This window comes from Mycobacterium sp. (genome assembly GCF_008709575.1).
Lineage (GTDB): Bacteria > Actinomycetota > Actinomycetes > Mycobacteriales > Mycobacteriaceae > Mycobacterium.
In genome coordinates this window covers 1-56,973 of sequence record NZ_VYIK01000014.1, presented here as the reverse complement: position 1 = coordinate 56,973, position 56,973 = coordinate 1, and the positions used below count along the sequence as shown (strand labels likewise).

At 67.7% G+C, this 56,973-nt stretch carries 53 protein-coding genes and 1 pseudogene (1 of these 54 only partly in view); 29 read left to right on the top strand and 25 right to left on the bottom strand.

What is annotated here, in order from left to right:
• Window positions 1–2,034, bottom strand: partial view of a DEAD/DEAH box helicase gene (locus F6Q13_RS05050; RefSeq protein WP_293053116.1) — the beginning only. 2,409 nt of this gene lie to the left of the window's left edge; the window shows 2,034 of its 4,443 coding nt (coding positions 1–2,034); the start codon lies at window positions 2,032–2,034; its stop codon lies beyond the left edge, outside the window.
• 95 nt (window positions 2,035–2,129) lie between these two features.
• On the opposite strand from F6Q13_RS05050, the gene F6Q13_RS05045 reads away from it, so the two are divergent.
• Complete coding sequence (locus tag F6Q13_RS05045; protein ID WP_293053113.1) at window positions 2,130–2,516, top strand: hypothetical protein; 387 nt, start codon at window positions 2,130–2,132, stop codon at window positions 2,514–2,516.
• A 12-nt stretch (window positions 2,517–2,528) separates the two neighbouring features.
• Here the strand turns inward: F6Q13_RS05045 and usfY are convergent, their stop codons facing one another.
• Together usfY and F6Q13_RS05035 are read right to left on the bottom strand one after the other, a co-directional pair.
• On the bottom strand, window positions 2,529–2,840 hold the full coding sequence (gene usfY, locus F6Q13_RS05040; RefSeq protein WP_293053111.1) for a protein UsfY: 312 nt from the start codon (window positions 2,838–2,840) through the stop codon (window positions 2,529–2,531).
• A 52-nt stretch (window positions 2,841–2,892) separates the two neighbouring features.
• Window positions 2,893–3,237, bottom strand: a complete 345-nt coding sequence (locus F6Q13_RS05035) for a phage holin family protein (protein ID WP_293053109.1) — start codon at window positions 3,235–3,237, stop codon at window positions 2,893–2,895.
• 493 nt (window positions 3,238–3,730) lie between these two features.
• On the opposite strand from F6Q13_RS05035, the gene F6Q13_RS05030 reads away from it, so the two are divergent.
• Both F6Q13_RS05030 and F6Q13_RS05025 read left to right on the top strand, forming a co-directional pair.
• Window positions 3,731–4,168, top strand: coding sequence for an anti-sigma factor (locus tag F6Q13_RS05030; protein ID WP_293053106.1), 438 nt, complete (start codon window positions 3,731–3,733; stop codon window positions 4,166–4,168).
• Window positions 4,165–4,968, top strand: a complete 804-nt coding sequence (locus tag F6Q13_RS05025; RefSeq protein ID WP_293053102.1) for an RNA polymerase sigma factor SigF — start codon at window positions 4,165–4,167, stop codon at window positions 4,966–4,968. The genes F6Q13_RS05030 and F6Q13_RS05025 overlap by 4 nt, the downstream gene beginning before the upstream one ends.
• 19 nt (window positions 4,969–4,987) lie before the next feature.
• On the opposite strand, the gene F6Q13_RS05020 is transcribed toward F6Q13_RS05025, so the two are convergent.
• From F6Q13_RS05020 to F6Q13_RS04990, 7 genes and pseudogenes are all read right to left on the bottom strand, one after another.
• Window positions 4,988–6,790, bottom strand: coding sequence for an acetyl/propionyl/methylcrotonyl-CoA carboxylase subunit alpha (locus F6Q13_RS05020; protein ID WP_293053099.1), 1,803 nt, complete (start codon window positions 6,788–6,790; stop codon window positions 4,988–4,990).
• A gap of 70 nt (window positions 6,791–6,860) precedes the next feature.
• On the bottom strand, window positions 6,861–7,316 hold the full coding sequence (locus F6Q13_RS05015) for a SufE family protein (RefSeq protein WP_293053096.1): 456 nt from the start codon (window positions 7,314–7,316) through the stop codon (window positions 6,861–6,863).
• Entirely contained in the window at window positions 7,313–8,230 is a 918-nt protein-coding gene (locus F6Q13_RS05010; RefSeq protein WP_293053094.1) for a sulfurtransferase, read from the bottom strand. Before F6Q13_RS05010 ends, F6Q13_RS05015 begins: the two co-directional genes overlap by 4 nt.
• Before the next feature lie 58 nt (window positions 8,231–8,288).
• Complete coding sequence (locus F6Q13_RS05005; protein WP_293053091.1) at window positions 8,289–8,516, bottom strand: hypothetical protein; 228 nt, start codon at window positions 8,514–8,516, stop codon at window positions 8,289–8,291.
• A 96-nt stretch (window positions 8,517–8,612) separates the two neighbouring features.
• Window positions 8,613–9,245, bottom strand: a complete 633-nt coding sequence (locus tag F6Q13_RS05000; protein ID WP_293053088.1) for a Maf family nucleotide pyrophosphatase — start codon at window positions 9,243–9,245, stop codon at window positions 8,613–8,615.
• Window positions 9,242–9,460 (bottom strand): annotated as a pseudogene (locus F6Q13_RS04995) (acyl-CoA carboxylase subunit epsilon); the annotation flags it as partial. The pseudogene F6Q13_RS04995 and the gene F6Q13_RS05000, both read right to left, overlap by 4 nt.
• 32 nt (window positions 9,461–9,492) lie before the next feature.
• Window positions 9,493–11,133 (bottom strand): acyl-CoA carboxylase subunit beta, encoded by a 1,641-nt coding sequence (locus F6Q13_RS04990; RefSeq protein ID WP_293053085.1) that lies wholly within the window; start codon window positions 11,131–11,133, stop codon window positions 9,493–9,495.
• Window positions 11,134–11,287: 154 nt separating this feature from the next.
• On the opposite strand from F6Q13_RS04990, the gene F6Q13_RS04985 reads away from it, so the two are divergent.
• On the top strand, window positions 11,288–12,106 hold the full coding sequence (locus tag F6Q13_RS04985; protein ID WP_293053083.1) for a biotin--[acetyl-CoA-carboxylase] ligase: 819 nt from the start codon (window positions 11,288–11,290) through the stop codon (window positions 12,104–12,106).
• A gap of 28 nt (window positions 12,107–12,134) precedes the next feature.
• Here the strand turns inward: F6Q13_RS04985 and F6Q13_RS04980 are convergent, their stop codons facing one another.
• The gene (locus tag F6Q13_RS04980; RefSeq protein WP_293053081.1) at window positions 12,135–13,553 is read right to left on the bottom strand and encodes a selenium-binding protein SBP56-related protein; all 1,419 of its coding nucleotides are present in this window, start codon (window positions 13,551–13,553) and stop codon (window positions 12,135–12,137) included.
• Window positions 13,554–13,674: 121 nt separating this feature from the next.
• Here F6Q13_RS04980 and F6Q13_RS04975 point away from each other — a divergent pair, with 121 nt between their 5' ends.
• On the top strand, window positions 13,675–14,193 hold the full coding sequence (locus tag F6Q13_RS04975) for a PH domain-containing protein (protein ID WP_293053079.1): 519 nt from the start codon (window positions 13,675–13,677) through the stop codon (window positions 14,191–14,193).
• Here the strand turns inward: F6Q13_RS04975 and F6Q13_RS04970 are convergent.
• Window positions 14,148–14,801, bottom strand: coding sequence for a GtrA family protein (locus F6Q13_RS04970; RefSeq protein WP_293053140.1), 654 nt, complete (start codon window positions 14,799–14,801; stop codon window positions 14,148–14,150). The genes F6Q13_RS04975 and F6Q13_RS04970 overlap by 46 nt on opposite strands.
• Before the next feature lie 186 nt (window positions 14,802–14,987).
• Here F6Q13_RS04970 and F6Q13_RS04965 point away from each other — a divergent pair, with 186 nt between their 5' ends.
• From F6Q13_RS04965 to F6Q13_RS04955, 3 genes are read left to right on the top strand one after another with little or no spacing between them, the layout of a single operon-like run.
• Entirely contained in the window at window positions 14,988–16,154 is a 1,167-nt protein-coding gene (locus tag F6Q13_RS04965) for a 5-(carboxyamino)imidazole ribonucleotide synthase (RefSeq protein ID WP_293053137.1), read from the top strand.
• Window positions 16,147–16,653 carry a 5-(carboxyamino)imidazole ribonucleotide mutase gene (purE, locus tag F6Q13_RS04960; protein WP_293053077.1) on the top strand — a complete coding sequence of 169 codons (507 nt, stop codon included), beginning with the start codon at window positions 16,147–16,149 and terminating at the stop codon, window positions 16,651–16,653. The genes F6Q13_RS04965 and purE overlap by 8 nt, the downstream gene beginning before the upstream one ends.
• Before the next feature lie 21 nt (window positions 16,654–16,674).
• Window positions 16,675–17,844, top strand: a complete 1,170-nt coding sequence (locus tag F6Q13_RS04955; protein ID WP_293053075.1) for an acyl-CoA dehydrogenase — start codon at window positions 16,675–16,677, stop codon at window positions 17,842–17,844.
• Between the two features lie 6 nt (window positions 17,845–17,850).
• On the opposite strand, the gene F6Q13_RS04950 is transcribed toward F6Q13_RS04955, so the two are convergent.
• Window positions 17,851–18,765 (bottom strand): class I SAM-dependent methyltransferase, encoded by a 915-nt coding sequence (locus F6Q13_RS04950; protein WP_293053073.1) that lies wholly within the window; start codon window positions 18,763–18,765, stop codon window positions 17,851–17,853.
• A gap of 178 nt (window positions 18,766–18,943) precedes the next feature.
• Here F6Q13_RS04950 and F6Q13_RS04945 point away from each other — a divergent pair, with 178 nt between their 5' ends.
• The gene (locus F6Q13_RS04945) at window positions 18,944–19,555 is read left to right on the top strand and encodes a cation transporter (RefSeq protein WP_293053134.1); all 612 of its coding nucleotides are present in this window, start codon (window positions 18,944–18,946) and stop codon (window positions 19,553–19,555) included.
• Window positions 19,556–19,578: 23 nt separating this feature from the next.
• On the opposite strand, the gene ctpC is transcribed toward F6Q13_RS04945, so the two are convergent.
• Together ctpC and F6Q13_RS04935 are read right to left on the bottom strand one after the other, a co-directional pair.
• Window positions 19,579–21,729: a manganese-exporting P-type ATPase CtpC gene (gene ctpC, locus F6Q13_RS04940; protein ID WP_293053071.1), complete on the bottom strand. Its 2,151-nt coding sequence runs from the start codon at window positions 21,727–21,729 to the stop codon at window positions 19,579–19,581.
• Between the two features lie 9 nt (window positions 21,730–21,738).
• Window positions 21,739–22,020: a DUF1490 family protein gene (locus tag F6Q13_RS04935; RefSeq protein WP_293053069.1), complete on the bottom strand. Its 282-nt coding sequence runs from the start codon at window positions 22,018–22,020 to the stop codon at window positions 21,739–21,741.
• A 381-nt stretch (window positions 22,021–22,401) separates the two neighbouring features.
• On the opposite strand from F6Q13_RS04935, the gene F6Q13_RS04930 reads away from it, so the two are divergent.
• Together F6Q13_RS04930 and F6Q13_RS04925 are read left to right on the top strand one after the other, a co-directional pair.
• Window positions 22,402–23,034 carry a TetR/AcrR family transcriptional regulator gene (locus F6Q13_RS04930; RefSeq protein ID WP_293053067.1) on the top strand — a complete coding sequence of 211 codons (633 nt, stop codon included), beginning with the start codon at window positions 22,402–22,404 and terminating at the stop codon, window positions 23,032–23,034.
• A gap of 5 nt (window positions 23,035–23,039) precedes the next feature.
• The gene (locus F6Q13_RS04925; RefSeq protein WP_293053065.1) at window positions 23,040–24,518 is read left to right on the top strand and encodes a PE-PPE domain-containing protein; all 1,479 of its coding nucleotides are present in this window, start codon (window positions 23,040–23,042) and stop codon (window positions 24,516–24,518) included.
• A gap of 196 nt (window positions 24,519–24,714) precedes the next feature.
• Here the strand turns inward: F6Q13_RS04925 and F6Q13_RS04920 are convergent, their stop codons facing one another.
• Both F6Q13_RS04920 and F6Q13_RS04915 read right to left on the bottom strand, forming a co-directional pair.
• Window positions 24,715–25,434 carry a TIGR03089 family protein gene (locus F6Q13_RS04920; RefSeq protein WP_293053063.1) on the bottom strand — a complete coding sequence of 240 codons (720 nt, stop codon included), beginning with the start codon at window positions 25,432–25,434 and terminating at the stop codon, window positions 24,715–24,717.
• Window positions 25,424–26,887 (bottom strand): LCP family protein, encoded by a 1,464-nt coding sequence (locus tag F6Q13_RS04915; RefSeq protein WP_293053062.1) that lies wholly within the window; start codon window positions 26,885–26,887, stop codon window positions 25,424–25,426. The genes F6Q13_RS04920 and F6Q13_RS04915 overlap by 11 nt, the downstream gene beginning before the upstream one ends.
• 68 nt (window positions 26,888–26,955) lie before the next feature.
• Here F6Q13_RS04915 and rfbD point away from each other — a divergent pair, with 68 nt between their 5' ends.
• The 3 genes from rfbD to F6Q13_RS04900 are packed head-to-tail and all read left to right on the top strand — an operon-like array spanning window position 26,956 to window position 29,769.
• Window positions 26,956–27,834: a dTDP-4-dehydrorhamnose reductase gene (gene rfbD / locus F6Q13_RS04910; RefSeq protein ID WP_293053061.1), complete on the top strand. Its 879-nt coding sequence runs from the start codon at window positions 26,956–26,958 to the stop codon at window positions 27,832–27,834.
• Window positions 27,827–28,699 carry a glycosyltransferase family 2 protein gene (locus F6Q13_RS04905; RefSeq protein WP_293053060.1) on the top strand — a complete coding sequence of 291 codons (873 nt, stop codon included), beginning with the start codon at window positions 27,827–27,829 and terminating at the stop codon, window positions 28,697–28,699. The genes rfbD and F6Q13_RS04905 overlap by 8 nt, the downstream gene beginning before the upstream one ends.
• Window positions 28,696–29,769: an NDP-sugar synthase gene (locus F6Q13_RS04900; protein ID WP_293053059.1), complete on the top strand. Its 1,074-nt coding sequence runs from the start codon at window positions 28,696–28,698 to the stop codon at window positions 29,767–29,769. The genes F6Q13_RS04905 and F6Q13_RS04900 overlap by 4 nt, the downstream gene beginning before the upstream one ends.
• A 156-nt stretch (window positions 29,770–29,925) precedes the next feature.
• Here F6Q13_RS04900 and F6Q13_RS04895 read toward each other — a convergent pair whose 3' ends face one another.
• The 4 genes from F6Q13_RS04895 to cofD form a co-directional block, all read right to left on the bottom strand.
• Window positions 29,926–32,580 (bottom strand): YncE family protein, encoded by a 2,655-nt coding sequence (locus tag F6Q13_RS04895; protein ID WP_293053058.1) that lies wholly within the window; start codon window positions 32,578–32,580, stop codon window positions 29,926–29,928.
• A 277-nt stretch (window positions 32,581–32,857) separates the two neighbouring features.
• Window positions 32,858–33,397 (bottom strand): NUDIX domain-containing protein, encoded by a 540-nt coding sequence (locus F6Q13_RS04890; protein WP_293053057.1) that lies wholly within the window; start codon window positions 33,395–33,397, stop codon window positions 32,858–32,860.
• Complete coding sequence (locus F6Q13_RS04885; RefSeq protein ID WP_293053056.1) at window positions 33,394–34,737, bottom strand: coenzyme F420-0:L-glutamate ligase; 1,344 nt, start codon at window positions 34,735–34,737, stop codon at window positions 33,394–33,396. The genes F6Q13_RS04890 and F6Q13_RS04885 overlap by 4 nt, the downstream gene beginning before the upstream one ends.
• Entirely contained in the window at window positions 34,734–35,726 is a 993-nt protein-coding gene (gene cofD / locus F6Q13_RS04880; protein WP_293053055.1) for a 2-phospho-L-lactate transferase, read from the bottom strand. The genes F6Q13_RS04885 and cofD overlap by 4 nt, the downstream gene beginning before the upstream one ends.
• 303 nt (window positions 35,727–36,029) lie before the next feature.
• Between cofD and F6Q13_RS04875 the strand changes: the two genes are divergently transcribed.
• Entirely contained in the window at window positions 36,030–36,398 is a 369-nt protein-coding gene (locus F6Q13_RS04875) for a WhiB family transcriptional regulator (RefSeq protein ID WP_367141078.1), read from the top strand.
• A 12-nt stretch (window positions 36,399–36,410) separates the two neighbouring features.
• Here the strand turns inward: F6Q13_RS04875 and F6Q13_RS04870 are convergent, their stop codons facing one another.
• Window positions 36,411–36,833, bottom strand: coding sequence for a metallopeptidase family protein (locus tag F6Q13_RS04870; protein ID WP_293053128.1), 423 nt, complete (start codon window positions 36,831–36,833; stop codon window positions 36,411–36,413).
• A 161-nt stretch (window positions 36,834–36,994) separates the two neighbouring features.
• Here F6Q13_RS04870 and F6Q13_RS04865 point away from each other — a divergent pair, with 161 nt between their 5' ends.
• The 4 genes from F6Q13_RS04865 to manA all read left to right on the top strand — a co-directional run bounded on the left by F6Q13_RS04865 (window position 36,995) and on the right by manA (window position 41,323).
• The gene (locus F6Q13_RS04865; RefSeq protein ID WP_293053054.1) at window positions 36,995–37,420 is read left to right on the top strand and encodes a DUF3499 domain-containing protein; all 426 of its coding nucleotides are present in this window, start codon (window positions 36,995–36,997) and stop codon (window positions 37,418–37,420) included.
• Between the two features lie 137 nt (window positions 37,421–37,557).
• Complete coding sequence (locus tag F6Q13_RS04860) at window positions 37,558–38,991, top strand: phosphomannomutase/phosphoglucomutase (RefSeq protein ID WP_293053053.1); 1,434 nt, start codon at window positions 37,558–37,560, stop codon at window positions 38,989–38,991.
• A complete protein-coding gene (locus F6Q13_RS04855) occupies window positions 38,988–40,076 on the top strand; it encodes a TobH protein (protein WP_293053052.1) in 1,089 nt (362 codons plus the stop codon). Before F6Q13_RS04860 ends, F6Q13_RS04855 begins: the two co-directional genes overlap by 4 nt.
• A 20-nt stretch (window positions 40,077–40,096) precedes the next feature.
• Window positions 40,097–41,323, top strand: coding sequence for a mannose-6-phosphate isomerase, class I (gene manA, locus F6Q13_RS04850; protein ID WP_293053050.1), 1,227 nt, complete (start codon window positions 40,097–40,099; stop codon window positions 41,321–41,323).
• A 72-nt stretch (window positions 41,324–41,395) separates the two neighbouring features.
• On the opposite strand, the gene F6Q13_RS04845 is transcribed toward manA, so the two are convergent.
• Window positions 41,396–42,778 (bottom strand): oxidoreductase, encoded by a 1,383-nt coding sequence (locus F6Q13_RS04845; protein ID WP_293053047.1) that lies wholly within the window; start codon window positions 42,776–42,778, stop codon window positions 41,396–41,398.
• Window positions 42,779–42,902: 124 nt separating this feature from the next.
• On the opposite strand from F6Q13_RS04845, the gene F6Q13_RS04840 reads away from it, so the two are divergent.
• The 5 genes from F6Q13_RS04840 (at window position 42,903) to ahcY (ending at window position 46,687) form a co-directional block, all read left to right on the top strand.
• Window positions 42,903–44,096: an alkane 1-monooxygenase gene (locus tag F6Q13_RS04840; protein WP_293053045.1), complete on the top strand. Its 1,194-nt coding sequence runs from the start codon at window positions 42,903–42,905 to the stop codon at window positions 44,094–44,096.
• Window positions 44,096–44,269, top strand: coding sequence for a rubredoxin (locus tag F6Q13_RS04835; protein ID WP_293053042.1), 174 nt, complete (start codon window positions 44,096–44,098; stop codon window positions 44,267–44,269). Before F6Q13_RS04840 ends, F6Q13_RS04835 begins: the two co-directional genes overlap by 1 nt.
• A 4-nt stretch (window positions 44,270–44,273) precedes the next feature.
• On the top strand, window positions 44,274–44,456 hold the full coding sequence (locus F6Q13_RS04830; RefSeq protein WP_293053039.1) for a rubredoxin: 183 nt from the start codon (window positions 44,274–44,276) through the stop codon (window positions 44,454–44,456).
• Complete coding sequence (locus F6Q13_RS04825; RefSeq protein WP_293053036.1) at window positions 44,453–45,088, top strand: TetR family transcriptional regulator; 636 nt, start codon at window positions 44,453–44,455, stop codon at window positions 45,086–45,088. The genes F6Q13_RS04830 and F6Q13_RS04825 overlap by 4 nt, the downstream gene beginning before the upstream one ends.
• Before the next feature lie 114 nt (window positions 45,089–45,202).
• Window positions 45,203–46,687 carry an adenosylhomocysteinase gene (ahcY, locus tag F6Q13_RS04820; RefSeq protein ID WP_293053033.1) on the top strand — a complete coding sequence of 495 codons (1,485 nt, stop codon included), beginning with the start codon at window positions 45,203–45,205 and terminating at the stop codon, window positions 46,685–46,687.
• 18 nt (window positions 46,688–46,705) lie between these two features.
• Here ahcY and sigC read toward each other — a convergent pair whose 3' ends face one another.
• Complete coding sequence (sigC, locus tag F6Q13_RS04815; RefSeq protein ID WP_293053030.1) at window positions 46,706–47,260, bottom strand: RNA polymerase sigma factor SigC; 555 nt, start codon at window positions 47,258–47,260, stop codon at window positions 46,706–46,708.
• 40 nt (window positions 47,261–47,300) lie between these two features.
• Window positions 47,301–48,038: a DUF2275 domain-containing protein gene (locus F6Q13_RS04810; RefSeq protein WP_293053027.1), complete on the bottom strand. Its 738-nt coding sequence runs from the start codon at window positions 48,036–48,038 to the stop codon at window positions 47,301–47,303.
• A 65-nt stretch (window positions 48,039–48,103) separates the two neighbouring features.
• On the opposite strand from F6Q13_RS04810, the gene F6Q13_RS04805 reads away from it, so the two are divergent.
• The 5 genes from F6Q13_RS04805 to F6Q13_RS04785 form a co-directional block, all read left to right on the top strand.
• A complete protein-coding gene (locus F6Q13_RS04805; protein ID WP_293053024.1) occupies window positions 48,104–48,760 on the top strand; it encodes a dTMP kinase in 657 nt (218 codons plus the stop codon).
• A 52-nt stretch (window positions 48,761–48,812) separates the two neighbouring features.
• A complete protein-coding gene (mtrA, locus tag F6Q13_RS04800) occupies window positions 48,813–49,499 on the top strand; it encodes a two-component system response regulator MtrA (protein WP_293053021.1) in 687 nt (228 codons plus the stop codon).
• A gap of 61 nt (window positions 49,500–49,560) precedes the next feature.
• Complete coding sequence (mtrB, locus tag F6Q13_RS04795) at window positions 49,561–51,231, top strand: MtrAB system histidine kinase MtrB (protein ID WP_293053018.1); 1,671 nt, start codon at window positions 49,561–49,563, stop codon at window positions 51,229–51,231.
• Entirely contained in the window at window positions 51,231–52,991 is a 1,761-nt protein-coding gene (lpqB, locus tag F6Q13_RS04790; RefSeq protein ID WP_293053015.1) for an MtrAB system accessory lipoprotein LpqB, read from the top strand. The genes mtrB and lpqB overlap by 1 nt, the downstream gene beginning before the upstream one ends.
• Window positions 52,992–53,146: 155 nt before the next feature.
• A partial coding sequence (locus F6Q13_RS04785; protein WP_293053012.1) for a hypothetical protein occupies window positions 53,147–56,973 on the top strand: 3,827 nt, incomplete at its 3' end.

Here is a 56,973-nt window from a genome sequence, read left to right as displayed (position 1 = left end):
GCCGTAGCGCTCGGCCAGCCGCCGGCCGACCGCCAGCGCCAGCGGAGCGTTCACGCGCAGGCCGTAGGGCGAATGCAGAATCACCCGCCAGTCGCCGAGCTCGTCGCGGAACCGCTCGACCAGCAAGCTGGTGTCGGTGGGGACGACCGCGGTCGCCGCCCGCTGGTCCTGCAGCAGCCGCCAGAGGTTGTCGGTCGCGTAGTCGTTGAACCCCAGCCCGGCGCAACGCTTGTCGAATGCGGCGCGGTCCAGCCCGGCCAGTTCGCCGGTGAATGCGCCCAGGGCGCGGCCCAGCTCGGCGGGACGCCCGGCGTCGTCTCCGTGCCAGAACGGCAGCCGAGCCGGCTGTCCCGGCGCGGGGATCACCAGCACCCGGTCATGGGTGATCTCGGTGATGCGCCAGCTGGTCGCGCCCAGCGCGATGACATCGCCGGGACGGGATTCGTAGACCATCTCCTCGTCGAGTTCGCCTACCCGGGTAGGCTTTTCGGTGGCCAGCCAGACGGTGAACAGCCCGCGGTCGGGGATCGCGCCGCCGGAGGTGACCGCCAGCCGCTGGGCGCCCGCACGCGCCGTCAGCGTTCCGCTGTCGCGGTCATAGGTCAGGCGCGGCCGCAGTTCGGCGAACTCGGTGGAGGGGTACTTGCCGCTCAACAGATCCAACGTGGCCTCGAAGGCGCTGCGGGGCAGCGTGGTGAACGGCGCGCTGCGCCGCACCGTGTCGAACCACCGGTCGGCGTTCAGCGGCCCGGCCGCGGCCGCCGCGACGGTGTGCTGGGCCAGGATATCCAGCGGGTTGGCGGGCACCCGCATCGTCTCGATCTGCCCGGCGAGCATGCGCTGGACGCTCACCGCACACCCGATCAGATCGGTGCGGTGCTTGGGCAGCAGCACACCCCGCGAGATCTCGCCGACCTGGTGCCCGGCCCGGCCGATGCGCTGCAGACCGCTGGCCACCGACGGCGGGGCCGCCACCTGGATGACCAGGTCGACAGCGCCCATGTCGATGCCCAGCTCCAGGCTCGACGTCGCTACCACCGCCTTGAGCCGTCCGCTCTTCAGGTCGTCTTCGACCGCGGCGCGCTCCTGTTTGCTCACCGAACCGTGGTGGGCGCGCGCCAGCGGCGCGGTGCCGCCGTCCGCCGCCCGATCGGTGTGGATTTCGTTGAGCCGCACAGTCAGTCGTTCGGCCAGTCGCCGCGAGTTGACGAAGACGATCGTCGAATGGTGCACGTCGATCAGCTCGACCAGCCGGGCCTCGACGTCGGGCCAGATGCTGTGGTCGGCCAGGTCAGCCAGGTCGGGAACCGGTACCTGGACGCTGAGCTGGAACGTCTTCGCGGCCGGGGGCGCTACGACCGTCGTCGGGGCGGACCCCGCCACGAACCGCGCGATCTCCTCGGGTGGGCGCACGGTGGCCGACAGCCCGATCCGCTGCGCGGGTCGCGTCAACAGCTCGTCGAGCCGTTCCAGCGACAGCGCCAGGTGGGCACCGCGTTTGGTGCCGGCGAGGGCGTGGACCTCATCGAGGATGACCGTCTGCACACCGGCCAGGCTCTGCCGGGCCGCCGAGGTCAGCATCAGAAACAGCGACTCCGGCGTGGTGATCAGCACCTCCGGTGGTGTGGTGCTGAGCCGACGGCGCTGCCGCGGCGGCGTGTCCCCGGTGCGCACTCCCACGCTGATCTGCGGGGCGGGCAGCCCCCGTTGTTCGGCGACTCGGGCGATGCCGGTCAGCGGGGTGCGCAGGTTGCGCTCGATGTCGACGGCCAGTGCCTTGAGCGGTGAGACGTAGAGCACCCGGGTGCCGCGCGTCCGGTGGGGCAGACCGGCCAGGCTGTCGATGGCCCAGAGAAAAGCCGCCAGCGTCTTGCCGGAGCCGGTCGGCGCGACGACCAGGGTGTGGTCGCCGGCAGCGATGGCCGCCCAGGCTGCGGCCTGCGCGGGGGTCGGCGCGGCGAAGGTCGCGGTGAACCACTCGCGGGTGATCGCGCTGAACCGGGCCAGCGGATCATCGGGCGAATTTGTGTTCACCTGCCCATAGTGCCCCAACCTCGGACGACATCCCCGGGCGTAACGAACCCCGCCGACCGAGCGATAGAGTCATCATCAGCCCTGGGAAAGAAGTCATGGACAAACCACTTCGGCGCTTCGGCGGTGACCATCTGGGGCGAATGGATAGCGACGTGCATTCTGCTATCCGATTTGCCGTGTTGGTTGCCGCGGCCGCCGTGGCGTTCCTTGCCGTGGCAGCGTCGTGGGTCAGCAGCTGCCACGGCCCGATGGCAGTCGACACCGTGGCCTGCGGTGTGGGGGAACGCACCCTGTTGGCGTTCGGCGCCCCGGTGATTCTGTTGGGCGGGGGATGCTGGGCCTTTCTGAAGACGTACCGTGCTTGGCGTGTGCAGGGCAGCTGGTGGGCCTGGCAAGGAGCCGGCTGGTTCCTGTTGACCTTGATGTTGGTGACTTTGACGATGAGCATGCCGCCGATCGCCGGCCCGGTGCTGCCCGGCTGACCGGGCTGCGGTTCAGTGAACGGGACGGCTCTCCAGCGTGTCGGGATGCGTCGCGCGCCACTGGTCATCGATGCGAAGCACGCGGCGGCGCTCGACGACGAGCCACAGTGTTCCGGCGACAGTCCCGAGCACCGCAATGAGCGCCGTCGCGGGGAGCCACTCGTCGTGCTGATAGGCGATCACCGCCGAAGCGCTGATCACACCGAAGAATGCGACGGCCAGCAGAATGAACCCCGGCCAGAAGAGGTTGTCTTTCATCGTGATCCCGGCGTGCGGTTGCGTGGTGCGGAAATGATCGCTCGGATCTTGATGCCTGTCTCCCACAATCACTCCTTCTGGAACACTCGCGGGAACACCGTGCGCAGCTGCGGCTCCGTCACGGCGAGCCGATCGAATCACCGACGAGCATCTCGGGCAACACCGCGCCGATTGTCGTCACGAGCCACACCACGACCGTTGCCGCCACCCAGGACGGCATGCCGCTGATGCGCAACCCGTGAGTTAACGCGCAGGCCAGGCTCAACGCGGCAGCGGTCAGTACCAGGCCGGTGCCGCCGAAGACCAGCGAGGCGTATCCGTGGGGCAACTTCAAGATCGCCACCGACAGCAGTGCCTGCGCGACCGAGAACACCGCGACGGCGACCAGGAAACCCGCCGCGGACATCGACACGCGGGGGACAACCGAAGCCGCCACCAGCAATCCGAGCGCCCACGATCCCATCAGTAGGACAGCTCGCACAAGAACCTGCCTTGCAGCAGTCCTCATGTGGTCAAGCGTAGGCCTTCTGACCACGGTGTGGTACTTGGTCTTCGCGACAGACGGGCCCAGCTGAGCATCGCGGCTACACGCGCTGCCACTGCATCGGCGCGATCGCGGTCGAGCGCCTCGACGTCGCCGACGCGTCGAGCGTCACGCTAGCGTCACGATGGGCGGCGAGCGTCACGCCAGCGTCACGCTCGCCAGTCGAAGTCCGCTCCACGGTGATCGGGCGTCGCAACCAGGGCTATTCGGCCCGGCGTCGGGACGGTGCGACACACACGCGGCCCGAGGATCGCATCGTGAGAGCCTCCCTCAGGCGAGCGGCAACCGCCACCGGCCTGGAACGCGAGCAACCACATCTGGCCCGCCTAACCGGAATGAATACGGTGACCCGGGCGGGCAACCACTCTGACCGGGTCTGGGCGGGAGTAATGTCAGTCTGCCGGGAGGCCTGATGACCGCTACCGAACTGTCGGAAAACACCCCTCGGCGCAGCGCGCGCGCCGTCGAGTTGCGGGTTGCCGCACGCCTGGAGAACCTGGCGATCCTGCGCACTTTGGTCGGCGCGGTCGGCACGTTCGAAGATCTCGATTTCGACGCGGTGGCAGACCTGCGATTGGCGGTCGACGAGGTGTGTACCCGGCTGATCCGCTCGGCCGCCCCCGGCGCGACGCTGGCGGTGGTGGTCGACCCGCGTGAGCGGGAGGTGGTCGTCGAGGCGTCCGCGGTCTGCCACACCACCGATGTCGTCACGCCCGGCAGTTTCAGTTGGCATGTGCTGACCTCGCTGGCCGACGATGTCCAGACCTTCCAGGGCGGTCGCGACCCCGGCACCGACGGCGGGATATTCCGCATTACGTTGACGACGCGACGGCCGGGCGCCCCCAGGTGACCGAGGGAACCGTCGGCGGGTCACCCTCGCGGCCCCCCTCGCAGACCAACGAATACTCCGACGTCCCGGAGATGTTCCGCGAGCTGGCGGGGTTGCCGGCGGACTCGCCGGAATTTCAGCGCCAGCGGGAAAAAATTGTCGAGCGGTGCCTGCCGCTCGCCGATCACATCGCCCGCCGGTTCGAGGGGCGCGGCGAACCCCGCGAGGACCTGGTCCAGGTCGCGCGGGTCGGACTGGTCAACGCGGTCGCCCGGTTCGACGTCGAGGCGGGCTCGGATTTCGTCTCGTTCGCGGTGCCCACCATTATGGGCGAAGTCCGGCGTTATTTCCGCGACAACAGCTGGTCGGTCAAGGTGCCTCGGCGCCTCAAGGAACTGCATCTGCGGCTCGGCGCGGCCACGGCCGAGCTGTCACAGCGGTTGGGTCGGGCGCCGACGGCTTCCGAACTGGCCCGTGAGCTCGATATGGACCGGGCCGAAGTCGTCGAGGGGCTGGTCGCCGGCAGCTCCTACAACACGCTGTCGATTGACAGCCCCGGCGGCAGCGCTGACGACGACGCGCGGGCCATCGCCGACACGCTCGGTGACGTGGATGCCGGCCTGGAGCGGATCGAGAACCGCGAAGCGCTGCGCCCGCTGCTGGACGCACTGCCCGCCCGCGAGCGAACGGTGCTGGTGCTGAGGTTTTTCGAGTCGATGACGCAGACGCAGATCGCCGAGCGGGTCGGGATCTCGCAGATGCACGTGTCGCGTCTGCTCGCCAAATCGCTGACGCGGCTGCGAGATCAGCTCGACTCGTGACCCCGGGGCGCGGAAATCGTTAATTGATCTCGGCGAGGACCGTACCCTGCGTGATCGCCGCACCGGCCTCGACCGCAAGCCTGGTGATGGTGCCGTCCTTGTGCGCGGTGACCGGGTTCTCCATCTTCATCGCCTCCAGGACCACCACCAAATCTCCGGCGGCGACCTCCTGGCCTTCTTCGACGGCGACCTTGACCACGGTTCCCTGCATCGGCGCGGTCACCGCGTCACCCGACGCGGCCACACCGGCGAGCGCACCGCGCTTGCGGGGCTTGGGTTTTCTGCGAATCGCGCCCGCCGGCTCACCGCCGCCGTTGGACAGGGCCAGGTCCGCGGGCAGCGACACCTCGAGGCGGCGGCCACCGACCTCGACGACCACATTCTGCCGCGGCCGGGCCTCGCCCTCGTCGAACGGCGCACCGCCGGTGAACGGCTCTATGGTGTTGTTCCATTCGGTCTCGATCCATCGGGTGTGCACTGCGAAGCCCGAAGAGCCATCGCCATCGCCGATGAACGCCGGGTCGCGCACCACCGCCCGGTGGAAGGGGATGACCGTGGCCAGCCCCTCGACGTGGAACTCGTCGAGCGCACGACGGGCCCGCGCCAGCGCCTCCTGCCGGCTGGCGCCGTACACGATCAGTTTGGCCAGCATCGAGTCGAACTGACCGCCGATCACCGAGCCGGTCTCGACACCGGAATCCAGCCGCACGCCGGGTCCGGCCGGCGGGTCGAATCGGGTGACCGGCCCGGGCGCCGGCAGGAATCCGCGCCCGGCATCTTCGCCATTGATCCGAAACTCGAAGGCATGCCCACGCGGGGTCGGGTCCTCGGTGATGTCCAGCTGCTCGCCGTTGGCGATCTTGAACTGCTGCAACACCAGGTCGATGCCGGCGGTCTCCTCGGTGACCGGGTGCTCGACCTGCAGCCGGGTGTTGACTTCGAGGAACGAGATCAAGCCGTCCTGACCGACCAGGAACTCCACCGTGCCGGCGCCGTAGTAGTGCGCTTCCCGGCAGATGCGCTTGGCCGCCTCGTGGATCTCCCGGCGCTGCGCGTCGGTCAAAAACGGCGCCGGCGCCTCCTCGACCAGCTTTTGGTAGCGGCGCTGCAGCGAGCAGTCCCGGGTACCGGCGACCACGACGTTACCGTGTTGGTCGGCGATCACCTGCGCCTCGACATGGCGGGGCTTGTCCAGGTAGCGCTCGACATAGCACTCGCCCCGGCCGAATGCGGCCGTCGCCTCGCGCACCGCCGATTCGTAGAGCTCGGGGATCTCTTCGACGGTGCGAGCGACCTTCATGCCTTTGCCGCCGCCGCCGAACGCGGCCTTGATCGCGATCGGCACGCCGTACCGGTTGGCAAAGGCCACCACCTCGTCGGCATCCTTCACCGGGTCGGGAGTGCCGGGGACCAGCGGCGCCTGCGCGCGGGCGGCGATATGCCGGGCGGTGACTTTGTCCCCGAGGTCGCGGATGGACTGCGGGCTGGGACCGATCCAGATCAGTCCGGCGTCGATGACCGCCTGCGCGAAGTCGGCGTTCTCGCTCAGAAAACCGTAGCCGGGATGGATCGCGTTGGCGCCGGACTTCCGGGCGGCCTCCAGGATCTTGGAAAAGTCCAGGTAAGACTCGGCCGAGGTTTGACCACCCAGCGCGAAGGCCTCGTCGGCCAGCCGCACGTGCGGCGCGTCGGCGTCGGGCTCGGCGTATACGGCCACACTGGGCAGGCCGGCATCTCTGGCGGCCCGGATGACCCGGACCGCGATCTCACCGCGATTGGCGATGAGGACCTTCGCGATCCTCGCGCTGGCGTGACTGGGCACTGCGCCTCCTGTGGCTCCCGGACGGGTGCGCGTCCATAAGAGATTTTCTTACAAGTTTTCCAGGGGAAGTTTAAGCATCGCGGCGTGGCGCCGGGCCAGCCGGTGCCCCCTTGGATTCGCGCAGCCGCCGCTTGATCCTGGCCAGCATCGCCGACATGCCGCGCAGCCGCAGCGGACTGATCAGCGTCGCCAGACCCAGCTCGGTGTAGAAGTCTTCCGGCACCGCCAGGATGTCGGCGGCGGGCTGTTCGTCGAGCCCGGCGGCCAGGATCGAGGCGAAACCGCGGGTGGTCGGCGCGGTGGGAGGCGCGCTGAAATACAGCCGCACTCGGTCGGGATCGCCGGCGTCCACATGAAGGAACAGCGGGGACTGGCACTCGGGCACCGGCTCCATCGCCGCCTCGGCCAAATCGGCCGGCAGCGGCGGCAATTCCGCGGCGAATTCCAGCAGCAGCCGCAGCTTGTCCTGGCCCGAGACTTCGGCGAAGTCCGACACCACCTCGGCCAGCGGCGCAGGCAGGCTCATCGGGCCGACCCGGCCCCTTGGGCTTGTCCGGGGGCTTGTCCTGGTTCGGAGCCGGCGACGATCGGGACCCGCACGGTGTTGCCCCACTCGGTCCAGGAGCCGTCGTAGTTACGCACACCCGGAATGCCGAGCAGATGGGTCAGCACGAACCAGGTGTGGCTGGACCGCTCGCCGATGCGGCAGTAGACGACGGTTTTGTCATCCGGCTTGAGGAACCCGTAGAGCTGTTCGAGTTCGTCGCGGCTGCGAAACAGCCCTCGTTCGTCGACGGCCTTGCTCCACGGGATCGACACCGCGGTGGGGATGTGGCCGGCACGCAACACGCCCTCCTCCGGATAGTCGGGCATGTGGGTGCGCTTGCCGGTGTACTCGTCGGGCGACCGCACGTCGATCAGTGGCTGCGAGCCCAAAATGGCCAGCACGTCGTCCTTGAACGCGCGGATCGGCTCATCGTTGCGCGGCACCACCGGGTAGCCGGTGGAGGTCTTGGTCGGAACATCGAGGGTGGTCTCGCGGCCCTCGGCGAGCCACAGGTCACGACCGCCGTTGAGCAGCCGGACGTCGGGGTGGCCGAACAGCGTGAACACCCACAGCGCGTAAGCGGCCCACCAGTTGCTCTTGTCGCCGTAAATCACCACCGTGTCGTCGCGCGCGATGCCTTTGCGGTTCATCAGGTCGGCAAACTGCGCGCCGGAAATGTAGTCGCGCACCCGTGGATCGTTGAGGTCGGTATGCCAGTCGATCTTGACCGCGCCGGGGATGTGGCCGACGTCGTAGAGCAGCACGTCCTCATCGGATTCGACAATCGCCAAACCGGGCTTGCCCATGTTCGCGGCCAGCCAGTCGGCGGTGACCAGGCGTTCCGGGTGGGCGTAAGCGCTCAGAGTGGGGCTGGGATCGGGTGGTAGCGGCACACATTCAGCCTACCGTCACGGTGGAAATTGGTGCACCGGTGGTGCGCCGGCTGCAGGATCACACGTTCAGGGCGACCTCGTAGGCGACCGCGAAGCGGCGCGCATGCGGATTCGGCCGGAACAACACGCCGCCTTCCGCGCACCAGTCGACCACCCGCAGCAGACGCTTGTCCGGCGACAGCTGTCTGCGAACGACATCGGCCAGCGCGGCGCGAAGCCGTTCGGTGTCGTAGCGGTCGATGTCGCGTGGCACCCCGACATTCCACATGGTTTCTTCTACCGGCACCGCCCCAGTGTCGCGCCGCGCCGGCCCAAACGGGATCACCGCCCCGGGTGCGCCCTGCGTCAAAACGATTTCGGTTCGATAACGTTGCTGTCGCGATCAGCGGCCGCGCCACAGCGTGCTGATCGACAGTCCCGCGGATTGAAGCAGCCGACGCGTCACCGCCAGGCTGATCCCGATGACGCTCAGCGGATCGCCCTCCACCGCGTCGATGAACCAGCCCCCCAGGCCGTCCAGGGTGAAACCACCCGCGACTGAGAGCGATTCGCCGGTTTGCAGATAGGCGTCGAGGTCGGCCGGTAACGGAGTGCCGAAACGCACCGTGCTGACCGACTGCGCGGTATCGCGGTAGGCGACCTCGTTGCCGCACAGCCGAATAAGACAGTGCCCGGTGAGCAGTTGTGCGGCACGGCCCGCCATCGAAACCCACTGTTGTCGCGCCTCGGCGACGGAGTGCGGTTTGCCGCACAGTCTGTCGTCAAGGAAGAGCATCGAATCACAGCCGATGACCGCGCAATCGGCCGCGATCGCCGGCTCGAGAAGTTCGGCCGCCCGGTGGGCTTTGGCGGCCGCCAACGCGGTCGTCACGTCGGCGGGGTCGGCGCCGTCACCCAACTCCGTGATCACCGCGTCCTCGTCGATACCGGAGACGACGACCAGCGGGTCGACTCCGGCCTGACGCAGCACTTTGAGCCGGCCCGGGGAGCCCGACCCGAGCACCAGGCGGGTCATCGCCGCATGTGTGTCCGCTGCAGCAGTGTGATTTTCTGCCAGCTGAAGACCGGGTAGCGCAGCTTGTCGACCGGCAGCCCCCACCGGCTGCGCTCAGCCGGCCCGGCCTGTCGCGGGCCGCCGCCGAGGCTGCCCAGCACCGCGATCAACGCGGCCAGTTCCTCCTCGCTCGGGTTGCCCTTGACCACCTGGATATGGGGTTCGTGATGCGGGTGCGCCCCGTCGGTGGCAGGGTCCGGCTGCTCCATCACAGCGGAATGTTCCCGTGTTTCTTGGGTGGCATCGGGGCGATCTTGCGTTCCAGCAGCCGCAGCGCGGTCCCGATGTAGCCGCGGGTGTGCGACGGCGGGATGACCGCGTCGACGTAGCCGCGCTCGGCGGCGATGTACGGATTGACCAGCGTGTCCTCGTACTCCTGCTGCAGCTGCAGGCGCAGCGCGTCGACATCCTCACCCCGCTGCGCCGCCTCGGCCAGCTGCTGGCGGTAGACGAACCCGACGGCGCCGGAGGCTCCCATCACCGCGATCTGCGCCGTCGGCCAGGCGACGCAGACGTCGGCGCCCATGTCCTTGGAACCCATCACGCAGTAGGCGCCGCCGTAGGCCTTGCGGGTGATCACGGTGATCTTGGCGACGGTGGCTTCGCCGTAGGCGTAGAGCAGCTTGGCGCCGCGGCGGATGATGCCGTTGTATTCCTGGTCGGTGCCGGGCAGGAAGCCCGGCACGTCGACCAGCATCACGATGGGAATGTTGAAGCAGTCGCAGGTTCGCACGAAGCGGGCCGCCTTCTCCGAGGCGTTGATGTCCAGGCAGCCGGCGAAATGGGTTGGCTGGTTGGCGACGATCCCGACCGGCCGACCCTCGATGCGGCCGAACCCCACCACGATGTTCTGGCCGTAGCCAGCTTGCACCTCGAGAAACTCGTCGTCGTCGAGGATGCGGGTAATCACTTCGTGCATGTCGTAGGGCTGGTTCGGTGAGTCCGGGATCAGCGTGTCCAGCTCGAGGTCCTCGGCCGTCAGGTTGTCTTCGATGGCCCCCTCGGGCACCGGCACGCCGTAGCGCGGCGGGTCGGTGAAGTTGTTGGGCGGCAGGTAGCTCAGCAGCTCGCGCACCCAGTCGAACGCATCCTGCTCCCCGGAGGCCACATAGTGCAGGGTGCCCGAGCGGGCCATGTGGGTGTGGGCGCCGCCCAGTTCCTCCATCGTGACGTCCTCGCCGGTGACCGTCTTGATCACGTCCGGCCCGGTGATGAACATCTGGCTGGTCTGGTCGACCATGATGACGAAGTCGGTCAGTGCGGGGGAGTAGACGTGCCCGCCGGCGGCGGCACCCATGATCAGCGAGATCTGCGGAATGACGCCGGAGGCCAAGATGTTGTTGCGAAAGATCCGGCTGTAGAGTCCCAGCGAAACCACACCTTCTTGGATTCGCGCCCCGGCGCCGTCGTTGATGCCGATCAGCGGCCGGCCGGTCTTGAGCGCCAGCTCCTGCACCTTGACGATCTTCTCGCCGTACACCTCGCCGAGACTCCCGCCGAACACCGTGGCGTCCTGGCTGAAAATGCACACCTCACGACCGTCGATGGTGCCGTAGCCGGTGACCACGCCGTCGCCGATCGGCCGCTTCTCGGCCAGACCGAAGTTGGTGCTGCGATGGCGGGCCAGCGCGTCGAGCTCGACGAACGATCCCTCGTCGAGCAGCGCGTAGATGCGTTCGCGGGCCGTCAGTTTGCCCTTGGCGTGGACCTTCTCGACAGCGGCCGCACCGACCGGGTGCAGCGTCTCCTCGGTCCGCCTGCGCAGTTCGGCCAGCTTGCCAGCGGTGGTGTGGATGTCGATCGTGTGCTCGGCTCTCGCCTCGACATGACTTCCGGCAACGCTCGTCATGGGTGTCGAGCTTAGCGGGGCCGGCGTGCTCGTCCTAACCGGACACTGGCGCCGTCGAGTAAGCGTCCAGGGCGAGATTTTTGCGGATTTTCCGCCGTCAGAGCACAGTGGAAGCCCTGAATGCATCCTCGATGACGACGAAGGGCACCAGCACATGCCAGCCGAGCTGCGGCTGCCGCTGGACGCGGCGGCGATCAGCGACGGGTTGGTGGGTCCGGGTCTGCCCTGGCGTCGGCTCGACGTGGTCGCCGAGACCGGTTCGACCAATGCCGACCTGCTGGCGCGGGCGGCCGCCGGCGTGGATATCGACGGATCGGTGCTGCTTGCCGAATTCCAAAGCGCCGGACGCGGTCGCCACGGCCGGCACTGGTTCGCACCGCCGCGCGCGCAGATCGCGTTGTCGGTGGGGGTGAGCGGAGAGTCGGTGCCGCGGTCGGGCTGGGGCTGGCTGCCGCTGCTGACCGGCGTCGCCGTTGTCGACGCGCTGGCCGCGGTGGCCGGGCTCACCGCCGGGCTGAAGTGGCCCAACGACGTGCTGGTCGGTGACGGCAAGCTTGCCGGGATTCTCGCCGAAGTCGCGGCGCCGACGCCGGTGATCGTCGTGGGGCTGGGGCTCAACGTGACGTTGACCGACCAGGAAGCACCCGATCGGATGGCCACCTCGCTGCTGATGCTCGGGTGCGCGGCGACCGATCGCGAGGTCTTGACGCGCCGCGTATTGCGGGAGCTCGCCAGCCGCATCGAGGCCTGGCGCGCCGCCGGCGGAGCCGATCCGAAGCTGATGGCCGATTACCAGCGGCACAGCCTGACGCTCGGCACCGGGGTGCAGGCCCTGCTGCCCGGCGGCCGCGATGTCGTCGGCGTCGCGCGCGCCGTCGACGAGTTGGGGCGGTTGTGCATCGACACCGGCGGCCAGACGGTAACCGTGTCGGCCGGCGACATCAGCCATCTTCGGCCCAGCCGGCAAGGTTGAGGCCACCAGCGGCAGGTGCCCGGATCAGTCAGCGGTAGCAGTAGGAGTCGGTGGAGGCATCCCCGCCCTGCAGGCGGATTTGGTGAACGCGGTGACCGCGGAAGGCCCCGCCGTGCGGGAAGAAGCGATCGTCGACGGCCAGTCCGCCGGCTGGATCGGCGTCCAACTTGATCATCCACGAGCCGACCCCGCCGGGATAGAACTGGGCATCCCACGCGCCGTACAACGAACTGGTGAAGTAGACCCGCTTGCCGTCGCGGCTGACCTCCAACATCTGCGGTCCGCCGGGCAGCGGCTGATCCGGGCGGGCCGGATGCGGCGCCTTGGCGACGATCCCGCCAAGCCGTACCGAACCGACCTCCCTGGGATGGGCAGGATCGCTGACGTCGTACTGCTTAAGGTCGCCGGTGCCAAAGCAGCTGACGTAGAGAAATTTGTCGTCGACGGACAGGTCGATGTCGGTGACCACTGGCGGCACCGCGCCGAACGGTTTCAACAAGGGCGGCAACAGATCCGGGTCAGCGGGTTCGGCGGGGATAGTGATGACTTTCTCGACTTTCCAGTTCTGGCCGTCCGAATACCAGCGCCAGATCGATCCGGAGAGGTCTTCGGTGGAAATCACCACACCCAAAAAGCCCCAGGTGGCCTCCGGGTCATGTGCCGGGCGGACCTCCAACGCCATCTGCTGTTCCGCACCGAGATCGACAGTCTGCACGTGCTTGCCGAGCGAAAGGTCCCAGAAGTGCAGCCGGTGACCGTACTCCCCGGCCAGCAGCCGCTCGGGGACCAGGCCGTTCTCGATCATCGATGAGGTACCCCACTCGCTGGAGATCAGTACGTTCTGGTTCAGGTGCCACCACGCGTCGTAGGCCATGTGTTGCGGGCCCCGGTCGGTCTCCCAGGCCCGCAGCACCTCGAAGTTGTCGTGGTCGAGCAGCGCGATCCCGCCCGGTTCGTCGTCGGCGCCGGTCGGTCCGCCAAGGCAAGTCAGGAAGATTCCGTCGGGCCCGCAGTGCACCGTGTGCGGCCGCGAATATCCGGCCTTGGCCGCCAGAGCCGCGCCGCTGATCGTCTTCACCAGCCTGGGTTTCCGCGGATCGGGCTGCGTGTCGAACACGAAGATGTTCGACGACCCCCGGATACTCGGCGCCAGCAGGTACCGCCGGGCCAGCCCGTGCATGTCGTGCCCCTCGTGCTTGAGCGCACTGCTGCACGCGTTCCAGCCGAAATGGTGAAACTCGTGACCGGTCCCCGGCACGTCGGTCCACCCGACAACCTGGCCGTACTCGGCCGAGGCGGGATCGACGTCGACCACGACCATCGCGTTAGTCGGTACACCGTGGTCACCTTCGCCGGCCAGCGCCACCACGTACGCCAGCTCTTCCGGAGGTGCCGCTGCCGCCGCCGCGGCTGTCCGGTAAAACGTCGGATCGATCGCCGGTTTCATGGCGACTCCCTGAAGAAGTTACCTGAACAGCTAAGAGTAATGCCTTTGTGGTGCTTTGGCAGCAGCGCGGACTGCACTTTTTCGGGCTGAGGTTGGGCTGAGGTTGGGCTACGGTGCCGGTGTGGGTTACCCCGACAACGTGCTCACCGACGGCGAGCAGGTTGTCCTGCATCGACATCCCCACTGGAAACGGCTGGTCGGCGCCGTCGTCGTGCTGCCGGCGGCAACGGCGTTGGCCTCCTTTGTCGCCGCGGTCGTCAACGCCGCCCGGTGGGATCCGACCGCCAGAAACGTGGCCTTCGCCGGGATCGGGGCGATCTGGCTGGTGGTGGTGAGCCGGCTGACGCTGCGGCCCTACCTGAGCTGGGTGACCACGCATTTCGTCATCACCGATCGGCGGGTGATGTTTCGGCACGGCCTGCTCGCCCGTGGGGGGATCGACATCCCGCTGGCCCGGATCTTGCACGTGGAATTCCAGCGCGGGATCCTCGACCGCATCGTGGGGACCGGGACGCTGATCATCGAGTCGGCGTCACAAGACCCGTTGGAGTTCTGCGACATACCGCGCGTGCAGCAGGTGCATGCGCTGCTGTGTCAGGAGGTCTTCGACACCTTGGAATCCGGGGACTCGTCCAGCTGAGCCGCCCGATCAGCGCGGGACCGCCAGGCGCGGAGCAGCGTGACGTTGCTCGCGACGTTGCCGTGACCCTCGATGTTGTCCTCGAAGACCTCGGCGATCCCGCCTGCGGTCAGTGCGGATTCCAACGCTTTGTCCGGTTCGCGGCCGAATTCGTCGGGGAACACCCAGCGCCGAAACGCCCAGAAGCGGAACGCCATCTGCAGCAGGTTGCCGATGATGTAGGCGGAGATGAAGTCAGCGATATTCTCCGCCGTCAGCGACACCATCGGCACCCGCAGCGCCAAAACGTAGGTGGAGACCCACAACGGCGCCATGGACAGCAGCACACCCACCCCGCTGAACCCGAAGAACAGCAATGCCTCGTGGTGGCGTTCGCGCCCGCCGCGGTGCCGGAAACTCCACTCCCGGTTCAAGATGTAGGAGGCGATGACCGCGACGATGCCGGCGATGACCTTCGCGGTCACCGGCTTGGGCTCCAAGACCGTCAGCTTCAGCGTGTAGAAGATCGCTGAGTCGATGACGAATGTGGTGGCCCCGACGATGACGAACTTGATCAGTTCGTGATGGCGTTCGGCGTAGACCCGCACGAGTCTCGGCAACCGCATCATCGTGGCATCGACACACACAGTCTCGCAGTGTACGGAGCCAGGCTTACCAGCGTGAAGCAATGGTGTCACAGCGGTCAAATAACTGGGGTCCACTGGCGCGCTCAGCCGCCATGACACCATGGGAACGTGCCGAGTAGCCCCACTGCCGTCCCGCCGCCCGCCGGCGGGCGGTGCCCCCGGGTGGCGATGGTCGGTGGCGGCCAGCTCGCCCGGATGACCCACCAGGCGGCGATCGCGTTGGGGCAGACGCTGCGCGTGCTGGTCCTCGCCCCCGACGATTCCGCCGCCCAGGTCACTCCGGATGTGGTGATCGGTTCGCACACCGACCTCGAGGACCTGCGCCGGGTCGCGGCCGGGGCCGACGTGCTGACCTTCGACCACGAACACGTTCCGAACGAGCTGGTCGAGAAACTGGTCGCCGAGGGCGTCAACGTGGCGCCGCCGCCGGCGGCGCTGGCGCACGCGCAGGACAAACGCGTCATGCGGCGACGGCTCGAAGCGCTGGGCGCGCCGGTGCCCCGCTACGTCGCCGCCGAGAGCCTCGACGATGTGACGGCCTTCGCCGGGCTGGTCGATGGCCCGCTGGTGGTCAAGGCCGCCCGCGGCGGATACGACGGGCGCGGGGTGCAGATGGCGACCGACGCCGCGGCGGCCCGGGAGATCGCCCGCGGCTACCTGGACGCCGGGGTGCCGGTGCTGGTCGAGGAGCGGGTGAGGCTGCGCCGTGAGCTGTCGGCGGTGGTGGCGCGCTCGCCGTTCGGTCAGGGGGCCGCGTGGCCGGTGGTCGAAACCGTGCAGCGCGACGGCATTTGCGTGCTGGTGATCGCGCCGGCGCCGGAGCTGCCCGACGACGTCGGCGCGGCGGCTCAGCAGCTGGCGCTGCGGTTGGCGGCCGAACTCGGCGTGGTCGGGGTGCTGGCGGTCGAGCTGTTCGAGACCGAGGGCGGCGCGCTGCTGGTCAACGAGCTGGCAATGCGGCCGCACAACTCCGGGCACTGGACCATGGACGGCTCGCGGACCAGCCAGTTCGAGCAACATTTGCGCGCAGTGCTCGACTATCCGCTCGGCAGCACCGACGCCATCGTCCCGCTGACCGTGATGGTCAACGTGCTGGGTGCCGCGCAGCCGCCGGCGATGACCCTCGACGAGCGACTGCACCACCTCTACGCGCGGATGCCCGACGCCCGGGTTCACCTCTACGGCAAACGTGAGCTGCCCGGACGCAAGATCGGCCATGTCAACTTCCTCGGCTCGGGTTCTTCGCAGCTCCCGCGCCTGCGTGAGCGCGCAGAGCTGGCGGCGCACTGGTTGGCGCACGGGCAGTGGCAGGACGGCTGGAATCCCCATGGCTGAGCAACCGCGGGTCGGCGTGATCATGGGCAGCGACAGCGACTGGTCGGTGATGGCCGACGCCGCTGCGGCGCTGGCCGAATTCGACATCCCCTACGAGGTGGGGGTGGTCTCGGCGCACCGCACCCCGGACCGGATGCTCGGCTACGCCCGCGGCGCGGCCGACCGCGGCATCGCGGTGATCATCGCCGGCGCCGGCGGCGCCGCCCATCTACCGGGGATGGTCGCCTCGGCCACGCCGCTGCCGGTGATCGGCGTCCCGGTGCCGCTGGCGCGGCTGGACGGCCTCGACTCGTTGCTGTCGATCGTGCAGATGCCGGCCGGGGTGCCGGTGGCCACGGTGTCGATCGGCGGTGCTCGCAACGCGGGCCTGCTGGCGGTTCGCATTCTCGCGGCAACCGATCGCGAGCTGCGCGGGCGCGTCGCGGCTTTCCAGAACGAGCTGGCGACGTCGGTGCTCGCGAAGGACGCCGCCCTGCGAGGTAAAGTTACCGACGAGTAGCAAGCCGGCAAGGAGGTCAGGATGGCCGGGTGGGTCGGGAACCCGTCGTTTGATTTGTTCGCGTTGCCGCCGGAGCACCAGGAGCTGCGGGCGGCGATCCGGGCGTTGGCGGAAAAGGAGATCGCACCCTACGCCGCCGAGGTCGACGAGCAGTCCCGGTTTCCCGAGGAGGCGCTGGCGGCGCTGAACGCCTCGGGTTTCAACGCGGTCCACGTGCCCGAGGAGTACGGCGGCCAGGGGGCGGACTCGGTGGCGACCTGCATCGTGATCGAGGAGGTGGCCCGGGTCGACGCCTCCGCCTCGCTGATCCCGGCGGTCAACAAGCTCGGCACGATGGGGTTGATCCTTCGTGGCTCGGAGGAACTCAAAAAACAGGTGTTGCCGGCGCTGGCCGGCGAGGGGGCGCTGGCCTCCTACGCGCTGTCCGAGCGGGAAGCCGGCAGCGACGCGGCGTCGATGCGCACCCGAGCCAGGGCCGACGGCGACGATTGGATCATCAACGGCACCAAGTGCTGGATCACCAACGGCGGCAAGTCGAGCTGGTACACCGTGATGGCGGTGACCGATCCCGACCGGGGGGCCAACGGGATCTCGGCGTTCATGGTGCACAAGGACGACCCGGGTTTCACGGTGGGGCCCAAGGAGAAAAAACTGGGCATCAAGGGCTCCCCGACCACCGAGCTGTACTTCGAAAACTGCCGCATTCCCGGGGATCGGATCATCGGCGAGCCCGGTACCGGGTTCAAGACAGCGCTGGCGACACTGGATCACACCCGCCCGACGATCGGCGCGCAGGCGGTCGGTATCGCCCAGGGCGCGCTGGACGCCGCCATCGCCTACACCAAGGACCGCAAGCAGTTCGGCGAGTCGATCAGCACGTTTCAGGCGGTCCAGTTCATGCTGGCCGACATGGCGATGAAGCTCGAGGCGGCCCGGTTGATGGTCTACACCGCTGCGGCCCGCGCCGAACGCGGTGAGCCCGATCTGGGCTTTATCTCCGCGGCCTCCAAATGCTTCGCCTCCGACGTGGCCATGGAGGTCACCACCGACGCCGTGCAGCTCTTCGGCGGTGCCGGCTACACCACCGACTTTCCGGTCGAACGGTTCATGCGCGACGCCAAGATCACCCAGATCTACGAGGGCACCAACCAGATCCAGCGGGTGGTGATGAGCCGCGCACTGCTGCGCTGACCGACGTCAGCGTGGGCGGCGCACCGCGGTGCAGTAGTAGGGCCCGGCGGCGGGGTTGGTGTCGTCAGCACGCGGCGGCACCGGCAAGCCGCGTTCTGCCAGCAGCTGACTGGGCAGCGTGCGCGTGGTCTGCCAGCCGTCCTGGTCGAGGTAGGTCGCGACGTCATGGCGATCACCCGGATACCACAGGTTGTCGATGCGGGCGTCCAGACCGTGCTCGTACCACTTCTCGGCAGCGGCGTTGTTGAACTGCACCTCCTCCGGAGAGGTCAAAAAGATGTCCGCCACCAGCCGGCTGCCGTCGGCGCTGAGTGCGGTGATGTTGTCCAACAAGCGATCTTGAGCTTCCGGCGGCAGGAAGGCCAGCAGTCCCTCGGCGACCCACGCAGTCGGCTGGCGGGCGTCGAAACCGGCTTCGGTCAGCGCCGACGGCCAGTCGTGGCGCAGATCGGCAGGCACCGCGCGCAGCTGGGCGGTCGGCTCGGCGCCGAGGGCGGCGAGCGTCGCCGTCTTGAACTCGATGACTGCCGGCTGGTCGATCTCGAACAGCGTCGTTCCCGCCGGCCACGTCAGCCGATACCCGCGGGCGTCGAGCCCGGACGCCAGCAGCACCACCTGGCGGATACCCGCGGCCATCGCGTCGGCCAGGAACGCGTCGATGAAACTGGTGCGCACCGCCATGAGGTTGGTCATCGGTTGCATGCCCCACGAGTGGCCGGGGATGTCGACCTCGGCGGCATCGAGCTCGCCGGTCGCCCAACGGGTGAAGAAGTCGACGCCGACGGCCCGCACCAGCGGCTCGGCGAACGGATCGTCGATGATGTGCTCCTTGGTGGCGCGGGCCCGGCCCGCGGCAACCATCGTGGCGGTGGCGCCCACGCTCGTGGCCAGATCCCAGGTATCGTCGTCGCTACGCGTCATGGGCTGAAGCCTATTGAGATCGCGGCGATTGCGCATAAGTCGAGGTGGGCGCGCTGTCTAAGATCGGCCGGCGCGTTGGCGATACTATCGCCGGGTGGCCACACCGAGCCCGCGTCGCGGCAACCCCACCGGTGTCGTCGACCCTGCCTGCCACCATGAACCGCCCCGCGCCGCGCCGCTGCGTGACGCGCGGTGGCACCGGGCCGCACGGTGGGCGCGACGGTTGGCCTGGGTCAGCCTGGCGGCCATGCTCACCGAGGGCATTCTGGGACTCTGGCAGGGCCTGGCGGCGGGGTCGATCGCGCTGACCGGGTGGGCGTTGGGCAGCGTTCCCGAGGGTCTGGCCAGTGCGATGGTGGTGTGGCGGTTCAGCGGTTCGCGCACCCTGTCGGACCGCGCTGAGCGGCGCGCCCAGATTGGTGTCGCCGTGTCGTTCTGGTTGACGGCTCCCTACGTCGCAGCGGAGTCAGTGCGTCATCTGCTCGGCGAGCAGCATGCCGAGACCTCGGTGATCGGTATCGGGGTCACGGCGGTCGCCCTGGTGCTGATGCCGACGTTGGGCCGGGCCAAGCACGCGCTGGCGGTGCGGCTCGGCTCCGGGGCCACCGCGGGCGAAGGCACCCAGAACTACCTGTGTGGTGCGCAGGCCGCCGCGGTGTTGATCGGCCTTGCGGTGACCGCCGCCCTGCCCGGCGCCTGGTGGTTCGACCCCGCGGTCGGCCTGGTCATCGCCGCTCTCGCGGTGTGGCAGGGCATCCGGTCGTGGCGCGGCCGGGACTGCGGCTGCTGACCCGAGCCTGACGCGGCGCCGACTCAGTCCAGGCGGTAGCGGATCAACCGGGAGCTGTTGGCGACGACGGCCACTGACGACGCATTGTGCAGGATCGCGGCGAGCACCGGCGACAAGGCGCCACCGGCGCCGATCAGCAACCCGGCGGCGTTGACCGCGATCGACATGGCGTAGTTTTGCCGGATCACGTCGACAGCGCGTGCGCCCAAATCCCGCACGTCGAGCAGGCGTTGCAGGTCGTCGTTGGCCAGCGCCACGTCGGCGGTTTCCACGGCGACATCGGTTCCGGCCAGTCCCATCGCGATTCCGATGTCGGCCGCCGCCAGCGCCGGGGCGTCGTTGATGCCGTCGCCGACCATCCCGACGACGTGTCCCTCGTCCTGCAGTGCGCGCACTACCTCGAGTTTGTCCTCCGGCAGCACCTCGGCGCGCCACTCATCGATCCCCAGCTGTGCGGCGACGACCCCGGCGATCTGGGGATGATCCCCGGTGAGCATGACAATCCTGCGGATCCCGTTGTCGCGCAGCTTTTTCACGATGTCGCGTGCTTCGGGGCGTATCTCGTCGCGCAGACTGATCAACCCGACCAGCGTGCCGTCCACCGCCAGCAGCAACGGGGTCTCGGCCTGGCGCCGCAGCGTGTCGACCCAGTCCGCCGCCTTCTGTGACACCTCGACGTTTTCGGCGCGCAACAGCGACGGGCTGCCCAGCAACAGGGTCCGCCCGTCGGCCCGAGTCCGCATGCCCAGGCCGACCAGCACCTCGCATTCCTCGTGCGGCGGGATAATGATGCGCCGTTCTTCGGTCGAGCGGATCACGGCCACCGCCAGCGGGTGACGGGAGTGCAACTCCGAGCTGGCGGCATAGGCCAGAACTTGCTCCGGCTGCCAATCATTGTGTAGAGCAATGACATTCGTCACTATTGGGCGACCGACGGTAAGCGTTCCGGTCTTGTCGAAGACCAGTGCGTCCACTTGGCCGGCTTGTTCGAGGTGAGATCCCCCTTTGATCAGAATGCCGCGGCGCGCCCCGTTGCCGATCGCCGCGCTGATCGCCGTGGGCGTCGACAGTCCCACCGCACACGGGCAGGCGATCAGCAGCATCGTCATCGCGCGCCGCACGTCACCGGTGACCACCAGGGTGATCGCCGAAACGATCAGGGAGATCGGCACAAAACGGCGGGAGAAGTTCTCAGCGACGGTTTGGATCGGTGCCCGGTCACGTTGAGCTTGTTCGACCCGAGCGATGATACGGCCGATGGCGGTTTGGTTGCCGACCGCGCGAGCGTGAACCACCAGCCGGCCTCGCAGCACCACCGAACCCGCGTGCACCCGCGCCCCGGTGACGACGCTGACCGGCAGCGTTTCGCCGGTGATCGCGGACTGGTCGACGATGGCCTCCCCGTCCACCACGTCACCGTCGACCGGTATCGCCACGTGGTCGTGCACCACCACGTCGTCGCCGACCTGAACGGCGTCGATCGGCACCTGCACCTCGGCGCCGTCGTCCAGCCGGACCCAGGCGGTGTCGGTAGTGCCGCGCAGCAGCTCGGAGATGGCCCGTCGGGTGCGGCGCAAGGTCAGATCCTGCAGGTACTCGCCGATGTTGAGCAGCCACAGCACGGTGAGCGCGACCACGTTTTCGCGCAGCACCAGACTGGCCACCGTCGCCGCCGTGACCAGCGCATCGGTGCCGGCGCGGCCGGACCGCAGGGCCCGCAGCGCGCCCCGCAGGAACGGGTAGCCCAAAAAAACCGTCGCCCCGGTCGCGATCAGCTGGCCGCTGGGACCCAGCAGCGACGGTCGTTTGAAGACGTAACGGCGCACTCCGAGGAGCGCCAGCGCCACACCACCGATCGCCATGCGCAGCACGTCGGTGTTTCCGACGTCGGACGACCGCGGCGTGCGGGTGGGTATCAGTTCGGCGGCGACGAATTCGGCCGAGGTGATCGCAGCCAGCACCGCCGTGCGATCGCAGCGCTTGGGCGAATACCAGACCACGACCGAGCCGGTACGGGGATAGGCGTGCACCGCCCGGACCCCGTGCTGTTTGTCGACTGCCTCTTCCACCGCGACCGCGCGCCGCGAATGAGACCGGACCCAGGGGACCTCAACCCGCATCCGCCCGGCCGCATCCGAAATCACCCTCAGGTCAGGGCAGCTGGCAGCAGTCATGACGAGTGGTCAGTGCGCGTGCTCGTCGTGGTTGCCGATCGACGGCGGCGCGGCCTCCTCACCGATGCGCTCACGCGCCTCGGCGACGACGTCGGCGAGCTTCAGCCTGACCGACTCCGCTGCTTCTTCGGTCCGGCGGGTCCCGCGCAGACTCCATTCGGCTGCGGTCACTGCGGCGGCGTGCACCGGAGCCTTACGCGCCGCCGTCCGCAGCAGATCGTACGCGGCCGCACCGACCGCCCCGGTGACTACCGCCGCCGTCGCCCTGGCCAACAGTCCGTGCCCGACCATGGTCACGCTCCTTTTGTCGTCACTGTCGCACCCGACCATAACATCGAAATATTGCTATATCAACATGTATTTTGGCTGCCGGGGGTAGGGCTGGACGGACCGCTTCGCAGGCCTGCCGGCAGCTTCGCGCTGCTGACGGTTGTGGCCGGCGTCGACCGGCGATGTAGCGGGCCCGGTTGCGGGAGCGATGGTGTTGCGCCTCATTCGATTGATGCGGGCCAGACGATCACTTACAATTGACCTTGACGGTTTATTGTAAGTCGTGAATGCTGGTGGCCGTGCCGCACCCCGACTGCGCTCCATACCCACCGTCCACGCAGGGCATCGAGACCGCGTCAACCCGATCGGCGGTGCGCCGGTGAGCCGCGCAAGATCGTTGACATGACGCGCACACGAACCCGCCGAACCCAAGCTCAGCGGAGCAGCAAGACCAAGGCCGCTCTGCTCGATGCCACATTGGATCTGCTCGTCGAGTCCGGCTATAAGGCCACCACGACGACCGCAGTCGCCCATCGGGCCGGGGTTTCGCTGGGCGCGCTCCTGCACCATTTCCCCACCAAGACCGACCTGCTCTCGGCCGCGATCGGACACGCATTCGAGCGCCGCACCGCGGAGTACCGCCGAGCCATGGCCGAGGTGGATGCTGCCGAAGACAAACTGGACGCCACGCTCGACCTGCTGTGGTCGATGTGGACCGGTCCGACGTTCACCGCATTCGTCGAGCTGTGGGTCGCGGCCCGCACTGATGCCGAACTGGCGGATTCCCTGGTGGCGGTGGACCGCGAGTTCCTCCGGACGAGCCAGGATATCTACGCCGACTACTTCCCGGGTGATCAAGCAAGTGACGACGGTGCCCGAAGCGGGTTGCAGTTGGTCTTCTCGCTGGTGACCGGGTTGGCGTTCTGCAACATGATCGAGGGGTACCACCCGTTCGAATCCAAGCTCGTCATCGAAACATTCAAGGCGATGGCTCGGAGCAGAGCCGAGTCGAAGCGCGCCGCGTTAGGGAGGTAGCAGTGATGGGCCGCAGGCGTCGTTGGCTGATTTTTGGGATGTTGGCGAGTGCCGGTACCGGGGTCTTGTCGCCGACCGCGACGATGAATCCGGCAGTCGCCTACGCGGACGTCTCCACCGACCCCGCCGATCCGGCGACCATCGGGCTGGTCATTGGCCCCAGCGGGGTACCGATCCCCGGATCCGGGTATGTGCAGGCGGCCAACCTGCTCTACATCCAGCCCAATTTCCCCGACACCACTTACCCCGATCCCTATGCCAACGGCCTGTTCACGCCCGAGTATCCGGTCCTTGCCGTGCCCTTTTCCGACAACTACCCCAATGCCACGACCGGTCCGCTGGCCGGCTTTCCCGACGAGAGCACCTCGGTGGGCCAGGGCATGCTCATTCTGGACAACGCGATCGCCAGCGACAAGGCGGCCGGCGACGCCTCAACCGTGTTCGGCTGGTCGCAGAGCTCCACGATCGCCAGCCTGGTCATGGAGCAACTCGACCCTAATGGCACGCCGGAACCAGACGCCGGCCTGCAGTTCGTGCTTGTCGGTGACCCCAGCGCGCCCAACGGCGGGCTGTCCGAGCGCTTCGACGGTTTGAACACCCCGAGTGAGGGTATCGCTTACGACGGCGCAACCCCCGCCAACTCCTTCCCCACCGACATCTACACCCTCGAATACGACGGCTTCGCCGACTACCCGCGCTATCCCATCGATGTCCTGGCGGACCTCAACGCCGACTTGGGTCTCGTCGACATCCACGGGCTGTATCTGAGCCTGGCGCCCACGCAGATCGCCGACGAGGCGTTTCTCCTTCCGGGGTCGGAGGCCCTGGGCGCTGACACGCTGACCAACTACTACATGATCGACGAAACGCCGCCGCTGGTGAGTCTGCTGCCCAAGCCGCTGCAAGCCCTGCTGGGGCCCGACCTGACCTATCTGATCAACTTGGGCTACGGCGCCGACAACCTTGGCTACTCGACTCCGGCGAATGTGCCCACCGAGTTCGGGCTGTTCCCGGACGTCAGCCCGATCACGGTCTTTGACGAGCTGGTCGCCGGGGCGCAGCAGGGCTTCAGCGCTTTCACCGACGACCTGGCGAATGTCTCGCTGTCGTCGCTGACGGCGGGGGCGTCGGGAGCAGCATTGTCGCTGCCGAGCATGACCGATCTCGTGACGGCGGTGTCCGCCGACGTCAGCGACCCCGCAGCGACCCTGACCAACCTTGCCGACGGGATCGCCGGTGCCGCCGCCGCGCTGTCTGCCTTGCAGCTGCAGACATCGGACATCGCCTATGCAGCGGTGTTCAGCTTGCCCGCCTACGATGTCACTTTGTTCCAGGACAACCTCGCCAACCCCATCGATGCCATCGGTTTGCCCGTCGCGGCGGACACCGGCCTGCTCACGCTAGCGGCCGGCATCGAACTCGACCTCGCCGACGCCGCGATCACCACGGCCATCAATGACATCACCGGCGCTCTGATCCCGTAGGGTTGCGGCAGGCTGTTGGACCGGTCGATCAACAGCCGGGCCAACAGCGACGGATACCGGCGATTTCTCACCGGATCGCGCGCTGACTCATCCACGATGCGCGCGCCCACCGCCTCGTGGATTTCGGTCACCATGGAGCCCGGCGCGGCCCGTGGACGAAGTCTTGACTGCGAATCGACTCGGCCAGGCCGTGCCGCTATTCGAGGACGCGCGTAACCTTTTCCGTCTCGATCCGTCGCGGCAGCACACCGGGATCGGGGTGGGCGACGTGCACCAGCGACCCACCCACCGCCAAGATCGCCAGCAGGTGGCCGACCAGGGCGGGGGGCTGCGCCCACGATGCGGTCGAAAGCACTCGGTCCGCGGACGTCAGGCCCGCTGCCTGCGCGAAGCTGCGGCAGTCGGCGAGCACCTGGTCGACCGAATGGCCGGCCAGCGCCGGCCCGGGTGCGGGTTCGGCGACAACCTGGTCGGCATGCACCCGCACCGCGGTCGCGTAGTCGGTGACCCCGACCGGAACGTCGTCCGCCGGTCGGCCGAACGGATCCAGCGACAGCACCGCCACCTCGCCGGCCGCCTGATCGGCCTCGCCGAGCCGATCGGCGGTGCACAGCGCGACGTCGGCGGGCCCGGTGCCGAGCAGGACCTCGGCGCCGATCCACCAGATCCCGAACAGCACGGCCGCGGTCTGCCAATGCGCCGGCAGCAGCACCGCCACCCGGCAGCCCGGACCGGCACCCAGCTCGTCGCGCAGCAGATTGGCGGTCTTGGCGGCCCAGTTCGCCAAGGTCACCGTGGACAGCTCGATACGCTGGCCGTCGGCGTCGTCGTAGTAGGTGAGGCGCGGACCGACCGGGTCGGTATGCAGCAGCGGGTCCAGAATCGCTTGGGAAAGCGTGAGCCTGTTAGTTGACACACTCCGGATTGTCCGAGCCCGCGGTCAGGATCGGCGAGGGTGGGGGAGCGGTGTTCTCGCTTGCGCCCCGTGATGTGCCGGCCGCGATCGTCGCGGCGTCGCCGCCGAGCCCGGAGCCGGGACCGGTGTAGTCGTTGGCCAGGATTACCCGCACCACCCCGGGCGGCACCGAAGTGTCGGCGACGACCGGGAGCCCGCCGAGGTCCCTGGCTACCGCCTGGGCGCCCGCGTCGTCGGCCCTGGCGGCACGGACCTGGCTGGCCGATACGTGCGCGGCCTCGTTGTTGGCTACGGCGCCCGGCGTGAAACCCTTGGCGCTCAGCACTTCCGATACCGCAGCAGCCAGGCCGTTGATGTCGGTGTCGTTGAGCACGTCCGCGGTGGTTTTTTCCGGCGTGTAGGCGAGCTCGTCGGTCTTGCCTTGGTCTTGATCGTGCAGGAGGCCGGCGACCCACTCGGCGACCTGGTGCGGATCCACCCGCACCACGCTGTGCATGCCGTCGTCGCTCCAGCCCGCCTCGTCGAGTACCGGGATGGTGGCGAATGCGACGTTGCCGGCGCTCAGCTTCTCCAGCTGTTTGACGAAGTCCATGATGTCCCATCCGGAAGACAGCACCACCGAACGCTGGATGGCGCTTTGCAGCCGTTCCATCGTGGCCGGACTCGACAGCGTTTTGCCGGAGATCACTCGATGGGCCAGTGACGCCATCACGGCCTGCTGGCGCACCACCCGGTCCAAGTCGCCGCGGGGCAGGTCGTGGCGCTGGCGGACAAAGCTCAGGGCCTGCGGGCCGGTCAGTTTTTGCCAGCCCGCCGGGAAGTCGGCACCTGACATCGGCTCGTAGACCGGCTCTTTGAGGCAGACGTCGACACCACCGAGGGCATCGGTGATCAGCGCGAAACCCAGCAGGCCGATCTCGGCGTAGTGGTCGACGGTGACACCGGTGAGATCGGCGACCGTCTTGATCAGGGCCTCGCGGCCGGCTTCGGTCCCGCGCGCCTCGGCGACGGCGGGATCGACACCGGCTTCGACGAGGCCGGCGCGTTTTTCCTCCTTGGTTTGGCCGTAGACGCCGTTGATCTTGGTCTTGCCCAGACCGGGAGCCGCGACGTAGGAGTCGCGGGGGATCGAGATCGCGGTGGCCGATTTCCCGTTGTTGGGGATGCGCACCAGGATGATCGTGTCGGTGTTGGTGGCGGTTTCGTCACCGGCTCGCAGGGTGGCCAATTCCTCGGCGGACAGCGGGTTGCCGTGAGCGTCGGTTCGACTGTCCATGCCCACCAGCAGGATGTCGATCGCGCCGTCGTCGCCGCCGCTGCCCAGTGCGCCGGCGGCGATGCGGCTGATCCCGTTCGCGAACGAACGGATGTTGCTCCACGCCACCCCGGTGCCGAGCACCACCGCCACGGCCGCGGCCGTGGCAATCACGCGCACCACTTTTTGCACAAACACCACTCTAGGTTACTTACGGCACAGGATGATCGCTTACAGCGGCGCTTCGGCGTGCCAGACTTGCCACCATGCGGGACAGGATCGTGGTCACCGGCGCCGGCGGCCAGGTCGGCAGCTTCCTGGCAGCCGAGGCCGCGCGGCAGGGCCGCGAGGTGCTGGCGTTGACGTCGGCGCAATGGGACGTGACCGATCCGGTCGCCGCAGAGCGGATCCTCGAGCCCGGCGATGTGGTGGTCAACTGCGCGGCCTACACCGACGTCGACGGCGCGGAAAGCCACGAAGCGGCCGCCTACGCGGTGAACGCGACCGGTCCGGGGTACATCGCGCAGGCCTGTTCGCGCGTCGGCGCTCGGTTGATCCACATCTCCACCGACTACGTGTTCAGCGGTGACTTCGGCGCCTCGCAGCCGCGCCCGTACGAACCCGGCGATCGAACCGATCCGATCAGTGTCTACGGGCGGACCAAACTTGCCGGCGAAAAGGCCGTGCTGGCCACATTGCCGCAGGCCACCGTGGTGCGCACGGCCTGGGTCTACACCGGAGACGGCAAGGACTTCGTCGCGGTGATGCGCAAACTGGCCGCCGGCGACGGCATCGTGGAGGTCGTCGATGACCAGACCGGCTCACCGACCTACGTCCCGGATTTGGTCGCCGCGCTGCTGGAGATCGCCGACGGGAGAGTGCGTGCTTCGGTCGTGCACGCCGCCAACCACGGGGCGGTGAGCCGGTTTGAGCAGGCTCGCGCGGTGTTCGCCGGCGTCGGCGCCGATCCGGGCCGCGTCCGCCCGGTCAGCAGCGCCGCCTATCCCCGGCCGGCACCCCGACCGCGTTATTCGGCGCTGTCCGGCCGAGTGTCCCAACAGGCGGGGCTCTCACCGCTGCGGCCGTGGCGCGACGCGCTGACGCAAGCGCTGTTCGACCGACCGTTACCCTCTACGCGTGAGTGATGCCCTGCCGGTCGTGACGGTGACCTATTCCCCGGGCCCGCACCTGGATCGGTTCCTGGCCTCGCTGTCACTGGCCACCGACCGGCCGGTGTGCGTGGTGATGGCCGACAACGGCTCGACCGACGGGGCGCCGCAGGCCGCCGTCGAACGCTATCCCAACGTACGGCTGTTCTCGACCGGGTCCAACCTCGGCTACGGCACCGCGGTGAACCGGGCCGTCGCCCAGGTCGCTGAGGCCTTGGACGATGTTGGGGAGTGGTTCATCGCGGCCAACCCGGACGTGCAGTGGGGCCCCGGCAGCATCGACGCCCTGCTGGACGCCGCCGCCCGGTGGCCGCGTGCGGCCACTTTGGGTCCGCTGATCCGCGACCCGGACGGGTCGGTGTACCCGTCGGCACGCCAGCTGCCCAGCCTGCTCCGGGGTGGCATGCACGCCGTGTTGGGTCCGCTGTGGCCGACCAACCCGTGGTCCAGAGCCTATCGGCAAGAGCAGCTAGCACCCAGCGAGCGGCCGGTGGGGTGGCTGTCCGGGTCCTGCCTTTTGGTACGCCGGGCCGCGTTCGAGCAGGTCGGCGGATTTGACGAGCGTTATTACATGTACATGGAAGACGTCGACCTGGGCGATCGGCTGGGCAAGGCGGGATGGCTGAACGTCTACGTCCCGTCGGCCGAGGTTTTGCACCACAAGGGCCACGCCACCGGCCGGGAGTCGGCACCCAACCTGCTGGCCCATCACGCCAGCACCTATATCTTCCTGGCCGATCGGCATCCCGGTTGGTGGCGTGCGCCGCTGCGCTGGGCGTTCAAGGTCGGGTTGGCGGCGCGGGCACGACTGTTGGTGCGCAGCTCGAAACGGCGGTGGTGACAGTGCTCGAGGTCGATGCCGTCGTTCTGGTCGGCGGCAAGGGCACCCGGCTGCGACCGTTGACGCTGTCGGTGCCCAAGCCGATGCTGCCCACTGCCGGGCTGCCGTTCCTCACCCACCTGCTGTCGCGGATCGCGGCGGCCGGCATCGAGCACGTGATCCTGGGCACGTCGTATCAGACTCATGTGTTCGAAAGGGAATTCGGCGACGGTGCCAAGCTCGGGCTGCAGATCGACTACGTGCCCGAAGAGCACCCGCTGGGCACCGGCGGCGGAATCGCCAACGTCGCACCGCGGCTGCGTCACGACACCGTGATGGTGTTCAACGGCGACGTGCTCTCCGGCGTCGATCTGGGGCAGCTGCTGAACTTCCACCGCGAGCAGCGCGCCGACATCACGCTGCACTTGGTGCGGGTGGGCGACCCGCGCGCGTTTGGCTGTGTGCCGACCGAAAACGGCAGGGTGACAGCATTTTTGGAGAAGACTCAAGACCCGCCGACCGACCAGATCAACGCGGGCTGTTACGTGTTCTCCCGGGAGATTATCGACCGGATCCCGCGCGGGCGCGAGGTCTCGGTCGAACGCGAGGTGTTCCCGGCGCTGCTCTCCGACGCGGTCAAGGTGTGCGGTTATGTCGATTCCAGCTACTGGCGGGACATGGGCACTCCGGAGGACTTCGTCCGCGGCTCAGCGGATCTGGTGCGCGGCATCGCCCCGTCGCCCGCGCTGGGCGGCCACCGCGGCGAGCAGTTGGTGCACGACGGTGCGGCGATCTCCCCGGGCGCGGTGCTCGTCGGCGGCACAGTCGTCGGGCGGGGAGCCGAAATCGGCCCGGGCGTCCGGTTGGACGGCGCGGTCGTCTTCGACGGCGTCCGCGTCGAGGCCGGTTCCGTGATCGAGCGCTCGATCATCGGCTTCGGCGCCCGCATCGGGCCGCGGGCGCTGATCCGCGACGGCGTGATCGGCGACGGTGCCGACATCGGGGCGCGCTGCGAACTGTTGCGCGGGGCGCGGGTGTGGCCCGGAGTCTGCATTCCCGACGGCGGGATCAGGTATTCGTCGGACGTGTGAGTCGGTCTTGGGCCACTGACATCGACGTCACCGCGGCGCCAATTCTCCTGGACCGCCACCCCAACCGGGCATCGGCGCCGGGTGAAATTAGACCCGCTCTATCTGCAGACCTCTCAAGGGCCTCGGAGTGGTAGATCACGGACGACGGTCAACGCATTAAAACGCTGAGATCGTGTCGCCGTTGTTATCGCTGACGTAGACGTCCCCGGTGACGGGGCTGACCGCTACGCCGGTCGGAAGCTTGCCGACGTCGATGGTGCCAATGAGTGTAGCGGTGCTGGGATCGATCACCGACACCGTATCAGCGCCGGCGTTAGCGACGTAGACATCGCCGGTATCCGGGCCGGCTGCGCTGATCGCCACCCCTTGTGGCGCCGCGCCGACGTCGATTAATTCAACGCCTAGTTTATTTGTGGTGGGATCGAAGGTGATCACCGTACCGCTGCTGGAATTGGCGACGTAGCCGACCGTGGAGCCAACCGCTATGCCTGCCGGCACGAAGCCAGAGCCGAGTGTGATGGTGGCAACGACAGTGTTGGAATGGCCGATCACCGACACCGTGTCGCTGCCGATGTTGACGACGTAGACATCCCCGGTACTGGAGCTGACCGCCAGTTGCTGCGGATCTTGCCCGACGCTGATGGTGGCAACGACCGTGTCCTTGTCTGAAGGGTCGATCACCGACACCGTGTCGCTACCGGCATTGGTGACATAAACATCGCCCGTGCCGGGGTCAAACGCCACCCCATACGGACCACTGCCGACGTCGATGGTATGAGTCACCCTGTCGGTGTCGATCACCGAGACGGTATCGCTGCCGTAGTTGGCGACGTAGGCGTCGCCAGTGACGGGACTGACCGCCACCCCGTGCGGACTGCTGCCGACGTCGACGGTGTAGATGACCTTGTTGTCATAGATCACCGACACGGTATCCGCGCCGGCGTTGGTGACGTAGACATCACCGGGGTTGGAGCCGACCGCTACCCCCAACGGGGCGCTTCCGACGTCGATGGTGATGACACCGGCGCCGCCTTTCCCGCCGTCACCACCCTGGCCGCCAGCACCACCTGTGCTGTCCGAGGGGCCGGCGCCGTCGCTGCCGTTGCCGCCGGACTGGCCGGCGGCAACGGGTGTGGAGCCGCCGTTGCCGCCGACCCCACCGTTGCCCCCGGCCCCACCTTCACCGGGACTGCCCGGTGCTCCTGACTCGGCTCGAACAGTTCCGGCTCCGTTGAGACCGCCTGTTCCTGCTGTTCCTGCCGTGCCACCGTCACCGCCGTCACCGCCGGTGCCGCCGGCCCCGCCGTTGCCGGCGCTGACACCGTTTGGCGCGGTCTGTGAATAACCGGCCCCGCCGGTCCCGCCGTTACCACCGGTGCCGCCGTCACCGCCGTCGCCGGCGTTGCCGCCAACCCCGCCGGCACCGACCGTGCCGTCGATGTGGCCGACCCCGGCCGCCCCACCCGCACCGCCATCACCGCCATCACCGCCGCGCCCGCCGGTGTCGCCGTTGCCGCCGTTGCCACCGGGCCCACCGTTGGGGTGGGTCGCTGTGCCGGCCGCACCGGCGTTGCCGTTGGCCCCGCTCGTCCCGGTGGTCCCGGTGGCGCCGTTACCGCCGGCCCCGCCGGCCCCACCATCACCGCCGTCGCCCTGCACCCCGGCGACCCCGGCCATCCCGGCAGCTCCAGAAGTCCCGGCTTTCCCCCACATACCACCAAGACCACCGGAACCCCCAGCACCGCCATCACCGCCGGCCCCGCCGGCCCCGCCGTCGCCGCCCTTGCCGCCGTCGCCGCCGTTGCCGCCGTTGCCGCCGGTGTCTGCGGTTGGGCTGTAGCCGACTCCGCCGTTTCCGCCGTTTCCGCCGTCGCCGCCGTCACCGCCGTCGCCGCCGTTCCCGCCGACCCCGCCGGAACCTCCATCCCCGATAAACGATCCAGCATTGCCTCCGGCGCCGCCAGGCCCGCCAATTCCGCCTGCCCCGCCCGGACTCCCGGCCCCGCCGGCACCGCCGGCCCCACCCGCACCGCCGTGAACATCGATTTCACCTGGCGCACCGGGCATACCAGGTGTGCCGGACGCCCCGCTCATCCCGGTCCCTCCGGTACCACCGACCCCGCCGTCCCCGCCATTACCGAATACCACGGCGTTTCCACCGGCCCCACCGGCTCCGCCGGCCCCACCATCAACCCCGGTCCCGCCGGCCCCGCCGTCCCCGCCATTACCGAGCAGCAGCCCGCCGGTCCCGCCGGTCCCGCCGGTCCCGCCATCGACCCCGTTCCCGCCGGTGCCGCCGTCGCCGATGAGTCCGGCCGAGCCGCCGATACCGCCATCGCCGCCATCCACCCCGGCCACCCCGGTGGCCCCAGTGCCGCCGTCGCCGACCAAAAACCCACCGTCACTTAGGTTGCCGAAGATCCCCGAACCCCCGAGTATCGAGGTGTTGGCACCGGTGAATGCGTTGACTCCGTTGCCGATCAAATCTCGACCGAACAAGTCCACAAACGGCGCATTGATGAGCTGATCGAGACCGTGTCCGAGCGGACTGGTTATCCAGTCTTGTGCTGTTGCGATGACGGCGGTGTTTAGCTGCTGAACCAGTTCCACCAGCACGGCATCCAGCTCGCCCGACTGCTCTACAGCTGCCCCACCCGCATCACCCAACCCCGGGTTGGTCGCAACAGCCCCGCCTGCCAGCGGATCAAGGATCGGGTTGAGGATCCATTCCAAGACATCGGCATGCACGAATGGTGTCGGAGCAACCGGAACTATCGCTGCGAGCCATAACGCCCCGGTCGTGGCGCCCATCCTCACCGCACATCTGCGCCGGCGGGACTTGGTGCGGCGAGCCTTGCGGATATTTCTGCTGACATGATGAGCCACCGCGCACAATCCTAAAGCAACTTATTAAGTACATCTACGTCGATGAAATGGTGTCCGAGAAAGAACCGTAACTTCGAAATGCCTTGTCGTGACGGGACAATGTGATTTCCTAAGGGTCATAGTCGACCACAACGACGGGCAATTGCTCACTCACCGGCAACGGGCGCGGTGTTGTGACCGCACATGCCGTTGCCGCGGTTGATTATCGCCGGCCGCGTGCCCACGCGACCAGGTACGCCAGCGCGTCATCGGAACCAGCCGGCAAGGCATCAACCGGCCACCAGCGCAGGTCCACCGACTCGTCGCTCAGCGCGATCTCTGCGCCGGGTGGCGCGTGCGCGGCGAACTGCAGGTCCAGGTGACGCGTCGGCACACCCAGCGAGCAGGTGATCGGATGTGCGTGCACGGCGACCAGGCCGGGTTGCAGCCGCAGGTCTGGGATACCGGATTCCTCGGTTGCCTCGCGCAGTGCGGCCCCGGCGATGTCGGTGTCGCTGTCCTCGCAGTGCCCGCCCAGCTGCACCCAGCGGCCCAGCCGCGGGTGCAGCGTGAGCAGCACCTGCCGCCCGGTGTGGTCCAGTACGGCCATCGAGGCGGTGATGTGGCCCGGCACGCAGGCGCGACGGCAGGCATCCTCACGCGCGTGTAGGAACGACAACACCGCATGGCGCAGCGAGTCCTGGCCCCGGTCGGGGGCCTGCCAATCGGATAGCACGTCGATCGCCGACTGTCGGACGCTCACTTGCGCACCAGCAGATCGGCGATCGGCACCGGGTCTCGGGGCTGCGCCGCCGGCTCGGCCGGATAACCGATCGCGACCGCGCCCAACGGCTCCCACTCGAGCGGCAATCGAAGTTCGTCGCGGACCACGTCGGCGGCAAAGATCGTCGAGCCGATCCAGCAACTGCCGACCCCGCGCACCGCCAGCGCTACCAGCAGCGCCTGCACCGCCGCCCCGACCGCGACGGTGAACATGGTGTGTTCGGCCCGGGTGCGGGCGGCGTCCGGATAGTGGTGAGCGCCGTCGGGCACCAACATCGGAATGATGACTTCGGGTGCGTCGTAGAGAATTTGGCCCCGTGCTACCCGCCGCTCGATAGCGTCTTCGGGTTTTCCGTCACCGGCGAGGTCGTAGCGCCACCGCTCGCGCATGCGGTCCAGCAGCCGCCTGCGGACAGCGGCAGTCTGCAGCCAGACGAAGCGCACCGGGCGGGTGTGGTGCGGGGCCGGCGCGGTGAGCGCCTCACCGACCGCGTCCTCGATCAGCCGTGCCGGCACCGAGTCGTCGGCGAACCGGCGCACCGAACGCCGCAGCAGCTGGGCCTGCCGGCGGCCGGTGTCGAGCGCCTCGGCGGTGCCGAGCCAGAACAGGTCGTCGGGGCCCGACCGCACCAGCTGCCGGGCCGTAGAGCCGTCATCGACGACGCGCAGTCCGCGCACCACGGCGACCGGGACCGCGGTCAGTTTGCCCTTCACGAGGTCGGCGGCGGCCGCGATCTCGTCGGCGACCGCGATCTCGGTGACGATCAGTTCGTTGCCGTGGGTGTCGACCGTGCCCGCGTAATCGTGGAGCACAGTGAGCCCGGCCGCGCCGATTGCGACGTCGGTCTGGCCGGTGCGCCACGCGCGGCCCGTCGTGTCGGTGATCACCACGGCGACCGTCACGCCGAGCCGTTGGCGCAGCTCGGCCCGCAACCGTGCGGCGCTGGCATCAGGGTCGACGGGCAGCAGCGCGAGTTCGGTCGCCGCGACGTTGGACCCGTCCACCCCGGCAGCGGCCTGCACCAGACCGAGCCGGTTCTCGGTGATCAGGGTGCGGCCCCGGCGGGCCAGCACGCGAACCGCCTCGGCGTCGACAAGCTTGCGCCGCAGCTCGTCTCGAGCCTGCGCATCCTCGGGGGCCGCAATGAGCCGGCCTTCGCATTTCGAGACGACCTTGCTGGTGAGCACCACCACGTCGTCGTCGCGCAGCCACGGCGCCGCGGTGGCGATTGCGGCGCTCAAGTCGTCACCGGGTCGGAATTCGGGAAGTCCGGTGACGGGCCGGATCTCGATCGCCGATGCACTGCCGTGTTCGGTCATAGCGCCGCCACGCCCGCGAGTTCCAGCCCTGCACTGACCATCTCGGCCGTTGCGCGTGGGTCGGTCATCAGCAGCGGTACGGACCGCACGGCGACGCCGTCGATCTCGGCGTGATCACCCTCATGGATCAGCCAGCCGTCCAGGATTCCATTGCCTGATCGGGCACCGAAGTGCCGGCCCACCGCCTCGGCGGTGGATTGCACGCCGATCACGGCGAGGCATTCATGAGCCATTCCGCGCAATGGTTTTCCCGCGACGATGGGAGAGTATCCGACGATCGGGGCGCGGGTCGACCGCAAGGCTGCGCGAATCCCGGGGATGGCCAGGATAGCGCCGATACTGACCACCGGATTCGACGGCGCAATCAAGACGATGTCGGCGTCGGTGAGAGCGTTCACTACTTCGGCTGCGGCGTTGGCTTTCTCGGCTCCGATGAAGGCGAAACTGTGCGTCGGAACCTGGGCACGGTAGCGCACCCACCATTCCTGGAAGTGGATCGCGCGCTGGGTGGCATCGACGGGATCGGTGATGACAACGTGGGTTTCGCACCGGTCGTCGCTGGCCGGCAGCAGCGTGGCACCGGGCTGCCAGCGGTCGCACAGAGCCGCGGTGACCAGTGACAGCGGATAACCCGCCCGCAGCATCTGGGTCCGGACCAGGTGGGTGGCCAGGTCGCGGTCGCCGAGCGCGAACCAGTCCGGTTGCACCCCGTAGCGGGCCAATTCCTCCTTGGCATGCCAGGTCTCGTTGCGATGACCCCAGCCTCGCTGCGGGTCGACAGCCCCGCCCAGGGTGTACATGCAGGTGTCCAGGTCGGGACAGATCCGCAGGCCGTGCATCCAGGCGTCGTCGCCGATGTTGACGACGGCGGTCACTTCGTGGTCGCCGGCAGCAGCTGGGCGCTCGAATCGACCCAGGCCGAGCAGGTGCTGCACGCCGAGCAGAAAGCGGGCGCCCCCGACCCCGCCGACCAGAACCGTGATCTTCACATCGGACGACCCTACGCCCGCAGGCAGCGTCAGTCGGGGGCTGCCGCGGGCCCGCGCACCCGACACGCCGCGGCGGAACCGGCTCAGTGACGCCACAAAGTGGTCACGAGATGGTATGCAATCGCGCGCGATCTCTTGACCGCGGCTGCCAACACGTGTGTAATCACACCAGTGTCATTTCCGGTTGGCGGCCGAATTCGGTGTCCGAGACCGAGATTCGATCATCTGTTCGAATGGGGATGGCCGCTCAACAAAACAGTCGGCGAGATTCACGACCAACGACACCAGGTGAGGAGGCGGAGCATGTCCTATGAGCACCTTCGGGGCCTGATGGGAAGCACACCGCACGCCACTGCCGGCTCTGCGACGATGGGGGCCCCAGCCCGGCCCCACCTGAGCTTGGTGCCTGATGCGCCCGAAGTGCCCGTGACCTTCGCAGCCGCCCCGGTTAGCGCCGACCAGTGGCAAGACCGCGCCTTGTGTGCGCAGACCGATCCCGAGGCGTTTTTCCCCGAAAAGGGTGGCTCCACCCGAGAGGCCAAGAAAATCTGCCTGGGTTGCGAGGTGCGCGCCGAGTGCCTGGAATACGCGCTGGCCCACGATGAGCGCTTCGGTATCTGGGGCGGGCTCTCCGAACGCGAGCGCCGCCGCCTCAAGCGCGGCATCATCTAGCCGGGCGATCCGCTAGTCGTCATCGATCGTCGGGTCGATGACGGAGGCGTCGACGTCCAAGTAGGTTGCCACCTGAGCGACCAGGATCTCGTGCAGCAATTCAGTGAGTTCAAGGGTGTCTTCGGCGCGCCGCTCGATCGGCTTGCGGAATACCACGATGCGAGCGCGCGTGGCGTTGCCGCGCACATCGACTCCGGCCGGAATCAAGCGAGCCAGGGCGATGGGCCCGTCAGCGACGACCTCCGACGGCCATTGCACATTGTCGGGATCCTTGGGCGAGATGCGGGGAATCTCATCGACCGCCACGTCCAGTCCGGTCAGCCGCTCATGCCAGCGACGCTCGATCGGTTCGTAGGCCTCCAGCACGGCCATGTCGAACCGCTCGGCCCGGCTGCGCCACCCGGGGACCGTGGGCGGCAGCAATGGCCCGCGCATCTCCCGGCCGCGTCGCGTCGGCGACCGGCGCTGCGACCGGCCGCGCCGCCGGGAGCTGCGCGAATCCTCCACGCGGCGATGGTAACGGTTCCGAATCGCGGCCCGGGTCAATGCGCGTGTCCGGCAGTCCCGAGGGCCGCACGCACGATAGCCTCTCGGTCGTGAACGTTCCGCGTCGCTGCTGTCGGCCCGGGTGTCAACACTATGCGGTGGCGACGCTGACCTTCGTCTATTCGGACTCGACGGCAGTGATCGGCCCCTTGGCCACCGCGCGTGAGCCGCACTCGTGGGATCTGTGCGTCAGCCATGCCGGCCGCATCACCGCGCCACGCGGTTGGGAGCTTGTCCGCCACCCCGGCCCGTTGACCGCCCCGGCTGAGGACGACGATCTGATCGCGCTCGCCGAGGCGGTGCGGGAGGGGCGGGACGCGATGCCGGCCGGGGCGCCGCGCAACGGCTTTGCCGACGGCGACCCCGCGTCAGCTGCTGCCCCCGGTAGCGGTGTGCTGGTGCCGAGCGGTCCGCGCGTCACCGGGCGTCGCCGTGGCCATCTGCGCGTGCTGCCCGACCCGACGGAACAAGACTGAGTGATGTTCGCGGCGAGCGTGCGCAGAATCGCGCACCACGCGGCGTGTCGGCGCGGCGACACGCACACTCGCGGTGATGCTGAGGCGGCGCAAAGCTAGGCTGGTCGGGAAGAGTTCCCGTCGTCAGGAGTCCCGTCATGTCTCGGCCTGCTGCGGCTGTCGACCGGGTCGTCAAGGCCTACGACATCAGAGGCCTGGTCGGCGACGAGATCGACGAAGCTTTTGCCGCCGACGTGGGCGCGGCCTTTGCCCGGCTGATGCGAGACGAGGGTGCGCGGCAGGTCGTTGTCGGTCACGACATGCGAGACAGTTCGCCGCGGCTGGCGGCTGCCTTTGTCGCCGGGGTCACCGGCCAGGGCCTCGACGTGGTCCGGATCGGGCTGGCGTCTACCGACCAGCTCTATTTCGCGTCGGGGTTGTTGGACTGCCCTGGCGCGATGTTCACCGCCAGCCATAATCCGGCGGCCTACAACGGCGTCAAGTTGTGCCGGGCGGGTGCTAAACCGATCGGCGCGGACACCGGATTGACCGACATTCGCGACGACCTGGTTGCCGGCGTGCCGGCGCATGGCCGCTACGACGGCCCGGCCGGCTGCATCACCGATCGAGATGTGTTGGCCGACTACGGAGAATTCCTGCGCTCGCTGGTGGACACCTCGGGGTTGCGCCCGTTGCGGGTGGCCGTCGACGCGGGCAATGGGATGGCCGGCCATACTGCGCCCGCAGTACTGGGTCCGATTGCGGCCGTCACCCTGGAGCCGTTGTACTTCGAGCTCGACGGCTCCTTTCCCAACCATGAGCCCAATCCGCTGGACCCGGCCAACCTGGTGGACTTGCAGCACCACGTGGTGGCCGTGGGGGCTGACATCGGCTTGGCCTTCGACGGCGACGCGGACCGCTGCTTCGTGGTCGACGAGCGCGGCCGGCCGGTCTCCCCGTCGACGGTGACGGCGCTGGTCGCCGCCCGTGAACTGTCGCGGGAGATCGGTGCGACCGTGATCCACAACCTGATCACGTCGCGGGCGGTGCCGGAACTGGTGGTCGAACGCGGCGGTACCCCGGTGCGATCCCGGGTCGGGCACTCCTACATCAAGGCTCTCATGGCCGACACCGGGGCGATTTTCGGCGGTGAGCACTCGGCGCACTACTACTTTCGGGATTTCTGGGGCGCCGATTCCGGAATGCTGGCCGCGCTGCACGTGCTGGCCGCACTGGGCGAACAGCGCCGCCCGCTCTCGGCGCTCGCCGGCGACTACCAACGCTACGAATCGTCCGGCGAGATCAACTTCACCGTCGTCGACGCCCAGGCTTGTGTTGAGGCAGTGCTGAAGTCCTTCGGCGCGCGCATCCACGCGCTCGACCACCTCGACGGGGTGACGGTCGATCTGGGCGATGGCAGCTGGTTCAACCTGCGCAGCTCCAACACTGAGCCGCTGCTGCGGCTCAATGTCGAGGGCCGCTGCGCCGAGGACGTGCAGGCGGTGGTGAACCAGGTCAGCACCGCGATCGCAGCCCAAACGGCCGGGGAGGCGGCGCCTTCTGCAGGGCTGACCGGAGGGATCGTGACATGAACGCGGCGGAGGCCGTCATCGACCTCGATGACACCGAGGCGCTGATCGACGCCGATCGCGAAGGGCTTTTGAGGGCGGCATCGACCGCGGGTGCGCAAGTACGCGCGACTGCCGCCGCAGTCGACGAGGGCGCTTTGGAGTCGGTGTGCGGCAGCGACCATCCGCGCAGCGTGATCTGGGTGGCCACCGGTGGTCCTGCCGAGACAGCCGGCGCCATGCTGGCCGCGACGCTGGGCGGTTCGGCCGCGGCGCCGATCGTGCTCGCCGCTAAGGCGCCGCCGTGGATCGGAGCGCTCGACGTGCTGATCGTCGCCGGGGACGACCCCGGCGACCCGGGCCTGGTCGGGGCCGCCGCCACCGGGGTTCGCCGGGGCGCGCGGGTCGTCGTGGCGGCACCGTACGAAGGCCCGCTGCGGGATAGCACGGCCGGCCGAGTCGCGGTTCTGGAGCCGCGGATGCCGGTCCCCGACGCATTCGGTCTGTGTCGGTACCTGGCCGCGGGGTTGGCCGCCGTGCATAGCGTCGACCCTCGGTTGCCCTCGGATCTGGGTGTGCTCGCCGACGAGCTCGATGCCGAGGCGCTGCGCAATAGTGCCGGCCGCGAACTGCTCACCAACCCGGCGAAGGCACTGGTCGAACGCATGGCGCGGCGCCGGGTCGTGCTGGCTGGTGATTGCGCCGCGACGCTGGCCTTGGCCCGGCACGGGTGCTCGGTGATGTTGCGCATAGGGCAGCGGGTGGTCGCGGCCGCCGGACTGGGCGATGCCCTGGTGGCGCTGGGCGCCGCGGCACCCGATGGGTTGCGGGACTCCGCGGCTGCGCTGTTCCACGACGACCAGATCGACGGACCGGCGCCGGAGCGCTTGCGGGTGCTGGCGCTGACCCTGGCCGCCGATCGGCCGGTGACGGCGGCCCGGGTCGTGCGGCTGGCCGACGTCGACGTCGTAGGCGTTGGAGACGGTCCCGATGCCGCGCCCCCCGGCCCGGCGTTGCGGGTCGGCGAGCAGCGCGCCGAGCAGCAGCTGGCTATCTTGGCAGTTCGGCTGGAAATGACCGCGGTTTACGTGAGACTGGTACGGGGATAAGTGGTTTAGGAACAACCGAAGTGGACCTCTTACGCGGAGCGATTCGCACGTATGCCTGGGGGTCGCGGACCGCCATCGCCGAATTCACTGGGCGGGCGGTTCCGGCCGCTCATCCCGAGGCTGAATTATGGTTCGGCGCCCATTCGGCTGATCCGGCCTGGTTACAGACCGCTGACGGGGGAAAATCGTTGCTCGAGGCGTTGGCCGACGACCCGGAGGGTCAACTGGGCGCGGTGGTCCGCGCCCGATTCGGTGATTCGCTGCCGTTTTTGGTGAAGGTCCTGGCCGCCGACGAGCCGCTGTCGTTGCAGGCTCATCCCAGCGCGGAGCAGGCCGCCGAGGGCTACCTGCGCGAAGAAAGGCAAGGCATCCCGCTGTCCTCGCCGATGCGCAACTACCGTGACGCCAGCCACAAGCCCGAGCTGCTGGTGGCGCTGGCGCCGTTCGAAGCGCTGGCGGGGTTCCGCCCGGTCGACCGCACCGTCGAATTGCTGCGGGCGTTGGCGGTCGCCGACCTGGAGCCCTACCTCTGCCTGCTCAACGACCAGTCCGACGCCGATGGTCTGCGTGCATTGTTCACCACCTGGATCACCGCCCCGCAACCCGATATCGACGAGCTGGTGCCGGCCGTGCTCGACAGCGCTATTCGCTATCTCAGTGGTGGTACGACCGAGTTCGCGGCGGAAGCGAAAACTGTGCTCGAATTGGGTGAACGCTATCCCGGCGACGCCGGCGTGCTGGCCGCACTGTTGCTCAACCGGATAAGCCTTGCGCCGGGCGACGCTATCTTTCTGGCAGCCGGGAATTTGCATGCCTATTTGCGGGGCATGGCCGTCGAGGTCATGGCCAATTCCGACAACGTATTACGGGGCGGGCTTACCCCTAAACACGTCGACGTGCCCGAGCTGTTGCGGGTGCTGGATTTCACGCCGACGCCCGAGGAGCAGCTGCGGCCACCCACCCACCGCGACGGGCTGGGGGTGTTCTACGACACCCCCACCGAGGAGTTCGCGGTGTCGGTGCTGACGCTCGACGGCGGCTACCTCAATCACGAGGTCGACGCACCGTCGCGACATGATGGTCCGCAGATCCTGTTGTGCACCCAGGGATGCGCGAGCGTGCATGCTAAGTCTGGCACGCTGGGGCTCGAGCGGGGGGCGGCCGCGTGGGTGGCCGCCGACGACGGGCCGATCCGGCTGGTTGCGCGCCAGCCCACCACGCTGTTTCGCGTGACCGTCGGCCTGTGACGGCGGTTGGCCGGGAAAACTCAGGACGCGCAGTGCCCGGGCGCCGGTGATCTGGCCGGAGCGCGGTCTCGATCACGCGCTCGCACCGTCGCCGGCGCGCCGGGCTCGGCGGCGCTCGGCAAGCCACGCCCGCATGTTGTGCCCAGCCGCGCGGACGACAAGGGCCGGTGAGGGGATCATGTAGAGGCTGTCGAGCAGCGAAAAGCGGCGCAGGAACCATTCGGCCAGCACGGGATCGTCCTCCGCTGCGGCGAGGAACTGGTCGAACAGGTTGCCCACCGGCCGGTACCACCACCGCCGTGGGCCGGCCGCGTGGTGAAACGACAGGTCGCCGATCGCGTTCATCAGCCACACCGGGTAGGTGGTTTTTGTGGTCGCCCGCAGGAAAGCCCGGGCCACGTCGTCGGTCCGAAGAGCCTGCCGCAAATGGCCGGCCTGCAGCGACGTCATCGTCATGCCCTGCCCGAACGTGGGGTCGAAACTGGCCACCGCGTCGCCCAACGGCACGATGCCGCCCGGGAAGCGATCCAGCTTGTCGTAGCGACGCCATCTGCTGGCAGGGAAGCGGTGCAAGGCCGGCTCCCCGACGGGCGAAGCGTGCTCGAGCGCTGCGGCGAACCGGGCGGGCAGCAGCGTGCGAGCGAGTGCGATCATGTCGGAAAACGATTGAGGTGGCTGGGCTTTGGCGACACCGAAGGTCGTGAGAATCCAGGTGTGGTTCTCATAGCCGAGCATGCCGAGCCCCAGGGGTTGTTCGCGGGACGCTCCGGCGACGACCACCCGTTCTGAGATCAATCCCTCGGGAACGACGAACTGATGCGATGCATAACTGATGCCCACATCGATGACGTCGTCGGGCGGGCGCGCAAACCCCCACTGTTGCAACCAAACCGGCAGCCTACTGCCCCGACCGCCGGCATCGACGACCAGGTCAGCGGCGACGAACGCGAGCTCGTCGGCGTCATCGGCATCCAGTAACACGCCGGTTACCCGCCGGGTAGCGCCGTCGAAGCGTGGTTGGGTCACCGAGCGCCGCCGGATCTCGACATTGGCCAGGCCGGTGACCCTGCGCCGGATCTGCCATTCCAGCTGCGGCCTGCTGGGTACGTAGGCGGTGAACTCGTCGCGCAATCTGTGACCGGTGCCCAAGACGTGGCCGGCCGCTCCGAAGTAGATGCAGTCCGGGCGGTTTTCCAGGACGGGAACGCCCGCGGCGACCAGCTCGTCGAGCAGTCCGGGAAACAGCCCGTCGAGCTCTGTTGCTCCCCGTGCCATCAACAGGTGCAAGTGGCGGCCCTGGGGAACCGCGGCGCGATGCACGGGTGCGCTCGGCAGCTCGTCGCGTTCGAAGATCGTTACCCGCTCGTAGACGTCGGCGAGCACGCGGGCGGCGCACAGGCCCGCGATGCTCGCACCGATGACGACGGCGTGCGCACGGCGGCGGGTCTCGGGCATCTCCCGACGGTACCCGGCACGACCGGAGCCCCCTTCCCGTCTCTTTACAAACTATAGCAATTTGTCTATACAGAAGACGAAATATGCTGTATTGTCCAATGGACCTGCGAAGGAGGTTGGCGGCATGACCACGGTGAGCTGGCAGGACAAGAAGCGCTACCTGTGGCTGCTCGGGTTGATCGCTCCCACGGCGCTGTTCCTGGTCCTGCCGATCGTGTGGGCGCTGAACCGGGCCGGCTGGCAAAGCGCCTCGCAGGTGCTGTTGTGGATCGGGCCGATCCTGGTGTACGTCGTGTTGCCGCTGCTCGACCTGCGCTACGGGCCCGACGGGCAGAATCCGCCCGACGAGGTGTTGGAGCGCCTGGAGAACGACCGCTACTACCGCTACTGCACCTACCTCTACATCCCATTCCAATACCTGAGCGTGGTGCTGGGCGCCTACCTGTTCACCGCCTCCGACCTGAGTTGGTTGGGCTTCCCGGGACCCCTTGGCTGGCCCGCGAAGATCGGGGTGGCGCTGTCGGTCGGGGCGCTGGGTGGCGTCGGCATCAACACCGCCCACGAGCTGGGGCACAAAAAGGCCTCGCTGGAGCGGTGGCTGTCCAAGATCACCCTGGCGCAGACCTGCTACGGCCACTTCTACATCGAGCACAACCGCGGCCACCACGTGCGGGTCGCCACCCCCGAGGACCCGGCGTCGGCCCGCTTGGGCGAGACGTTCTGGGAGTTCTTCCCCCGCAGCGTGATCGGCGGCCTGCGCTCAGCGTGGCGGCTGGAGGCCCAGCGGTTGCGCCGGCTCGACAAGGGCCCGTGGCACCTGTCCAACGACGTGCTCAACGCATGGCTGATGTCGGTAGCGCTGTGGGGCGTGCTGATCGCGGTGTTCGGCCCGGCACTGATCCCGTTCGGGATCATCCAGGCTCTCTACGGCATTTCATTGCTGGAATCGGTGAATTACCTCGAGCACTACGGCCTGCTGCGGCAGAAGCTGCCCAATGGTCGCTACGAACGTTGCCTGCCGGTGCACAGCTGGAACTCCGACCACCTGGTGACCAACCTGTTCCTGTACCACTTGCAGCGCCACAGCGACCACCACGCGAACCCGACCCGGCGCTACCAGACCCTGCGCAGCATGGCCGGGGCGCCCAATCTCCCCAGCGGCTATGCCTCGCTGATCGGGCTGACCTACATCCCGCCACTGTGGCGCGCGATGATGGACCACCGGGTGCTGGAGCACTACGGCGGTGATATCACCCGCGCCAACCTGCACCCGCGCCGGCGGGACAAGATTCTGGCCCGCTACCGGACGATCGCGTGATGGCCGCCTACCGCTGTCCGGTCTGCGACTACGTCTACGACGAAGCCACCGGCGCTGCCCGGGAAGGCTTTCCGGCCGGCACACCGTGGCGTCAGGTGCCCGACGACTGGTGCTGCCCGGACTGTGGGGTGCGGGAAAAGGTCGATTTTGAACCCGCTCTAGGACAGGAGTGAACCGATGCGCGACTACAAGCTCTACCGCTGCCTGCAGTGCGGCTTTGAATACGACGAGGAGCTGGGCTGGCCCGACGAAGGCATCGCGCCGGGAACCCGCTGGGACGATATTCCCGACGACTGGTGCTGCCCGGATTGCGGGGCGGCCAAGTCCGATTTCGAGATGGTGGAGGTGGCCCGTCGGTGACCGCCAGTTTCGCCCACGTGAAACGCGTCCCCTACGCGGCGGCGGCGCGGGTATTGCTGCGGGATTCCGTGCTGGACGCGATGCGCGAGCTGTTGCAGACCCGCGATTGGTCGGCGATCACGCTCGCCGACGTCGCCCGCGCTGCCGGTGTCAGTCGGCAGACCATCTACAACGAGTTCGGGTCCCGCCAGGGCCTGGCGCAGGGATACGCACTGCGGCTCGCCGATCGGCTGGTCGATCTCGTCGAGGAGGCGATCGGTTCCAACATCGGCGACATCTACGCAACCTTACTGCACGGATTTCGGGCTTTTTTCGCCGAGTCTGCGGCTGATCCGCTGGTGATCTCGCTGTTGACCGGCGCGGCGAAACCCGACCTGCTGCAGATCATCACCACCGACAGCGCACCGATCATCACTCACTGCTCACAGCGGCTCACGGCATTGTTCAAGAACAGCTGGATCACGATACGCGAGCACGATGCCGCTATTTTGGCGCGTGCCATCGTCCGACTGGCGATGAGCTATGTGTCGATGCCGCCGGAGGCCGATCACGACGTCGCCGCCGACCTGGCCCGGCTGATCACACCGGCCGCCGAACGCTACCGGGAACCTTGTCAGGTGGCGCAGGCTTGAGACGGGGGCAGCGTCATAGTATGGGGTGGTTCGCGACGCACCCGGGCATCGCAGGTCCGGTGGGCGGGATTAATGTATAACCCGGCTAAGTAACCGACGAGGATTGGGCGCTTGATGACGACGACCGAAAAATCGCTGACCGCCGACCTGAAAGCCGATCGTGCCAATGGAATCGAATACAAGGTCGCCGACCTGTCGTTGGCGGATTTCGGCCGCAAGGAGATTCGGCTGGCCGAGCATGAGATGCCGGGTCTGATGTCGCTGCGCCGCGAGTACGCCGAGGCGGCTCCGCTGCGGGGAGCGCGCATCTCGGGCTCGCTGCACATGACGGTGCAGACCGCGGTGCTGATCGAGACGCTGATCGCCTTGGGGGCCGAGGTCCGGTGGGCCTCGTGCAACATCTTCTCCACCCAGGATCACGCCGCCGCGGCGGTGGTCGTCGGCCCGCACGGCACTCCCGAGCAGCCGCAGGGCGCGTCGGTGTTCGCCTGGAAGGGCGAGACGCTGCAGGAGTACTGGTGGGCGGCCGAGCAGGCGTTGACCTGGCCGGGTGAGCCCGCCAACATGATCGTCGACGACGGCGGGGACGCCACCATGCTCGTGCTGCGCGGCATGCAGTACGAAAAGGCCGGCGTGGTGCCGCCCGCCGCCGACGACGATCCCACCGAATGGAAGGTCTTCCTGGACCTGCTGCGTCGCCGCCTGGAGACCGACAAGGGCAAGTGGACGAAGATCGCCGAGTCGGTCAGGGGTGTCACCGAGGAGACCACCACCGGCGTGCTGCGGCTGTACCAGTACGCCGCTGCCGGGGATCTGGCCTTTCCGGCGATCAACGTCAACGACTCGGTGACCAAGTCCAAGTTCGACAACAAGTACGGTTGCCGGCACTCCCTGATCGACGGCATCAACCGGGGCACCGACGCGCTGATCGGCGGCAAGAAGGTGCTGATCTGCGGTTACGGGGACGTGGGCAAGGGTTGCGCGGAATCGGTGAAAGGCCAGGGCGCGCGCGTCGTCGTCACCGAGATCGACCCGATCAACGCGCTGCAGGCGCTGATGGAGGGTTACGACGTCAAGCGGGTCGAGGACGTCATCTCCGAGGTGGACATCGTCATCACCGCGACCGGAAACAAGGACATCATCACCCTCGAGCACATGAAAGCGATGAAGGACCAGGCGATCCTGGGCAACATCGGTCACTTCGACAACGAGATCCAGATGGGCGCCCTGGAGCGTTGCGGTGCCACCAAGACCACCATCAAGCCGCAGGTCGACCTGTGGACCTTCCCCGACACCGGCAAATCGATCATCGTGCTCTCCGAGGGCCGGCTGCTGAACCTCGGCAACGCGACCGGACACCCGTCGTTCGTGATGAGCAACAGCTTCTCCAACCAGGTGATCGCCCAGATCGAGCTGTGGACCAAGGGTGACGAGTACGACAACGAGGTGTACCGGCTGCCGAAGCATCTCGACGAGAAAGTGGCTCGCATCCATGTCGAGGCACTGGGCGGACGCCTGACCAAGCTGACCAAGGACCAGGCCGAGTACATCGGTGTCGACGTCGAGGGCCCCTACAAGCCCGACCACTATCGCTACTGACGTTGGTCGACGGCGGTGCTACCCGGTCTCCTCGTCGCCGTCGAGGTCGGCCAGTAGTGCGTCACGGGCCCGGGCCACCCGCGAGCGGATAGTGCCCACCGGGCAGCCGCAGACCGCCGCGGCGTCGGCGTAGGACAGGCCGAGCAGCTGAGTGAGCAGCAGCGCCTCGCGCTGCTCGGCGGTGAGGGCGGCGATCAGCGTGCGCACTTCGACCAGGTCTTCAAACCCCCGGGCGGCGCGGTCACGGTTGAGCAGCTGTTCGGGGTCGGCCCCGGGGGCGGTGCGGGGCCGCGATTGTGCGTACCGGATGTGATCGGCGACAACCCGGCGGGCAATGGCCAGCAGCCAGGTGCGCGCGCTGGACCGCCCGGAGAACCGCTTGATGGCGCCGATCGCCCGCAGGAAGGTTTCCTGGGCCAGGTCGTCGGCGCTGCCGCCGTCCGACGACAGGTACGCGACGAAGCGCCACACGTCGTGTTGGGTGGCTTTGACGAACGCCTCGAGGGCCGGCGAGTTGCCGCGGGCAGCGGCCAAAGCCAGCGCGGTGACGGCATCGTCGTCACGTGCGGTCACAAGCCTCCACCTTAATACGACGCGCCGTCGTAGAGCTCGGTCAGGCCGCCGTCCGGTTGATCGGCCACAGATGCCTGCGGCGCCGATCGCGGGGCAGGTCCGGCGTCAGTACCAGCTCGCGGGTCTGTGCATCGGTGCTGACGGGCTTCGGCGCACCGGCCCGCTCCCGCGCCACCAGCACCGCGAACACCAGTCCCAGCAGCACCGGCAGGTGGCTGACGACCCGCGCCGTGGTCACCTGGCCGTGGTAGGCGTCCACCGCCACGTAAGCGGTCAGCACCACCGCGAACGCGCCGGTGATCGCCGAGACACCCACCGCCGCCGCGGTCCAGACACCGGCGACGATCATCGCCGCTCCCAACGCCAAAAACCATGCGGTGGACTCGTGGAGCAGGTGCGCCCCGGTCGCCGCGCCGTGCCCATGTGTGGCCACCAGGCCGAAATCGACGCCGGCGATCTGGGCCAGTGCCACCGCGACCTGCAGTGCGCCCACCACGATCAGCCCGCAGCGCCGGTAGTCCGTGATCAGCTCGGCCAGCCAGCGGCGATACCGCGGAACCGGTGCGATGCCGGCCGTTGCCATGATCCGCTTGACCAGGTCCGGTCCCGGGCGGACGTCGACCGCGGCCAGTCGGCGGGTCTGAACGGCCACCCCGATCAGCCAGGTGCGGCAGTCGTGACACGATCCCAGATGGGCATCGACCTGCTGAGCCGGCACCTGCTGGGGTTCGCCGTCCAACCGCGCGGACAACGCCTCGCGCGCCACCACACATCGCATCCCTGTATCGTCGCGCATCAGCGCGCCGGAACACAAAGCCGGGCCGTGGCGATAGGCTCGCGGCAGTGCTGATCGCGATCGAAGGCGTCGACGGCGCCGGCAAGCGGACGCTGTCCGAAGCGCTGCGCGGCGCGTTCGAGGCCGCCGGCAAGTCGGTGGCCACCTGCGCGTTTCCCCGCTACGGGCGGTCGATAGCTGCCGACGTCGCGGCCGAGGCCCTGCACGGTGCGCACGGCGATCTCGCGTCGTCGGTGTATGCGATGGCCATGCTGTTCGCGCTGGACCGTGCCGGCGCCGTCGAGCAGATCCGCGCGCTGTGCCGAGACCACGACGTGGTGATCCTGGATCGCTACGTGGCGTCCAACGCCGCCTACAGTGCGGCGCGCCTGCATCAGGATGCCGACGGGGAGGTGGTGGCCTGGGTGCGGCAGATCGAATACCAGCGGTTGCAGCTTCCTATACCGGATTGGCAAGTGCTGCTAGGTGTTTCAGCCGACCTCGCCGCCCAGCGCGCCCGCGAGCGGGCCCGCAGGGAAGTCGCGCGGGCCCGGGACGCCTACGAGCGGGACGACGAGCTGCAGCAGCGAACCGGGGCGGTGTACGCCGGTCTGGCGGTCGCCGGATGGGGTGGTCGATGGCTGGTGGTCGACGCCGATGTCGACGCGAGCGAGCTAGCCGCCACGCTGCTCAACGCCCCGCATGCGGGTAGTGCGCCCAGTTGACGGCACGAAACGCGCATCGAGTAGCTGAGTTTTGTCGCGATGAAGTGACACCATGGACACCATGAGGCAAAGGATTCTTGTCGTCGACGACGATGCATCGCTGGCCGAGATGCTCACGATCGTGCTCCGGGGGGAGGGCTTCGACACCGCAGTGATCAGCGACGGCACCCAAGCGCTCACCGCCGTGCGTGAGCTGCGTCCCGACCTGGTCCTACTGGACTTGATGCTGCCCGGGATGAACGGTATCGACGTGTGCCGGGTGCTGCGCGCGGATTCCGGCGTGCCGATCGTGATGCTGACTGCCAAGACTGACACCGTCGACGTGGTGCTGGGCCTGGAGTCCGGCGCCGACGACTACATCATGAAGCCGTTCAAACCCAAGGAGCTGGTGGCTCGGGTGCGGGCGCGGCTGCGGCGTAATGACGACGAGCCGGCCGAGTTGCTGTCGATTGCCGACGTCGACATCGACGTGCCGGCGCACAAGGTCACCCGCAACGGCGAGCAGATCTCCTTGACGCCGCTGGAGTTCGATCTGCTGGTGGCGCTGGCACGTAAACCACGCCAGGTGTTTACTCGTGATGTGCTCCTCGAACAGGTGTGGGGCTATCGTCACCCGGCGGACACCCGCCTGGTGAACGTGCATGTCCAGCGACTGCGAGCCAAAGTGGAAAAAGACCCGGAGAACCCGAATGTCGTCCTGACCGTGCGAGGAGTGGGCTACAAGGCCGGACCTCCGTGATCGCCGGCGACGCCGGGCGTCGCGTTGGGGGGTCTTCGGCGTGCGGGGGAAAGCGACGACGATGATCTGGGGCTCGCGGCGACGCATTCGCGGTCGTTGGGGGCGTTCGGGCCCGCTACTGCGGGGCATGCGGGCATTGGGTCGAGCCCTGGCCGTTGCCTGGCGCCGCTCGTTGCAGTTGCGGGTGGTCGTGCTGACGCTCGGAATGTCTCTCGCGGTGATCACGGCGCTGGGCTTCGTGCTGACCAGCCAGGTCACCAACCGGGTGCTCGAGGTGAAAGTCCGGGCGGCCACCGAGCAGATCGAGCGGGCCCGCGCGACGGTCAGCGGGATCGTCAGCGGCGAGGAGGCGCGCTCACTGGACAGCAGTCTGCAGCTCGCCCGCAATACGTTGACGTCGAAAACCGATCCAACCTCCGGCGCCGGGATGGCCGGCCCGTTCGACGCGGTGCTGGTGGTCCCCGGCTACGGGCCCAGACCGGCCGCCGCGGCCGGACCGGTCGAGCAGGTGCCGGCGTCGTTGCGCGATTTCGTCAAAGCAGGGCAGGTTGCCTACCAGTACGCCACCGTGCACACCGAAGGCTTCTCGGGGCCGGCGCTGGTGATCGGCACGCCCACCTCGTCGCGGGTGCCCAACCTGGAGCTGTACTTGATCTTCCCGCTGGGCAACGAGCGCAGCACGATCTCGCTGGTCCGCGGCACGATGGTCACCGGCGGCCTGGTGCTGCTGGTGTTGTTGGCCGGCATCGCGCTGCTGGTCTCGCGCCAGGTGGTGGTGCCGGTGCGGGCGGCGGCCCGGACCGCGGAACGCTTCGCCGAAGGGCATCTGGCCGAGCGGATGCCGGTGCGCGGCGAGGACGACATGGCCAGGCTGGCGGTGTCGTTCAACGACATGGCCGAGAGCCTGTCTCGGCAGATCACCCAGCTCGAGGAGTTCGGCAACCTGCAACGGCGGTTCACCTCCGATGTCAGTCACGAACTGCGCACCCCGCTGACCACCGTGCGGATGGCCGCCGATTTGATCTACGACCACAGCGAAGACCTCGACCCGGCGCTGCGCCGGTCCACCGAGTTGATGGTCAACGAGCTGGACCGGTTCGAGAACTTGCTCAATGACCTGCTGGAAATCTCCCGGCACGACGCGGGGGTGGCCGAACTGTCGGTCGAGTCGATCGATTTGCGCTCGACGGTCAACAGTGCACTGGGCAACGTCGGCCACCTGGCCGAAGACGCCGGCGTCAAGTTGATTGTCGACATGCCGGCTGAAGAAGTGATCGCCGAAGTAGACGCCCGCCGGGTCGAGCGGATTTTGCGCAATCTGATCGCCAACGCCATCGACCACGCCGAGCACAAGCCGGTGCGGATCCGGATGGCGACCGACGAGGATACGGTTGCGGTGACTGTGCGCGACTACGGGGTGGGCTTGCGCCCGGGCGAGGAGAAGCTGGTGTTCAGCAGGTTCTGGCGGGCGGACCCATCGCGGGTGCGCCGTTCGGGCGGGACCGGGCTGGGCCTGGCGATCAGCGTCGAGGATGCCCGCTTGCACCAGGGTCGGTTGGAGGCCTGGGGCGAACCCGGCAAGGGTTCCTGCTTCCGGCTGACGCTTCCGCTGGTCCGCGGACACAAGGTGACGACCAGCCCGCTGCCGCTGAAGCCCGTTGCGCCTCCAGTAGCCCCGGACCGCAAAGAGCGCCCGCTGCGGCCCCGTGAGCACGCCGAGCGGAGCGGGTGATGCGACCGCTGACCGCTGTCATGCTCGGCGTGCTGGCCCTGATCACCGGTTGTGCCGGAGTGCCCAGCTCGTCGGCGCCGCAGGCAATCGGGACCGTCGCGCGGCCCGTCCCGTCGAATCTGCCCAAGCCGACTCCGGGCATGGATCCCGATATGCTCCTGCGCGAATTCCTCAAGGCCACCGCCGATCCCGCCAATCGGCACTTGGCCGCGCGTCAGTTCCTGACTCAATCGGCTTCCGACGCCTGGGACGACGCCGGTAGCGCGCTGCTGATCGACCACGTGGTTTTCGTCGAAACCCGCAGTGCCGAGAAGGTGTCGGTCGCTATGCGGGCCGACATCCTGGGTTCACTGTCCGACATGGGGGTGTTCGAGACCGCCGAGGGTGAGCTGCCGGATCCCGGCCCGATCGACCTGGTCAAGACCCCGGGCGGCTGGCGTATCAACCGGCTGCCCAACGGGGTGTTTCTGGACTGGCGGCAGTTCCAGGCCACCTACAAACGGCACACCCTCTACTTCGCCGACCCGACGGGCCAGACGTTGGTTCCCGACCCGCGCTATCTGGCAGTGTCCGATCCCGATCAGTTGGCCACCGAATTGGTCTCCAAGCTGATCGCGGGGCCGCGCCCGGAGATCGCCAAGTCCGTGCGCAATCTGCTCGGCCCGCCGGTGCGGCTGAAAGGTCCGGTGACGCGGGCCGACGGCGGCAAGAGTGGGGTGGGCCTCGGCTACGGCGGGGTACGCGTCGATCTGGACAATCTGACGATCGCCGATCCGCGAAGCAGGCAATTGCTGGCCGCGCAGCTCATCTGGACGTTGGCCCGTTCCGACATCAAGGGGCCGTATGTGATCAACGCCGACGGCGCTCCCCTAGATGACCGGTTCGCCGCGGGATGGAGCACCTCCGACGTCGCGGCCGCCGATCCCGGGGTCGACTCGGGTGCCGCCGCCGGCGTGCACGCTCTGGTGGGCGGGTCGCTGGCAGCGATGGACGGAGACCACGCCACCACGGTGCCGGGCGCGTTCGGGCGGACACCGGATCAGACCGGCGCCGCGCTGTCCCGCAGCGGACACCAAGTCGCCTCCGTGGTGACGCTGCGGCGCGGCGCACCGGACATGGCGGCGTCGCTGTGGATCGGCGATCTGGGCGGCGAGGCGGTACAAGCCGCCGACGGCCACAGCCTGTCTCGCCCGAGCTGGGCGATTGACGATGCCGTGTGGGTAGTCGCCGACGGTCACACCGTGCTGCGGGCGATCCAGGAGACGGCGTCCGGGCAGGCCGCGCGTTTTCCGGTGGATGTGGCTGCGGTTTCCGGCCGATTTCCCGGCGTGATCACCGACTTACAGTTGTCCCGGGATGGTGTGCGGGCAGCGATGGTCATCGCGGGTCAGGTGATCCTCGCCAGCGTCGAACAAACACAGGCCGGCCAATTCGCGCTGACGTATCCGCGGCGACTGGGATTCGGGCTGGGCTCGTCGGTGGTGTCGTTGTCGTGGCGCACCGGCGACGACATCGTGGTCAGCCGCACCGACTCCGAGCATCCGGTGTCGTATGTCAACCTCGACGGGGTGAATTCCGACGCGCCGAGCACCAATCTGCGGTTGCCGGTGTGGACTGTGGCGGCCAACCCGTCGACGGTGTATGTCGCCGATGCGCGCGGGGTGGCGCAGCTGTCGGGTTCCGGCGCCGACGGGCCGCAGGGCTGGGTGGATGTGCCGGCCTTCATGGTGCCCGGTGCGGTACCGGTTTTGCCGGGGTGAGCCGGAGTCAATGTCGGACGACCCGCATGTAAAGAAGTTTTACATTTAACCTTACTAACATCACATTATGATAACAGGAGCGCGTCGTTGTTATAACGACAGTTCTGTGAAATTCCCATCCTTATAGCATCTCAGCCGTATCTCAGCTGCGGTCCATGTCAGTCTCTGCAGCTCATCGGCCGTATTTGACGGTGACGTCGAATACCTTCACAGAATTTCGGGAGCTGATGATGGAGCAGCAGCGGCTTCGTCCCTTCGCTACGACGGGTATAGCCATCGTGGGGGCCAGTCTCATCGCCGTCACGCCGGTGATACCAATTCCTCCCGACGTTCAGACGCGAGGCGTCGCACTGACGACCAGCGCCGCCGATATCGCCGCGCCGTACGACGACCTCTACGCCACCACGGTGGCCAATCTGCAATCCCTGAGCCACGAGTTGCTCGATCAGCCATCGGTGCTCAGTCAATTCGGTGCGGACTGGACGGGTGATCAGCAGTCGATCACGGCCGTTTCCGGCGAGATTGCAAGCCAGCTACTGCACGTGATCAACGCGTTGACAGCTCCGCCGCAGATCAGCGCAGATTTCCTCCCACTGCCGGCCCATCTCTCCGTCGATCTGGGGGTGCCGCTGATCCTTTTGTTGGCTGCCCTAGGTCCGTTGGTCACCAGCGCCAACGAAATCAGCGACATCCTCGGGCAGATCCCCACGGACACCACTCCCACGGCTGCGTTGACCACTCTCATCGACGCCCCGGCCAACGTGCTGAACGCCTTCCTCAACGGCACCGACAGCATCGATGTCGCCGGCATCGACGTCCCCGCCTTCAACGGCCTGCTCGTTACCGGACAGAACCTGGACCCCGGGGTGACTTTGGGCGCTGCGCTGACCGAACTGGGCGGTGTGCTGCACGACGCGGACGGCGTTCTGCGCGACCTTGGACAGCACGGCATAAACCTGAGCGGGCTGTTCGACCAGGTGATATACGGCCCGCTACCGAGTCTTTTCAGCGATGTCGGCCTGGGCAACCTGACCCTGGATGGGTTGCTGGGCGACCTCGGTGTGGGAAATGTGCCGCTGAGTGGGTTGCTGACCGAGTTGTCGGCGGGGAATACGACGCTGGGCGGCCTGTTCGGCGATGTGGGCCTGGGCACCATGAGTTTGAGTACGTTTCTGGGTGACTTGTCCGGTGTGGGCTCGACGACGCTGGGCGGCCTGCTGGGTGATGTGGGCCTGAGCACCACCACGCTGAGTGCGTTGCTGGCCGATCTGCCGAGCGTGGGCACAACGTCGCTGGGCGGCCTGCTGGGCGATGTGGGCCTGAGCGGCGTGAGTTTGAGTACGTTGCTGACCGAGTTGTCCGGTGTGGGGAATACGACGCTGGGTGCCCTGCTCGGCGATGTGGGATTGGGCACCACGACGCTGAGTGCGTTGCTCGGTGACTTGTCCAGTGTGGGCTCGACGACGCTGGGTGCCCTGCTGAACGATGTGGGGTTAAGCGCCACGACGCTGAGCACGCTGCTGGGTGATCTGCCGAGCGTGGGCTCGACGACGCTGGGTGCCCTGCTGAACGACGTGGGCCTGAGCGGCGTGAGTTTGAGTACGTTGCTGGGTGACTTGTCCGGTGTGGGCGCTACGACGTTGGGTGCCCTGCTCGGCGATGTGGGATTGGGCACGACCACCTTGAGTGCGTTGCTGGGGGATTTGTCCAGTGTGGGGGATACGACGCTGGGTGGTCTGCTGAATGACGTGGGTCTGGGCACCACGACGCTGAGCACGCTGCTGGGTGACTTGTCCAGCGTGGGCGCTACTTCGTTGGGTGGCCTGCTGGGCGATGTGGGCCTGAGCGGCGTGAGTTTGAGTACGTTGCTGGCCGATCTGCCCAGCGTGGGTGACACGACGCTGGGTGCCCTGCTCGGCGATGTGGGATTGGGCACCACGAGTTTGAGTGCGTTGCTGGGTGATTTGTCCAGTGTGGGGGATACGACCTTGGGCAGCTTGCTGGAAGACGTGGGGTTGAACACCACGACGCTGAGCACGCTTTTGGGTGATCTCCCCGGTGTGGGCTCGACGACGCTGGGTGGCCTGTTAAGCGACGTGGGTCTTGGTGATGTGTCGTTGAGCGGGCTGCTGGCCGATTTGCCGAGTGTGGGCTCGACGACGCTGGGTGCCCTGTTGGGTGACGTGGGGTTGAGCGGTGTGAGTTTGAGTGCGTTGCTGGGTGATCTGCCGAGCGTGGGCTCGACGACGCTGGGTGCCCTGTTGGGTGATGTGGGGTTGAGCGGCACGAGTTTGAGCACGCTGCTGGGTGATCTGCCCAGTGTGGGGGCCACGACGCTGGGCAGCCTGCTGAGCGATGTGGGTCTGGGCACCACGACGCTGAGTGGGTTGCTGGCCGCTCTGCCCAGCGTGGGCGCTACTTCGTTGGGTGGCCTGCTGAATGATGTGGGCCTGGGCACCACGAGTTTGAGTACGTTGCTGCGTGATTTGTCCGGTGTGGGGGATACGACGCTGGGTGGTCTGCTGAATGATGTGGGCCTGGGCACCACGACGCTGGGTGCGTTGCTGAGCGATCTGCCGAGCGTGGGCGCTACTTCGTTGGGCGACCTGTTGGGTGATGTGGGCCTGGGCACCACGAGTCTGAGTACGTTGCTGGGTGATTTGTCCGGTGTGGGGGATACAACGTTGGGCAGCCTGCTGAGCGATGTGGGTCTGGGCACTATGAGTTTGAGTACGTTGGCGGGTGATTTGTCCAGTGTGGGGGATACGACGTTGGGTGCCCTGCTGAGCGATGTGGGTCTGGGCAGCATGAGTTTGAGTACGTTGGCGGGCGATTTGTCCAGTGTGGGGGATACGACATTGGGCAGCCTGCTCAACGATGTGGGCCTGGGCAGCATGAGTTTGAGTACGTTGGCGGACGATTTACCTAGCACTGAGATACCTGGCCTACCTGGTTTTCCGCCTGTGGAGGGCAATCTGGGTGGCACCTACTTGGCTACTCTGTTGGATGAAACGGGTCTGGGTAACCTTGATCTGGTAGACGTTTTAAACGCGATCGGTATCGGCCAGGTCAACATGGGCCAGATTTTCAATAACCTAGATCTCGGCGGCCTGACAATAGGCGATTTCGTTCAGGCGGTAGATCCATCGTTTTATTACGGTCTTTCTATTGGCACATTTGGCATCGGCGCCGCTATTATGACCAAAACATTAAGTAGTCTCGTGGGAGGCTCGAACGACACCGTCGATTACGTCGTCCAATCTCTGGGTTTGAACGTGAGCCTGTCTTCATTTCTTGATGCGGCCGGCGACGTCCAAGATGTGGGTGGTTTCCTCAGCGGCGTAAATTTAGGGAATACGACGCTGGGCAGCCTGCTGAGCGAGTTGGGGATGAGCGGTACGACGCTGAGTACGTTGCTGGGTGATTTGTCCCCCGTGGGGGACACGACGTTGGGCAGCCTGCTGAACGATGTGGGCCTGGGCACCATGAGTTTGAGTACGTTGCTGGGTGATTTGTCCAGCGTGGGGGATACGACGCTGAGTGCCCTGCTCGGCGATGTGGGATTGGGCACCACGAGTTTGAGTGCGTTGCTAAGTGATTTGTCCAGTGTGGGGGATACGACGCTGGGTGGTCTGCTGAATGATGTGGGATTGGGCACCACCACACTGAGTGGGTTGCTGGGTGAACTGCCCAGTGTGGGGGACACGACGCTGGGCAGCCTGCTGAATGATGTGGGCCTGGGCACCACGAGTTTGAGTACGCTGCTGATCGATCTGCCCAGCGTGGGCTACTCGACGACGCTGGGTGGCCTGTTGGGCGATGTGGGCCTGGGCACCACGACGCTGAGCACGTTGCTGGGTGATTTGTCCTCTGTGGGGGATACGACGTTGGGTGCCCTGCTGGGCGATGTGGGCCTGAGCGGCACGACGTTGAGTGGGTTGCTGGGTGATCTGTCCAGTGTGGGCGATACGACGCTGGGTGG

Coding starts and splice junctions, on each gene's coding strand:
- F6Q13_RS05045 (WP_293053113.1), top strand. CDS start 2,130: ATGGACAAACCACTTCGGCGCTTCGGCGGTGACCATCTGGGGCGAATG.
- F6Q13_RS05035 (WP_293053109.1), bottom strand. CDS start 3,237: ATGGGATCGTGGGCGCTCGGATTGCTGGTGGCGGCTTCGGTTGTCCCC.
- F6Q13_RS05030 (WP_293053106.1), top strand. CDS start 3,731: ATGACCGCTACCGAACTGTCGGAAAACACCCCTCGGCGCAGCGCGCGC.
- F6Q13_RS05015 (WP_293053096.1), bottom strand. CDS start 7,316: ATGAGCCTGCCTGCGCCGCTGGCCGAGGTGGTGTCGGACTTCGCCGAA.
- F6Q13_RS05000 (WP_293053088.1), bottom strand. CDS start 9,245: ATGACCCGCCTGGTGCTCGGGTCGGGCTCCCCGGGCCGGCTCAAAGTG.
- F6Q13_RS04990 (WP_293053085.1), bottom strand. CDS start 11,133: ATGACGAGCGTTGCCGGAAGTCATGTCGAGGCGAGAGCCGAGCACACG.
- F6Q13_RS04985 (WP_293053083.1), top strand. CDS start 11,288: ATGCCAGCCGAGCTGCGGCTGCCGCTGGACGCGGCGGCGATCAGCGAC.
- F6Q13_RS04980 (WP_293053081.1), bottom strand. CDS start 13,553: ATGAAACCGGCGATCGATCCGACGTTTTACCGGACAGCCGCGGCGGCG.
- F6Q13_RS04970 (WP_293053140.1), bottom strand. CDS start 14,801: ATGATGCGGTTGCCGAGACTCGTGCGGGTCTACGCCGAACGCCATCAC.
- F6Q13_RS04965 (WP_293053137.1), top strand. CDS start 14,988: ATGGTCGGTGGCGGCCAGCTCGCCCGGATGACCCACCAGGCGGCGATC.
- purE (WP_293053077.1), top strand. CDS start 16,147: ATGGCTGAGCAACCGCGGGTCGGCGTGATCATGGGCAGCGACAGCGAC.
- F6Q13_RS04955 (WP_293053075.1), top strand. CDS start 16,675: ATGGCCGGGTGGGTCGGGAACCCGTCGTTTGATTTGTTCGCGTTGCCG.
- F6Q13_RS04950 (WP_293053073.1), bottom strand. CDS start 18,765: ATGACGCGTAGCGACGACGATACCTGGGATCTGGCCACGAGCGTGGGC.
- ctpC (WP_293053071.1), bottom strand. CDS start 21,729: ATGACTGCTGCCAGCTGCCCTGACCTGAGGGTGATTTCGGATGCGGCC.
- F6Q13_RS04935 (WP_293053069.1), bottom strand. CDS start 22,020: ATGGTCGGGCACGGACTGTTGGCCAGGGCGACGGCGGCGGTAGTCACC.
- F6Q13_RS04930 (WP_293053067.1), top strand. CDS start 22,402: ATGACGCGCACACGAACCCGCCGAACCCAAGCTCAGCGGAGCAGCAAG.
- F6Q13_RS04925 (WP_293053065.1), top strand. CDS start 23,040: ATGGGCCGCAGGCGTCGTTGGCTGATTTTTGGGATGTTGGCGAGTGCC.
- rfbD (WP_293053061.1), top strand. CDS start 26,956: ATGCGGGACAGGATCGTGGTCACCGGCGCCGGCGGCCAGGTCGGCAGC.
- F6Q13_RS04895 (WP_293053058.1), bottom strand. CDS start 32,580: ATGGGCGCCACGACCGGGGCGTTATGGCTCGCAGCGATAGTTCCGGTT.
- F6Q13_RS04885 (WP_293053056.1), bottom strand. CDS start 34,737: ATGACCGAACACGGCAGTGCATCGGCGATCGAGATCCGGCCCGTCACC.
- F6Q13_RS04875 (WP_367141078.1), top strand. CDS start 36,030: ATGTCCTATGAGCACCTTCGGGGCCTGATGGGAAGCACACCGCACGCC.
- F6Q13_RS04870 (WP_293053128.1), bottom strand. CDS start 36,833: ATGCGCGGGCCATTGCTGCCGCCCACGGTCCCCGGGTGGCGCAGCCGG.
- F6Q13_RS04860 (WP_293053053.1), top strand. CDS start 37,558: ATGTCTCGGCCTGCTGCGGCTGTCGACCGGGTCGTCAAGGCCTACGAC.
- F6Q13_RS04855 (WP_293053052.1), top strand. CDS start 38,988: ATGAACGCGGCGGAGGCCGTCATCGACCTCGATGACACCGAGGCGCTG.
- F6Q13_RS04845 (WP_293053047.1), bottom strand. CDS start 42,778: ATGCCCGAGACCCGCCGCCGTGCGCACGCCGTCGTCATCGGTGCGAGC.
- F6Q13_RS04840 (WP_293053045.1), top strand. CDS start 42,903: ATGACCACGGTGAGCTGGCAGGACAAGAAGCGCTACCTGTGGCTGCTC.
- F6Q13_RS04835 (WP_293053042.1), top strand. CDS start 44,096: ATGGCCGCCTACCGCTGTCCGGTCTGCGACTACGTCTACGACGAAGCC.
- F6Q13_RS04830 (WP_293053039.1), top strand. CDS start 44,274: ATGCGCGACTACAAGCTCTACCGCTGCCTGCAGTGCGGCTTTGAATAC.
- ahcY (WP_293053033.1), top strand. CDS start 45,203: ATGACGACGACCGAAAAATCGCTGACCGCCGACCTGAAAGCCGATCGT.
- F6Q13_RS04810 (WP_293053027.1), bottom strand. CDS start 48,038: ATGCGATGTGTGGTGGCGCGCGAGGCGTTGTCCGCGCGGTTGGACGGC.
- mtrA (WP_293053021.1), top strand. CDS start 48,813: ATGGACACCATGAGGCAAAGGATTCTTGTCGTCGACGACGATGCATCG.
- mtrB (WP_293053018.1), top strand. CDS start 49,561: ATGATCTGGGGCTCGCGGCGACGCATTCGCGGTCGTTGGGGGCGTTCG.
- lpqB (WP_293053015.1), top strand. CDS start 51,231: ATGCGACCGCTGACCGCTGTCATGCTCGGCGTGCTGGCCCTGATCACC.